Genomic DNA, 55,230 nt, shown 5'->3' with positions numbered 1-55,230 from the left:
TCCGGTTTAAAACGTAAAGGATGTCTCCGGTTTCTACCCGGGCAAGCCCGCTCCCACAGGGGATTGCGGTGTGCCGATAATTAGCGCACCAGGCTCGGCCGCTTGTTATCGAATTTCCAGCCCGCAATCAGAAACTGCATTGCCACGCTGTCATCCCGCGCGCCCAGCCCCATGCCTTTGTACAGCTCATGGGCCTGGGCGAGTTGATCCATGTCCAGCTCAACCCCGAGTCCCGGTTTCTTCGGCACTTGCACGCAACCGTCGACGATTTGCAGTGGCGCTTTGGTCAGGCGCTGGCCGTCCTGCCAGATCCAGTGGGTGTCGATGGCGGTGATTTCGCCCGGTGCGGCGGCCGCGACGTGGGTGAACATCGCCAGGGAGATATCGAAGTGGTTGTTGGAATGCGAGCCCCAGGTCAGGCCCCATTCGTGGCACATCTGCGCCACGCGGACCGAACCCTGCATCGTCCAGAAGTGCGGGTCGGCCAGCGGGATGTCCACCGATTGCAACTGAATGGCGTGGCCCATTTCCCGCCAGTCGGTGGCGATCATGTTGGTCGCGGTTTTCAGGCCGGTGGCGCGGCGGAATTCGGCCATGACTTCCCGGCCTGAATAGCCGTTTTCCGCGCCGCACGGGTCTTCCGCGTAAGCGAGGACGTGATGCTGGTCGCGGCACAAGCGGATCGCTTCTTTCAGCGACCACGCGCCATTCGGATCAAGGGTGATGCGCGCATCGGGAAAGCGTTCGGCCAGTGCGGTAACCGCTTCGATTTCTTCGTCGCCACTGAGGACGCCGCCCTTGAGTTTGAAGTCCTTGAAGCCGTAGCGGGCGTGTGCGGCTTCCGCCAGGCGCACCACGGCGTCGGCGGTCAGGGCTTTCTCGTGACGCACACGGAACCAGTCGTTGTCGGCGTCCGCTTCGCTGCGGTAAGCCAGATCGGTGGCGTTACGATCACCGACATAAAACAGATAGCCGAGCATTTTCACTTCATCGCGTTGCTGGCCTTCGCCGAGCAGCGCGGCGACAGGCACGTCCAGATGCTGGCCGAGCAAATCGAGCAGCGCCGCTTCCAGGCCGGTCACCGCGTGAATGGTGATGCGCAGGTCGAACGTCTGCAAACCGCGGCCACCGGCATCGCGGTCGGCGAAGGTCTGGCGCACCTGGTTGAGAATCCTCTGGTAGGTGCCGATCGGGCTGCCAACCACCAGGGAGCGTGCATCTTCGAGAGTCTGGCGAATGCGCTCGCCGCCCGGCACTTCACCGACGCCGGTGTGCCCGGCGTTGTCCTTGAGGATCACGATGTTGCGGGTGAAAAACGGGCCATGGGCGCCGCTCAAGTTGAGCAGCATGCCATCGTGACCGGCCACCGGAACCACTTGCATGCTGGTGATGATCGGGGCTTTTGCAGTGTCTTGCTGGTTCATTTTCTGGTCCTTAAATAGCAGCGATCAGGCGTGCTTGGGCGTTGGTTTGTCCAGCGCAACGGCCGGTGCGGTTTTCGCTGTGTTGCGGGCGGCGAAGACAATGATTGCTGCGATGATCGAGGTCGCGGCCAAACCGTACAGCCCGCCCTGAATCGAGCCGGTGCGCTCTTCGAGCAGACCGAAGGTGGTCGGCGCAACGAAGCCGCCGAGGTTGCCCACCGAGTTGATCAGCGCGATCACGCCAGCGGCGATTCGTGCATCCAGGTACGCCTGAGGGATCGGCCAGAACAGCGACGAAGCCGATTTGAAACCCAGCGCCGCGAAGCAGATCGCGACGAACGCGAAGATCGGCCCGCCGGTGGTGGACATGAACATCCCCGCTGCAGCGATCAGCAGAGCCGCAGCGACCCACGCTTGCTGATGTTTCCATTTCGCCGAGAGCGACGCGAAAGCGTACATGCCGACAATCGACAACAACCACGGGATTGAGTTGAACAGCCCGACCTGAATGTCGCTGAGGTCACCCATCTTCTTGATGATGCTCGGCAACCAGAAGGTCGCGGCATAAATGGTCAGCTGAATGAAGAAGTAGATCAGGCAGAACAGGATGATCTGGCGATCCTTGAGCAACGTGCCCAGCGACGGTTTGATTGGCGTCGCGGCTTCGCGGGCCAGTTGTTCGTCGTCGATGGCTTTGACCAGCGCGTCCTGCTCTTCGCGGCTCAGCCACTTGGCGTCGTGGGGTTTGGAGTCAAGCCAGAACCAGACGAACACGCACAGTCCGACCGAGAACATGCCTTCAATGAAATACATCCATTGCCAGCCGTGCAGGCCGAAACCGCTGATTTGCAGGAGCAGCCCGGACAACGGGCCGGAGATCAACGAGGCAATGGCCGAGCCGCTGAGAAAAATCGCGATGGCCTTGCCGCGTTCTACCCCAGGCAACCAGCGCGTGAAGTAATAAATCACCCCGGGGAAGAACCCGGCTTCAGCCACGCCCAACAGGAATCGCAGGATGTAGAAATGGGTTTCGTTCTGGATGAACGCCATGCCGGCGGCCACCAGACCCCAGGTCAGCATGATGCGGGTCAGCCAGATTCGGGCGCCGACTTTTTGCAGGAGGATGTTGGAGGGGACTTCGAACAGCGCGTAACCGATGAAGAACAGACCGGCACCGAGGCCGTAGGCGGCAGCGCCAATGCCCAGGTCATGTTCCATGTGGGCGCGGACGAAGCCGATGTTCACGCGGTCGATGTAGTTGACGATGAACATGATGACGAACAGCGGCAGAACGTGGCGTTTCACTTTCGAGATGGCGGACTTCAGGGCCGAATCGGCGCCGTCGTGCATCCCGGGTACGGATGTATTCACTTGGTTTTCTCCCACTGATTATTTTTATGCGGGGCGTTGCAGGTGCAGTGTTGTTGCTAGACATCATACAACTACGTTTTTTTATCCTGCAAGGGGTGGCGGTCAACAAAATCGCGTTATTCAGGATGTTTATTGCGTTATTCAGGATCGTTTGTGCGCTTGATTGTTGTCTTTAATGCCTGATTTGTTGAGTGTTGTCATACAAGATAGGTGCGGTTTTATTGAGATTCCGTTCGACCGCAGTGCTACGATCCGCTCAGCCCTGCTTTCGGATGACCGCCATGCAAGAAGATCTCGACGCGCCTGCCCGCAAGCGCACTCACAACCTGGCCCATGACTTGGTCGCCAAACTGACCCAGAGCATCTTGCTCGGCCAGATGCTGCCGGGGGACAAGCTGCCGTCGGAGAACAGCATTGTTCAGGAGCACGGAGTCAGTCGCACCGTGGTGCGCGAGGCGATCTCGAAGTTGCAGGCGTCGGGGCTGGTGGAAACCCGGCACGGCATCGGCACGTTTGTTATCGAGCGCGCACCGGAGCAGGGGCTGCGACTGAATGTCGACACCGCGCTGGGCGTGCGCAGCATTCTGGAGTTGCGCCTGGGCCTTGAAACCCAGGCCGCCGCGCTGGCGGCGATTCGGCGCACGGAGCAGCAATTGGCGCAGATGCGCGAAGCGCTGGACGATTATCAAAGCCTGCTCGCCAACAACGACAGCTGCGTCGAAGCCGACAAGCGTTTCCATCTATTGATCGCCGAGGCCACCGGCAATGTCTGCTTCACGGAAATCATGCTGCACCTGGGCAGCGCCATGATTCCCCGAACCCGAGTCAATGCGGCTGAACGCGGTGCGGCGGATCTGAGCAAGCTCGGGCAGTTGGCCAATCTTGAACACGAGGCGATTCTCAACGCCATCAAGCGTCAGGACGCGGATGCGGCGCGAGCGGCGATGTGGCTGCACCTGACCAACAGCCGTGACCGGTTTCTGGCGGATCGCGGGTAACCGTTGGTCCAGTCGATAGCACGCCCTTCGGCTGACTGCTTCCAACGAGTACGGCCCAGATTTGCTGGACCTCAATCAATGAGGTGCGTGATGGCTAACTCAATGGATCACGATGTTCCACCTGGCATGGACCCTTCGCGGGACCCGGCTGGCGCAGAGCCGGATCGACCTGAAGACTGGATGGATCCTGCGTCGCAAGAGGATGTACCTCCGGCGGATGAGCCCACGCCGCTGTCCGATGACAGGCGATAAACAGAACCCGGCCGGTGTGCCGGGTTTTTTGTGCATGGCCGCTGTCCGCGTCATCGTTCATCGCGGGCAAGCCTGCACACAGTTTTTGTGTATGGCGAAAATCCCTGTGGGAGCGGGCTTGCCCGTGATGCAGGCGCCTCGGTTTGCCTGATGCACACAACTCGCTTGAAAACCAAGCAAGCGCTCGGTTAACTTCACTGAACCTTCAGTGGAGCTCGCCGATGCCTGCCTTTCAGGAATACTTCGACCCCAGCCACCAATTGGTCCGCGACAGCGTCAGACGTTTCGTCGAGCGCGAGATTCTTCCGGACATCAACCAATGGGAAGAAGCCGAAAGCTTTCCCCGCGAGCTTTACCTCAAGGCGGGTGCGGCGGGGATTCTGGGGATCGGTTACCCCGAAGCCCTGGGCGGCAGCCACGAAGGTGATCTGTTCGCCAAAATCGCCGCCAGCGAAGAGTTGATGCGCTGCGGCTCTGGCGGTCTGGTCGCCGGGTTGGGTTCGCTCGACATCGGCCTGCCGCCTGTCCTGAAATGGGCCCGGCCGCAGGTTCGCGATCGTGTCGTGCCGGCTGTGCTGGCCGGCGAAAAGATCAGCGCCCTGGCCGTCACCGAGCCCAGTGGTGGCTCCGACGTGGCCAACCTGCAAACCCGAGCCGTGCGTGACGGCGACGTCTACCGTGTCAGCGGCAGCAAAACCTTTATCACCAGCGGTGTTCGCGCGGATTATTACACCGTCGCGGTGCGTACGGGCGAGCCCGGTTTTGGAGGCATCAGCCTGTTGCTGATCGAGAAGGGCACGCCAGGATTCACCGTAGGCCGCCAATTGAAGAAAATGGGCTGGTGGGCGTCGGACACGGCCGAGTTGTTCTTCGATGATTGCCGCGTGCCTGCGGGCAATCTGATCGGCGCCGAAAACATGGGCTTCGCCTGCATCATGGGCAACTTCCAGAGCGAACGCCTGGCACTGGCGCTGATGGCCAACATGACCGCGCAACTGGCGCTGGAAGAAAGCCTGAAATGGGCCCGTCAGCGCGAAGCGTTCGGCAAGCCGATTGGCAAGTTTCAGGTGCTCAAACACCGCCTCGCGGAAATGGCCACGGCGCTGGAGGTGTCACGGGAGTTCACTTACCGTCAGGCGGCGAAAATGGCGGCGGGGCAGAGCGTGATCAAGGAAATTTCCATGGCCAAGAATTTCGCAACGGACACGGCGGATCGGATTACCACTGATGCGGTGCAGATTTTGGGGGGCTTGGGGTATATGCGTGAAAGCCTGGTGGAGCGGCTTTATCGCGACAATCGCATCTTGTCGATTGGTGGCGGGACGCGGGAAGTGATGAACGAGATCATCAGCAAGCAGATGGGGTTGTAGTTGGCGGTGTGGCGGCTGGCCTCATCGCGGGTAAGCCCGCACACAGTGATCTTTGTCGAATGCAAGATTTGCATCTAACGACAATCCTGTGGGAGCTTGCCAGCGATGGCGTCAGTGAAGGCGCCGCTTACTTATCGGTCAACGCAAACTGTGTCAGGCAGAAAGTAGGAATTCCCATGTCTTCCAGGCGCTGCGACCCACCCAGCTCCGGCAGATCGATAATCGCCGCCGCCTCATGAACCCGCGCGCCCATGCGCCGAATCAGGTTCGCGGCCGCAATCAGCGTGCCGCCGGTGGCGATCAGGTCATCGAACATCACCACCGAATCGCCTTCGCACAAGCTGTCGGCGTGGACTTCGAGGAAGGCTTCGCCGTACTCGGTCGCATAACCTTCGGCCAGCACGTCCGCCGGCAGTTTGCCTTGCTTGCGGAACAGCACCAGCGGCTTGTTCAACTGATAGGCCAGCACCGAACCGATCAGGAAACCACGGGCATCCATGGCGCCGATGTGGGTGAAATCGGCCTCGACATAACGGTGGGCAAAGCTGTCCATCACCAGGCGCAGGGCTGTGGGCGACTGGAACAGCGGGGTGATGTCGCGAAAGATGACGCCCGGTTTCGGGAAGTCGATCACCGGGCGGATCAGGGATTTGATGTCGAAGGAGTCGAAGACCATCGTCGAGTTGTCCTGGCAGGCTGCAAACGTCGCAGTATAACGGTGGCTGAACCGTTTCGCTCAGCCGCCGTCGTCGCAATCAACCGTCGATCGAGCCACCGGCCAGGGCGCAGAGCTGGATCGGATCAAGGATATGGATTTCCTTGCCTTCGGCGGCGATCAGTTCGTTTTGCTGGAAACGCGTGAACACCCGCGACACGGTCTCCACTGCCAGGCCCAGGTAATTGCCGATTTCATTGCGCGACATGCTCAGGCGGAACTGATTGGCCGAGAAGCCACGAGCACGGAAGCGCGCCGACAGGTTGACCAGAAAGGTGGCGATGCGCTCGTCGGCGGTTTTTTTCGACAGCAGCAACATCATCTGTTGATCGTCGCGGATTTCGCGGCTCATCACGCGCATCAACTGACGGCGCAATTGCGGCAGTTGCAGCGCCAGTTCGTCGAGGCGCTCGAACGGAATTTCGCAGACCGAGGTGGTTTCCAGCGCTTGCGCCGACACCGGATGCTTTTCGGTGTCCATGCCCGACAGGCCGACCAACTCGCTCGGCAAATGAAAGCCGGTGAGTTGTTCTTCACCGCCATCGCTGAGGCTGAAGGTTTTCAGGGCGCCCGAGCGTACTGCATAAACGGAGTCGAAAACGTCGCCCTGACGGAACAGGAACTCGCCCTTTTTCAGCGGACGGCCACGTTTAACGATATCGTCCAGCGCATCCATGTCTTCCAGATTCAGAGAAAGCGGCAAGCAGAGGGGAGCCAGGCTGCAATCCTTGCAATGGGCCTGGTTAGGAGCGCGCATCTTTACTGGCTCGGACATTTCTTAAATCCTTGTGGGAGAACACACATAAGACGTAAGGGTAACTCACGGAGAGACTATCCGGCCAGCGCTGTGCCGATTTGTCGCGCCGCGGTAAAGCGCCGTGATCGGCGGCCGATAACCGGGTATCTGTCTCTGCCCAAAGGTATTCGATTCATGGCCACCATCGGTGTGCTCAACTCAGGCAACAATGGGGTGCAATCACTGCTTGAGCCTGCAAGCGGCTCGACCGGCGAAAACTCGGCAATTGCCCTGGGCCCGGCCACTTCGCCCGTGGCTGAAGGCATCAAAGTCTCGTTGTCAGGCGCCGGTTTGACCAAGGCTGCCAGTTCCCACGGTGACAACAAGGACATTGAAGAAAGCGGGTTGCCGGAAAACATTCAACAGATACTGAAAATGATTCGCCGATTGCAGCAGCAAATCGCCGAGAACGTCGCGCGCATGCAAGCGGTGATGTCAGACAAACGACTCTCAGCCGAAGAGCGCAGGGCCAAACTGGGCGCGCTGCAAGCGGCCATCGGCTCGCTCAATGGCGGATTGATTACCGCCAATATGTCCCTGTCCAAAGCCATGACTCAGTCAAACCTGACCCCCGAGCAGGTGTTGAAGACCGCGTCTCTGGCGATGAAGCCTTAGATCACCCGCGAGAATCGCTGACGGTTCTGTTGTTCGAGGTGTGCGTCGAACACCATGCACACCGATCGCACCAACAAGCGTCCGGCGGGCAGAACGGTGATTCGTTCATTGCTCAGTTCAATCAGTCCGTCCTCGGCCATGCGTTGCAGTTGCGGCCACAAACTGCCGAAGTAACCACGAAAATCAATATTGAAAACCTTCTCGATCTCGGTGAACTCGAGGTTGAAACTGCAAATCAATTGTTGAATCACTGCTCGTCGCAGGCGGTCGTCGGCGTTGCACAGCAGGCCGCGGTTGGTGGCCAGTTGTGCGCTGGCCAAGGCGTTCTGATACTGATTCAGGTCGCTGCTGTTCTGGCAGTACAGGTCGCCAATCTGGCTGATGGCCGAGACGCCGAGGCCGATCAAATCGCAATGGCCGTGAGTGGTGTAGCCCTGGAAGTTGCGTTGCAGGGTTGATTCTTCCTGAGCAATCGCCAGCTCATCGTCGGGCAGGGCGAAGTGATCCATGCCGATGTAACGGTAGCCGGCGGCGGTCAGCTGTTCGATGGTGCGCTGGAGCATTTCCAGCTTCTGTGCAGGCGTCGGCAATTCGTCGCCGTTGATTCGCCGTTGCGGCAAGAAGCGCTCCGGCAAGTGCGCGTAGTTGAACACCGACAGTCGGTCCGGTTGCAGGTTGATCACTTCGTCGACCGTGCGGGCGAAGTTCTCCGGCGTCTGTCTTGGCAAACCGTAGATCAGGTCAATGTTGATCGAGCGAAATTGCAACGTCCGTGCGGCGTCGATCACCGCTCGGGTTTCCTCCAGGCTTTGCAGGCGATTCACCGCTCGTTGCACGGCCGGGTCGAGATCTTGCAGGCCGATACTGACCCGATTGAAACCCAGCTCACGCAGCAGGCCCATGGTCGACCAATCGGCTTCACGCGGGTCGATCTCGATGCCGTAGTCGCCGGAATCGTCATCCAGCAAGTTGAAGCTTTTGCGCAATTGGGCCATCAGCTGACGCAGTTCGTCGTGGCTGAGAAAGGTCGGTGTGCCGCCACCGAAGTGCAATTGCTCGACCTTCTGCGCCGGGTCGAGATGGCAGGCGATCAATTGGATTTCCTGCTCCAGGCGTTGCAGGTAGGGCAGTGCGCGGCCGCGATCCTTGGTGATGACTTTGTTGCAGGCGCAGTAGTAGCAAATGTTCGCGCAGAACGGCACGTGCACGTACAGCGACAACGGACGCAGGGCCTTGCGGCTTTCGCGCAGCGCATGGAGCAGGTCGAAGGAGCCGATATGACCATCGAACTGCGCGGCGGTCGGGTATGAGGTGTAACGCGGTCCCGCCAGGTCGTAACGGCGGATCAGATCGGTATCCCAACGAATGGCGTCGAGCATCATGCGGGCATTCCCCCGGATAGGCTGGCAGTGTCGGCAAGTCTATGGCGTGCGGCGTGGGGGCATCTTGATTTGCATCAACGGTCAGGATTCGGGTGGTCGGTGCGGGCCTCTTTGCGGGCACGCCTCGCTTCTACAGGTTTTGTGTCGAGCCCCGAATGTGTGGAAAGCCCCAATTCCTGTGGGGGCGGGCTTGCCCGCGATGGGGCCTGCGCCGATCTAGTGCCCCATGAGCCAATGCTGATGCGGGCCCGGGAGGGTCCAGATGCCAAACAACATCACCAGCAAGCCCCCCGTCATCCGTACATACCGTTTGCGCAACAGCGCCGTGACGCGCTCGGCCGCCAGCCCCGTGGCGAGCAACACCGGCCAGGTGCCCAGTCCGAACGCGAGCATCAGCAATGCACTGTCCAGCGCATTGCCCTGGCTCGCCGACCACAGCAGCGTGCTGTAAACCAGCCCGCACGGCAGCCAGCCCCAGAGCGCGCCCAGCAACAACGCGCGCGGCAGGCTCGACACCGGCAGCAATTTGTTCGCGACTGGCTGGATATGCCGCCACAGACCGCGACCGAGGCTTTCGATGCGGGTCAGGCCGCTCCACCAACCGGCGAGATAAAGGCCCATGGCAATCAGCAGCAGTCCGGCGAGGATGCGCATGAACATGGCCGCCGGGCTGTTCGCCACCGCCCAGCCCGCCAGGCCGATCAGCAAGCCCGCCGCGGCGTAGCTGAGAATTCGCCCCAGGTTGTAGGCCAGCAGCAATCGAAACCGACGGCTGCGTTGCTCTTTGGGGATCGCCAGGGTCAACGCGCCCATCAAGCCGCCGCACATGCCCAGGCAATGACCGCCGCCGAGCAGGCCGAGGATCACCGCAGACACCAGCAGTGGTGCCAGCTCAAACATGCGGAGGTGCCTTGTCGTCCGGTTTGGCCGGATGGCCGCTGGCCTCATCGACCGCGGCGGTGTGATTCGGGTCCTGGTCGTCGAACAGGATGCTATGGGCCGGGCCGTCGAGGTCGTCGTACTGACCGCTGTCGACCGCCCAGAAAAAGATGTAGACCGCGATGGCCACGATCAGCAGCGCGGCCGGGATCATCACGTAGAGAGCTGGCATGGTGAGACTCCATGCCCGCGCGGCTCAGGCCGGCAGCGGGCGGGTTTCTGGCGTGGCGTTGACCGCTGGCGTACTCGGCAGGCGAGTCAGGCGCAAGGCGTTCAGCACCACGGTCAACGAACTGATCGACATGCCGACTGCGGCCCACACTGGCGTGATCCAGCCGAGGGCGGCAAACGGCAACATAAGGCCATTGTACAGCCCGGCCCACAATAGGTTCTCGATGATGACCCGACGGGTGCGCCGAGCGAGGCTGAACGCTTGCACCAGCGCGTCGAGGCGGTTGGACAACAGTACGGCGTCGGCACTGGTTTTTGCCAGATCGGTGGCCGAACCCATGGCAACGCTGATGTCGGCGGCGGCCAGCACCGGCACGTCATTCACGCCGTCACCTAGCATCAACACCTTGCGACCTTCCTTGTGCAGCTGTTGCAGGACCTGCAATTTGTCGTCCGGGCGCAAACCGCCACGGGCCTCGTCGATGCCCAGTTCAGCGGCGACGCTGGCGACCATCGGCGAGCTGTCGCCCGACAGCAGTAACGTGCGCCAGCCACGCGCCTTGCACGCTTTCAACAATGCAGGTGCATCGGCGCGCAAACGGTCGTCGAGGACGAACCACGCCAGCGCTCCGACGGTGTCGCCGAGCAGTAGCCATTGGCCGGCTTCCTCCGGCATCCGCGGTACGGCGGCGCCACTGAGTTCGCAGACAAAACCCGGTTGGCCGATTCGCAGGCGTTGCTCGCCGACCACACCTTCCAGGCCCAGTCCCGGCGTGCTGTGGACTTCTTCGGCGGCCAGCGGCGCGCGGCCAAACGCACGGGCGATGGGGTGTTCGGAACGGTTTTCGAGGGCGGCGGCGAGGCTCAGGCATTGATCGCTGTCGAGCGCGCCGAGGGGGCGGATCGAGCGCAGCGCCAGGCGCCCTTCGGTGAGGGTGCCGGTCTTGTCGAAGATCACCGTGTCGATCTGATTCAGGCCCTCCAGCACATGGCCGCGGGTCAGTAGCAAACCCAGCTTGTGCAGGGTGCCGGTGGCGGCGGTGAGTGCGGTTGGCGTCGCGAGCGACAGGGCGCATGGGCAGGTCGCGACCAGCATCGCCAACACTATCCAGAATGCGCGTGATGAATCCAGCTCCCACCAAAGCAGGCCAATGCAGGCGGAGGCGATCAGTGTCAGCAGCAGGAACCATTGCGCGGCGCGGTCGGCGATTTCCGCCAGTCGTGGCTTCTCGGCCTGGGCGCGGTCGAGCAGGCGGACGATGGCGGAGAGGCGCGTGTCCGGGCCCAGCGCCAGGACTTCCACGGTCAATGCGCCTTCGACGTTCAGGGTGCCAGCGGTGACAGCATCGCCCAACGTTCGCGGCTGTGGCAGGTACTCGCCGGTGAGCAGGGATTCGTCGATGCTCGACTGGCCGTCGAGGATTTTGCCGTCGGCCGGCAGGATCGCGCCGGGATGCACCAGCACTCGATCGCCGACGCGCAGTTCGCTGAGCAGGATCCGCTCACTCTGGCCGTCGGCGCTCAGGCGCAAACACGAGGCGGGCAACAGATTGACCAGCTGTGCGGTGGCGGCGGCGGTGCGTTCGCGGGCGCGACGCTCCAGATAACGCCCGGCCAGCAGGAACAACGCAAACATGCCGACGGCATCGAAATACAACTCGCCGACGCCGGTGATCGAGGTCCAGATCCCGGCGATGTAGGCACTGCCAATCGCCAGCGACACCGAAACGTCCATGGTCAGGTGGCGGGTGCGTAAATCGCGCATCGCCCCTTTGAAGAACGGCGCGCAGCTGTAGAACACGATGGGCGTGGTGAGGAACAGCGCGACCCAGCGCAGGATGGTGTGCAGCTCCGGGCTGAGGTCGATGTTGAATTCCGGCCAGGTGGCCATGGTCGCCATCATCGCCTGGAACCACAGCAGCCCGGCGACCCCGAGTTGGCGCAGGGCCAGGCGGTTTTCGCTGGCCAGTTGTTCGCTGGCGCGGTCGGCTTGATAGGGATGAGCGGCATAACCGATGTGGCGTAATTCGCTGAGCACCTGGCTCAGCGGCAGTTGCGCATCGGCCCAGCGTACGTGCAGGCGATGGTTGGACAGGTTCAGGCGCGCTTCGGCCACTGCTGGCAAACCGCGCAAGTGTTTCTCGATCAGCCAGCCACAGGCCGCGCAACTGATGCCTTCCATCAGCAGCGTGGTTTCGGCGAGTTCGCCATCGTGGCGGACGAAGGGTTTTTGCACGTCGGCGCGATCGTACAGCGCCAGTTCGTCCACCAACTGCACCGGCAACGCTTCGGGGTTGGCCGAGGCTTCGCTGCGATGCTGGTAATAGCTTTCCAGCCCGCCGGCGACAATCGCTTCAGCCACGGCCTGGCAACCCGGGCAGCAGAACTCGCGGGTTTCACCGAGGACGGCAGCGGTAAAGCGGCTGCCGGCCGGGACGGGCAGGGCGCAGTGGTAGCAGGGGAGTGGCGTGGTCATCAGGTATTCACTGGTACCGCTGAATCTGTGTCGTCGGGTCGGGCCTCATCGCGAGCAAGCTCGCTCCCACATGGATCATTGGTGAACTCAAATTCTGTGTACGACAGTGATCAACTGTGGGAGCGAGCTTGCTCGCGATGCGCGCAGCGCAGGCTTTTTACTTTTTCAGGTCTTCCGCGCCTTGCAGCGGTTCGTCACCCAGCAGCAGATCCTTGTCATGGCTGACCAGCTCTTCTTCGAACATGCGCCAGATGTGGTCGTCCTGAGTGCCCAGCAGTTCGACAAAGCGACGACCTTCAACCTTGTCGCTCAACTGGCCGATGTAGCGGCCCTGTTCGGTTTCGCTTTGGGTGAGGGTGATCTTGCGATCCTTCTCGGGCTGGGTCGGCGAGATCAGGTTCAGTTCGAGGGTTTTTGGTTGGCTGTTGCCGCTCAGGCGCAGGTCTACTTCGCCGGTCACGTCATCCAGGTGCACGCTGGCGCGCAACAGCAGGGTCTGTGCCAGCAGTTCACGGTCGAGGGAGCGGTTGATGCCTTTGCCGGCCTCGTAGTAGTTGTCGTTGACCAGGTTGTCCGGGTTGTTCACCGCGATCGTTACCATGGACAAGGTCAGCGTCACCGAACAGGCGAGGATGGCGATGATGATCCACGGCCAAAGGTGCTTGTACCAAGGACTTGCGGCGTTTGCTGCGGGCATGATCACTTCTCTCAACGAATTTGTGGGCCGATGAACCGGCTCTTGGCTTCAACGTGGATGCTCTCGTCATCGGCATCCTTGAGGATGAATTTCACCTCGTTGGTGCTCGATGGCAGTTTTTCCGGGGCGATGGACAGTTCCACCGGCTGGCTGAAAATCTCGCCGGCGGCGACCTTGATCTCACGTTTGCCTTGCAGCTTCAGGTCAGGCAGGCCAGCGGCTTCCAGCACATAGGTGTGGTCGCGCTGATCCTTGTTCATGATCTTCAGGCTGTAGACGTTTTCGATTCGGCCTTCGGCATTCTCGCGATACAGCACGCGGTCCTTGCTGACGTCGAAACCGACCAGCGAACGCATGAAGAACGCACCCGCCAGCAAGCCCATCATCGCCAGCAACACGGCGGCGTAGCCGATCAGCCGCGGGCGCAGTTTATGGGTTTTTTGCCCGGACAGGTTGTGCTCGGTGGTGTAGCTGATCAGGCCGCGCGGGTAATCCATCTTGTCCATGATGCTGTCGCAGGCATCGATGCAGGCGGCGCAACCGATGCATTCGATTTGCAGGCCGTCGCGGATGTCGATGCCGGTCGGGCAGACCTGGACGCACATGGTGCAATCGATGCAATCACCCAGGCCCTGCGCCTTGTAGTCGACACCTTTCTTGCGCGGGCCACGGGCTTCACCGCGACGGGGATCGTAGGAGACGATCAGCGTGTCCTTGTCGAACATCACACTCTGGAAGCGCGCATACGGGCACATGTAGATGCACACCTGCTCGCGCAACCAGCCGGCGTTGCCGTAAGTGGCGAGGGTGAAGAAACCGACCCAGAAATACGACCAGCCATCGGCCTCGCCGGTGAAGAAGTCGATGGTCAGCTCGCGGATCGGCGAGAAATAACCGACGAAGGTCATGCCGGTTGCGAAGCCGATCAACAGCCACATCGAGTGTTTGCTGAGTTTGCGCAGGAACTTGTTGCCGCTCATCGGCGCCTTGTCGAGCTTGATGCGCTGGTTGCGGTCGCCTTCGGTGACTTTCTCGCACCACATGAAAATCCACGTCCAGACGCTTTGCGGGCAGGTGTAGCCGCACCAGACGCGACCGGCGTACACGGTAATGAAGAACAGGCCGAACGCGCTGACAATCAGAATGCCCGAGAGCAGGATGAAGTCCTGAGGCCAGAACGTTGCGCCAAAAATGAAAAATTTACGCTCCGGCAAGTTCCACCAGACGGCTTGATGACCGCCCCAGTTCAGCCACACCGTGCCGAAATACAACAGAAACAAAAAGGCCCCGCCCATCATCCGCAGGTTGCGGAACAGGCCGGTGAAGGCGCGGGTGTAGATCTTTTCTCGAGAGGCGTAAAGGTCGACGCTGTTGTTCGCGTTCTTGGCAGGCGGGGTAACGTCGTGTACCGGAATCTGGTTGCTCATCGGTTGCATCCCACGGCAGTGGAAAAATGCCTCGGTCAGTGCATGCCGACCGCGGTCAAAAAGGGCTGTTGCAGTGGCGCAATGATACGCCTCTAGCTCTAACTCAAGGGTGCGACCTTTGGTCGCGTTGGGGAAAAATCATGAATGGTGTAGCAGATGTAACAAAACATGATTCAGATCAATTGACTTGTCGAGTATAGCTGGCCGGTGTTCGTCATCGACGCCAACGGTTTTGACGTTGGCGTCGATCTGCGCGTTATTTGACCGGGACAGTGTGAGTCGCGACCGGGTTAAGCCAGTCGTTGCCCGCGATGACGTTCACTGTCATTTGCGTTCTATCGGCAGAGAACGTGGCATACAACCAGCTTTGCTGGACCGCCGAACCGCTCATGAACAGCGGAATATCTGCGTAGATGTAGTTGCTCGACTCATATTTCCCGCTTTGTTTGTTCGCATTCGCGGAAAACACGGCGGTCACGCCGTAGTCCTCGATCATCTTTGTGAACCGGAAAATCTCGCTCTCCCTGACCGGCCAGTGAAACGGTTGATGCAAGTTCAGCAAAATGATTTTGCCTTGCGCCCGTGCCCGCTGCAGATCGCGTTCCAGCCAGTCGAGGGATGCCGTGATCTCATAGGCGGTTGTCTGGAAGAACGAGCCGGTGGAAAAGTTGACGTTGTAAGTGGGTTCGTTGTGCAACTGAACAAGGTGAACGTCACCGTAATCCCGGGAGTATGCGAGGCTGCCATACCAGGTTTTCGTCAGGCCGGAAGCCCGCGCCGCGAGGTCCATGTTGGCGACTTTTCCCCAGTACCGATCCTTGAGGTCGTCCACGCTTGCGGCGGCGCAACGCGTGCAACTGGCGACGTTGAAGTCGTAGTCGTGACTGCCCAGGCCATAGTCATAGAGATTGCTCAGTTTGTTCTGCAATACCGCGTTGAGGTAGGTGCGTTCACTGGGTTGTCCTGATGCCGTCATGTTGCCGTTGATCATGACGGGAACGGCAGCGGCGCCTCCCGATTGCTTGCGAAAGTCAGCGATGCTGGTGTACTGCGCGTCGATCAGCCACCGTGAACGTTCTTCCTTGTTTGAGGCGGATTCAACTTCGCCTTGTTCGGACTTTTCACTTGAGGGGAACTTGGGGTCCGAAGCAAATACGATATGTCGCGGGGCGAAGTCAGTAGCCATTGAAGAAGTGGCCGTTACAGCGAGCGCCAGGATCAACACGGTGGGTGGTGTATATAATTTCATAGAAATCCATTTCCATTAAAGTGGTAGTTGTATTGAAAGTCAGGAGGGGATTTAAGCGGGTTGGTTTGATTGGTTCAATCAGTAAGTTTTGTTTTTTTTGAAGCTTATGTTTCGTGATTCTAAATATGTTATTTGTTGGTGTTGAGTAAGTGCTGTTGTAGTTTGCTTTTTGCAGGTAAGTTTTTAAATGGATTTTTTTGGTTCTGCTCACTATTAAGTATTAAGGAAAAAGGCATTATGCAAATAAGCAAAGGATGGCGATTGTTGGTGTTGCTGGTCAGTGTCTGGGCAGTTCCTGTTGCGTATGGGGCTTCGTCGGCGCAAACGCCACGGCATATAGTGTTCGCTTCTGACCCGCAGTTTCCCTGGACCGACAACACCGATGCCCGGTTGCCGGAGTCCGATTCGCAGCGGTTGGAACGCTCCAGGTGGCTGATTGAAACCCAGTACGACAGCATTGCGGACTTCAGGCGATATCAGGGGGGAAGCGCGGCGGTGCCCGTGATGATCAATGGCGATATGACCGCCTTCGGTCATGCGGGGGAGCGTTCCTACGTCCAGCAGACGCTGGATGCAAAACTTCAAGGGGTTTATGACTACGGGTTGGGTAATCATGATTATCAAAATAACGTGAATGATTGTTTTCTGAATAATTGCGCCGCTGGAAGCATTGAAGATCTGAAGAAACGTTATTGGGGAAAGGTCGATAGTATGGATTTGGCGGCACGGGCTTCATGGCCGAGCACCATTTATTACGGCAGCCTTGCATACTCAAGGGAATATGGTGATGTGCATCTGGTGCAGTTACATAACGAGCCGACTTACTCGGTGAGCTTCTCTTCGGGCACCCTTTTCAGTCCGACGGTTTTTGAAATTACTCCGGCACTCGATTGGCTTGAGCGTGACCTTGAACAGGCACGCGCGCAGGGGAAAATCATTCTCCTGAACATGCATAAACCCAACGATTTTATGGGCGACTGGAGTCAGGAAAAACGCTTCAGGGATATGATCGATAAATATGAAGTGACTGCAATGTTCGCCGGTCATCTTCATAGGAATGGTGGCTCCATGTGGTACACGAGCAGTGTGCCCGGTTTCATCAGTGGCAGCGCATCCCAGCAGACTTACCTGATCGCCAGTTTTTCCGAGGATCGTAAAAACCTGCACGTCTACGCGGTCGACAACAACCAGTGGCAAAAACGTGAACTGATAGCGACAGTGCCGGCGATATCAAAGCGGACCAGTCGCCCATAAAAATCTATGGTCACCCCCATTTTTGCAATACTGATTAACGGATGGTGTGGTTGGTTTAAATTCCGAAACCCCTATCTGCGTATGCAGGTAGGGGTTTTGTTTTGTCCGCAGGAAAGTGCCGAAAAAAAGGGCAACCTCATGGGCTGCCCTTGAAGCCACTGCATTGTCAGTGAAACTTCGGCAGAACGTGTTCAGCGATTTCTTCAATAATCTCGGCAACCGGTCGTTCACTACGACGCACATGCAGGCCAACATGCTGTACCCCAGCCTCACGCAATGCCTGAAGCTCATCAATCAACGCCAACCGCCCGCAAATCCCACCGAAACGTACCCGTCGCATTGGTGCGTGAGGATTGGCTGCCAAATCCAGGTGGACGAAGCTGATGTAAGGCTTATCTCCACCCACCTCGCGCCACAATGCGACCCGACGCCGATGCTCATCTGGCGTACCCGGGTAGGCGAGCCAGCCATCCATATGCTCACCAATCCATGCGGGCGTTTGCTGACCCAGACCTGCCACTAACAATGGTGCAGATTCATCGCGCTGCGGAAGCAAGCGCGCACCTTCTGGCAGGCGGCCTTCACCCTGGTCGCGAAGCAACTCCAGCGTATCGCGGAAAATCTCTCCCCTCTGATCGTAATCCACTCCAAACAATGGATATTCCATCGGCCGGTCGCCACTGGCCACGCCAAGCAGCAAGCGTCCATCACTCAACTCATCAACACTGTTTGCCGATTTCAAGGTTAGCCATGGCTGACGCAATGGCAGTACAACCGCCGCTGTACCCAACATGATGTTGTCGGTGATTCCGGCCAGGTATCCAAGGTAGGAAAAGGCTTCGAATACCTGTGCGGCATCGCCGAAATTCGGGTCGTAAACCGGTACATCGCGGACCCACAAAGCGCGGAACCCAGCCTTGTCCGCCAGCCGCGCCATCGCCGCGTGCTGCTTCAGATCCGGAACACCGAAAGGGCGATCCTCGGCCATTCGTCGTCGCTGGCTCTCGCTGGACCAATCGTTATCCAGTGGCAGCTCCAGCCCAATGGAAAAACCGTTCGAACCGAGTAATCGTGTAAATCGTGGATGCATGAAAAGACTCCAAAAAGGGAATGACATGCACCCAGTATCCACAGGCCCATCAGCAAGAAAAATGCATGAATCGGAATATCAATTTTGAACAAATCGCACGAGTCAGAAAAAAACCAACCGTCGTTTTGGCCCTCAAGGACAACCGTTAGAGGAAATCGCACTAAAGTGACCGCAGGGTTTTTGGTATGGTGCAGCTCGTTTTTTAACGGACTGATTTCAAGCCTACGGATCGGCGCCCCTTTTTAATTAAAGAGCAGCTGTAGAAATGCCCCAGCCGATACCGATCAAAGACCACGAAAAAGAGACGCGCCTGGTCAACAAAAGACTGATGGCTTGCGCCTTGTTCGTCGTGGCTATTACCTGTGCACTGGTCGTACGCCTGTACGTGCTGCAAGTGGTTGAGTTTGACTATCACTCGACCATCTCGGAAAACAATCGCGTCCACGTATTGCCGATCACTCCCACGCGCGGATTGATCTACGACCGCAACGGCGTGGTCCTCGCCGACAACCGTCCCAGCTTCAACCTGACCATCACCCGTGAACGCGCCGCTGATGTCAAAGAAGAGCTGGACGAGGTGGTCAACCTTCTGCACCTGCCGGCCGAGGACCGGGCGCTGTTCGACAAAGCGATGAAGCAGGCACGCCACCCATTTGTGCCCGTCACCCTGTTCTACGAGCTCAGTGAAGAGCAAATCGCCGTACTCGCCGTCAACGAGTTCCGTCTGCCCGGAATCGATGTCGAGCCGCAGTTCGTCCGCCATTACCCGATGGGCGCGCACTTCGCGCATTCGATCGGCTACGTCGGTCGCATCAACGAGAAAGAATCCAAAGCCCTGGATACGGTTGAGTACCGGGGCACCCAATCCATCGGCAAAACCGGGATTGAAAAGTTTTATGAATCAGAATTGCACGGCCACGTCGGTTACGAAGAAGTCGAAACCAACGCCCAGGGTCGCGTGCTGCGAGTGCTCAAACACACCAATCCGGTGCCCGGTAAAAACATCGTCCTGAGCCTCGACGTCAAACTTCAGGAAGCCGCCGAAGAAGCCCTGGGTGATCGTCGTGGTTCTGTGGTCGCGCTCGATCCATCGACCGGCGAAGTGTTGGCCATGGTCAGCAAGCCAAGCTTTGACCCGAACCTGTTCGTGACCGGGATCAGCTTCAAGGAGTACGCGGCACTGCACGACTCCATCGACCGGCCGCTGTTTAACCGCGTGCTGCGCGGTCTCTATGCGCCCGGTTCCACCATCAAGCCTGAAGTGGCGATTGCCGGACTGGATGCGGGTGTCGTGACCCCGCAGACCCGCGTCTTTGATCCTGGTTATTACCAACTCCCGGACTTCGATCACAAGTACCGTAACTGGAACCACAGCGGCGACGGTTGGGTAGACATGGACGCAGCGATCATGCGCTCCAACGACACCTACTTCTACGACCTGGCGCACAAGCTGGGTATCGATCGCCTGCACGACTACATGGCGATGTTCGGTCTCGGCGAGAAGGTCTCGCTGGACATGTTCGAAGAGTCTGCCGGTTTGATGCCGTCTCAGGCCTGGAAGCGCGCCACTCGCCGTCAAGCGTGGTTCCCCGGCGAGACGGTGATCCTCGGTATCGGCCAGGGTTACATGCAGGTCACGCCGTTGCAACTGGCTCAAGCCACTGCGCTGATCGCCAACAAAGGTGTGTGGAACCGCCCGCACCTGGCCAAAACCGTGGACGGTTTGGCGCCAGTGGATGAGCATCCGATGCCAAACATCCTGTTGAAAGACCCGCGTGACTGGGAGCAGGTCAACCACGGCATGCAAATGGTCATGCACGACGCCCGCGGGATCGCCCGAGCGGCGGCGCAGGGTGCTCAGTACCGCATCGCCGGAAAAAGCGGTACCGCGCAAGTGGTCGCGATCAAACAGGGTGAGCGCTACAACCGGGCAAAAACCCTGGAGCGCAACCGTGACAATGCTCTGTTTGTCGGCTTCGCGCCGGCCGAGCATCCGAAGATTGTGATCTCGGTGATGATCGAAAACGGCGAGGCTGGCGGTCGCGTCGCCGGGCCTGTGGTGCGACAGATCATGGACGCCTGGTTACTCGATCAGGACGGCCACCTGAAACCGCAGTACGCCACGCCGAGTAAACCACCTGGTGATCCTCACGTTTAAGTGATCAGGGCTTCCCGGCACAGGTTCACGAATACTGAGCAAGTGCCGGCAGCTTTCGCGCACGAACGATAACGCGCTCGTCCCGATGAAATCCAAATGCCGTAAGGCACTTGCCATCGCCCTGACGTTAACGTAAAGATTGCGGCAGGGCGCTGAACTTAAAAAAGCGCAGGGCGGACCGATCCGGAGCGCTTGATGACGCTAATAAAAACAACTTCCCCCAAGCTGCACCGTGAAGCCCGGCTGGCCCGGGAAAAACTCCACCTCGAGGGCGAAGTCCCCGATGGGGTGTTGCGGGCGGAAATCGATGCATCGTGGCGGCGCAGCCTCAGCCATGGCGTGCATTTCAACAGCAAACATGAACTGGCGCTGGAGTCGAGTGCGAGCCTCGACGTGCTGCTGGCGAACAATCGCCTGTTGATCGACGCAGCGTTGCCAGCGATCGATTACCTGGCTGACCGTCAGGGCAAGGAAGGCCTGATCATCCTCGCCAATTCCGATGCCACCATCCTCGCGGTCGAAGGCCGCGCCGACCGTCTCAAGGGCAGCGGCCTGCAAGACATCACCCTTGGCGCCTGCTGGAGCGAAGCCGCTCGCGGCACCAACGCGCTGGGCACCGCACTGGTGGAGGCCCGGCCGACGATGATCGATTGCGGCGAGCACTACCTTGATCGCCTGACCGATTTCTCCTGCACCTCCGTGCCGATTTATTGCCCGCAAGGCGATATCCTTGGCGTCCTCGACCTGACCCGCGAAGGCCCGCTCGGCCGCGTTCACGACAGCACCGCGTTGCTGGCCATGGCCGTCAGTCAGATCGAAAGCCGGGTGTTCAACGCCAGTTTCCCGGACCAGATCGTCCTGGCCTTCCACAGCCGTCGGCAATACCTCGAATCCCCTTGGCAGGGCCTGTTGGCGGTGAGCCTCGGCGGGCAGATTCTGGCAGTCAGCGCCCAGGCCTGTCAGTTGCTCCACGCCGAACGCTCGGCACTGGTCGGTCGTCGTTGCGAAGAGTTTCTCGGCGTCGACGGCCTGCAACTGTTGTCGCGTCTGCACCAGGGCGGCATCGGCAGTTTGCAGACCGCCAAAGGCGAGTTCTTCTACAAAACCCTGCGCGCGCCGCAGCGGTCGATCAACGTCAGCACGCCGCCGCGCAGCACCGCCAAAACCGCTAAACCGCAACCCGATCTCGACGCCCTGGCCGGCAGCAATGTCCGCTATGCCCGGGCCTTGCGCATGGCCCGTCAAGGGCTGGCCAATGAGTTGCCGGTGTTGCTGCTCGGCGAAACCGGTACCGGCAAGGAAGTTATTGCCCGTGCCTTGCACATGGCCGGCAGCCGCTGCGACAAACCCTTTGTCGCGGTGAACTGCGCGGCGATTCCCGAAGGCCTGATCGAGTCCGAACTGTTCGGCTACCGTGAAGGCGCGTTCACCGGCTCGCGGCGCGGCGGCATGGTTGGTCGTTTGCAACAGGCCCACGGCGGCACGCTGTTTCTCGACGAAATCGGCGACATGCCGCTAGCCTTGCAGGCGCGTCTGCTGCGCGTCTTGCAGGACCGTAAAGTCGCGCCTTTGGGCGCCGGTGAAGAACAGGACATCGACGTCGCCCTGATCTGCGCCACCCACCGCGACCTCAAACGCCTGGTCGAAGAGAAACACTTCCGTGAAGACCTGTTCTACCGGGTCAACGGCATCAGCGTGATGCTGCCGGCTCTGCGCGAACGCGACGATTTCAGCGCTTTGGTCGGTCGTCTGCTGACCAGACTCGACGCACCGGGCATGGTCCTGCATGACGATCTGAATCGCCTGCTCGCGGGCTATCACTGGCCGGGCAACATCCGCCAACTGGAAATGGTCTTGCGCACTGCGCTGGCCATGCGGGAACCGGGGGACACCGTACTCACCCTGGACCACTTGCCCGACAGCATGCTCGACGAACTGAACGCCAGCGAACGCCCCCCGTCGGGCAGTATTCGCGAAAACGAACTGGAGTTGATTCGCCAGTCGCTGGACAGCCATCAGGGCAACGTCTCGGCCGCCGCCGATGCCTTGGGCATCAGCCGCGCAACCTTGTACCGCAAGCTCAAACAGTTGCGTACGTGATGCAGCGCTTGATCGTTCGGCTGATCGAGAGTCAAAACCCAGAAGCGCTGCAAGCGGCGTTGCGCTGGCTCTACAGCTTTGTGCGTCCGCATCGTCTGGCGATTGCCGGGCTGCTTGGTTTGTCGGTCTGCGCCTCGTCGTTGGTGCTGGTGCAGCCGTGGTTGACCAAGCTGCTGATCGACGATGGCTTGCTGGCCCGCAACTTCCCCATGCTGGTGCTGATCGCCGGCCTGATGATCATCGCCGGGCTGCTTGGCACGGCGCTCTCGGGGATCAATCGTTACCTGCACACGCGACTCTCCGGGCGGATTCTGTTTTCGCTGCGCGACGACCTCTATCGGCATTTGCAAACCCTGTCGCCGAGCTTCTACGGGCAACGGCGCATCGGCGATCTGATGTCGCGCCTCGATGGCGACGTCGCGGAGATCCAGCGCTTCGCCGTGGACTCGTTGTTTTCGGCGGTATCGAGCGTGATCGGCCTGGTGGTCGCGGTGGCGATGTTGCTGACCTTGTCGTGGCAACTCTCGTTGCTGGCGCTGGTGCTGATTCCCCTCGACGTGCTCTGGCTGCGCTGGATGCGCCGCAAGGTCGAGCGCGATGTGCGTCAGTTGCGCGAGCGTTCGGCGGACATGTCGTCGTTCATGGTCGAGACCCTGCCGGTGATGAAATTCATCCAGTCCGCCGGTCAGCAGCAGCGTGAATCACGGCGCCTGGAGGCATTGGGGCAAGGCTACATGAGTCAGCTGCTGCGCCTGCAAGTCACCGAGTTTTTCACTCAGGCCGTGCCGGGGACGCTGACTTCTCTGTCCCGTGCCTGTGCTTTTTTGATTGGCGGTTATTGGGTGGTGCAAGGGACCTGGCAACTGGGTGCGCTGATCGCGTTTTCCACCTATCTGGGGATGGCGGTCGGGCCGGTTCAAAGCTTGCTCGGGCTCTATGTCGCTATTCAGCGGATGACCGTCAGCCTCGGGCGCGTCATGGAATTGCGCGGTGAGGAGCCGACGGTGCTGACCCCCGTTGAACCCAAGCCTATGCCAATTTCCGGTGAACTGCGTTTCGACGACGTGCACTTCAGCCATCCCGGTCGGCCGAGCACTTTGCGCGGCATCGACGCGCGGATTCCCTACGGTTTGAAAGTCGCCCTGAGCGGCGGCTCCGGGGTCGGCAAATCGACGCTGATCGATTTGCTGCAACGCCATCACGACCCACAGTCCGGGCGGGTGTTGCTGGGCGAGGTCGACCTGCGGGAACTGGACCTGTTCCAGTTGCGCCGGCGGATCGCCGTGGTCAGTCAGGACATCGTGCTGTTTCGCGGCAGCCTGGCCGACAACCTGGCCTACGCCGTGCCCGACGCCAGTCGTGAAGCGATTGCCGAAGTAGCGTGCCTGGCACAACTCGACAGCCTGATCGCCTCATTGCCCGAAGGCCTCGACAGTCCGTTGGGCGAACGCGGGCAGCAGTTGTCCGGCGGGCAGAAACAGCGCATCGCCATCGCCCGGGCGCTGTTGCAGGATCCGCTGATTCTGGTGCTCGACGAAGCCACGTCGGCAGTGGATGAAGCCACCGAACGCGAAGTGATCGAGGCCATCGACCGACTGTTTGCCGGGCGCACGCGTATCCTCATCAGTCATCGCCCTTCGACCCTGGCCGATGCCGACCTGCGCTTTGAATTGCTCGACGGCGTGCTCACGTCGAAAACGGTGCTGCATGAAGTCTGAACTGCGAATCGGTGTGGTGGACAGCGGCCATTCGGCGGCGCAGCGGGTGCAGGTGATCGCCGGACGAGGGTTCTCGTTGCTGTCGGACGGTCTGGCCGAAAGTGACTTGCGCGACGACCCGCTCGGTCATGGCAGCGCGGTGATCGAAGCCATCAGTCATCGGGCCCCTTCGGCGGTGTTCTGCGTGGCTCAGGTGTTCGATCAGCGTGGCGTCACCAGCGCCTTGCAGATTGCCTCGGCGATTGACTGGCTGGTGGCGCAGGACGTGCGGCTGATCAATCTGAGCCTCGGGTTGCGACAGGATCGCAGCCTGTTGCGCGAGGCGTGCGCAGCGGCAGTGGCGCGGGGCATTTTGCTGTGTGCATCCAGCCCGGCGCAGGGCGAGGGTGTGTTCCCGGCGAACTATCCACAGGTGCTGCGGGTGACCGGCGATGCCCGTTGCGCCGAACAGGAATGGTCATGGCTCAACAGCGCGCAGGCGGATTTCGCGGCGTGCGTGCACGGGACCTATCCGGGGCAGTCCGGCGCCAGCCTGGGCTGTGCGGCGTTGAGCGGGCACATCGCCGGTTTCCTGGTTGCACATCCCGAGGCGAGCAACGAGCAGGTCATTGACTGGCTGCGGGAAAACGCGCGTTATCGCGGGCCTGAACGGCGTTTCGGCGCATGATTCTGATTCTTGGCGCTGGGCCGGCGGGGGCTGCGGTGGCCTTGGGTTTGCGCCGGCTCGGTTACGCCGTGACGCTGGTCAGCGAGTGGCGGCGGTTTGCGGCGCTGGAAGGCGTTTCCATCCGGGTGCTGGAGGCCTTGCGCGGTGCCGGTCTGCATCAGGCGCTGGCGGATGCGGCATTGCCGTCGCAGCGGCAGGTGTCGTGGAACGGTCAGCAACACGCGCAAAACATCGAATTTCTACTCGATCGGCCGAGCTTTGATCGAGGTCTGCGCGAGGACCTGCGCCTGGCGGGCGTCGAGTTGATTGAAGGCCGGGTGCTGACGGTACAGACCTCGGCGACGGGGCATCGGGTCGAGATTGAGGGGCATGAAGCGTTGCTCGCGGACTTCCTCGTCGAGGCGCGCGGACGCCAGGCGCCGGCGCTCGGCAAGGGGCTGCGCGGGCCAGAGACGGTCAGCCTGCTCAATCGCTGGCAAGGTGCGCCGGGTGACACCGCCAGTGCCGTGGAAAGCCTTGCGGACGGCTGGGCGTGGATGGCGCGACGGGCGGACGGTCAGTGTTATTGGCAGTGGACGGTGGACGTCGCCAGCGCTGCGCTGCCGGGCAAGGCGCAATTGCTGGATTACTGTCGCCAGCGGCGCCAGGGCTCGACGCTGGCACGGGCGTTTTTTGCGAACGAACCTGAAATCGACCTGCAACTGCATGCGCGCAGCAGCACCGCGATTCTTAACCCGCAGGTGTGTGGTGAAAACTGGATTCGGGTCGGCGATGCGGCGATGGCGGTCGACCCGCTGTCAGGCAACGGGATTTTTCAGTCCTTGTCCTCGGCGTTGCAAGCGCCGACGGTGATCAACACGTTGCTGCGAAAACCTGAGCGAGCAGCGCTGGCGCAGCGCTTTCATCAGCAGCGGATAGAGCAGTTGTTTTTGCGTTTTGCGCGGATCGGGCGGGATTTTTATGCCGATGAGCAGCGTTGGCTGGATCAGCCATTCTGGCAGGCGCGGCGGCAGTGGCCGGATGCCGAGGTGGCGCACGCCGAGGCGGATTTTTCTTCGTTGATAATCGAGCGAGCGCCGGTGTTAAAGGATGGTTTTGTGGATGAGGCTGAGGTGGTGATCACGGCAGATCAGCCGTTGGGGATCTGGCATGTGCAGGGGGTTGAGCTGGCGCCGCTGGTGCGGCGGCTACAGACCGAATCCGCCGGGCAGGCGTTGGCGGGGTTGACGGTGGAGCAGGGCAGGCTGGTCAGGAGTTGGCTGTTGGCTCAGGGGTTCAAACCTTGAATTTATGTTGACTGGCCTGGCCACTTCGCGAGCAGGCTCGCTCCCACAGTAGTTTTGTGTAAACCACAATCCCCTGTGGGAGCGGGCTTGCCCGCGATGACGCCCGAGAGGGCGCCGCTACTACAACTTGATCAACACCGACTTCAACTCCGTGTAATGCTCGATCGCCGCATACCCCATCTCGCGCCCAACCCCCGACATCTTGTACCCGCCAAACGGCAACGCCGGATCAAGCGCACTGTGGCAATTGACCCACACCGAACCCGACTTGATCCGCGGAATCATCCGGTGCACCGCCGCCAGGTCATTCGACCAGATGCTCGCGCCAAGCCCGTAGGGACTGTCATTGGCCATGCGCAACGCATCGGCCTCATCGTCGAACGGAATGGCGACCAGCACAGGCCCGAAGATCTCCTCCTGCACCAGCGAATGCTTCTGATCGACATCGACGATCACCGTCGGTTTGACGAAAAATCCCGGCCCGAATTGCTCACCGCCGCACGCGATGGTCGCGCCACTTTCCCGGCCCTTTTCGATGTACCCGTATACGCGCTCCTGCTGACGCGCCGAGATCAGTGGCCCCATCTCCACGCTCGGGTCCAGCCCGTTACCGAGCTTCATGGCGTTGGCAATGTCGGCGATGTCCGCCACCACATTGTCGAAATGCTTGCGCTGCACATACAGCCGCGAGCCGGCACAACAGACCTGACCCTGATTGAAGAAAATCGCACTGGCAGCGCCTGCTGCGGCGGTCTTCAGGTCGGCGTCGGCCATGACGATGGTCGGCGATTTTCCGCCCAGCTCCAGGGTGACGCGGGTCATGGAGTCCATGGCGATCTTGCCGATCTGCTTGCCGACGGCGGTGGAGCCGGTGAAGGTCAGCTTGTCCACCAGCGGGTTGTGGGTCAGCGCCGAACCGGCGGTGATGCCGGTGCCGGTGACCACGTTGAACACGCCCTCGGGGTAACCGGCTTCAAGCACCAGTTCGGCGAGTTTCAAGGCGGTCAGCGGGGTTTCATCGGCGGGTTTGAGCACCACGGTGCAACCGGTGGCCAGAGCCGGGCCGAGTTTCCAGCAGGCCAGCAGCAGCGGGAAGTTCCAGGCGACGATGGCGCCGACCACGCCCACCGCTTCGCGACGAATGAAACTGTGGAACTGATCGTTTGGCATCAGCGGCAACGACACTTCCACGCTGGAGCCTTCGATTTTGGTCGCCCAACCGGCCATGTAGCGCAGGAAGTCGATCGACAGCTGCACGTCCATCACCTGGGCCACCGCCGCGCTTTTACCGTTGTTCAGGCACTCCAGTTGCGCCAGCAGTTCGGCGTCGCGCGCCATCAGCTCGGCGAGTTTCCACAGCAGGTTCTGCCGCTCGCGGGGGCGGGTGCGGGTCCAGGCGGAATCATCGAACGCCTGACGCGCCGCGAGCACCGCACGGTCAACGTCTTCGGGCGTGGCCCGCGGCACCACACACAGCACTTCACCGGTGGCCGGGTTGTGCAGGGGCATGGTCTGGCCGTCGGCAGCCTCGACCCAGTCGCCGCCGATAAGCATGCGCGGGGCGCGCTGGATGAACGCCGAGGTGGCGGGAAGCAGGTAAGGGAGCGTCATGGCGAGGCCTCTTGTTGTTCGTGAGAACGAGGCTTTCGCAATGGCTGTGCCAACTGTCCGCAAGGGCCTGATAGCCCTTTGGCGGCGGGCGCGGGATCAAATCCGCGGCCGCCCGGTTCTGCCACGTTGTCGCAAATCGCGACGGTGCCTGAGATTCCAGAGACGGTTTTTTCAGCCCCGGCCGAAGAAGAGGCCCGGGCTGATTCGGGCGATACGCTGAGCTGTCTGCAATCAGACTGTTTCGTCGATCTTCTTGGCGTTGCGCTCGGTCAGCATCTGCACTTCCATCTCTTGCGTCATCCGTTCGCCTTTGCTCCACAACTGAGAAGAGAAGAAGCCGTTCAGGGTTTCAGCGTTTGGCGTCGAGCCTTTCTTCAAGAACAGGGCACCCAGATCGATGGTGTTGGCGAAGTTCTCCTTGTTCAGGTTGTACCCGCCCATGTAGCTGCCCCCCCATACGGAGTCGGCGGCCACCAGCTCGATGGAGGCGTCGCGGTAACTGCTCGCTGCCGATTTGAGCGAACTGGAGGCATTCAGCAAATTGTTCAGCCGATTCATATCGGAAGAACTGAGCGCGCCTGAAGTGTTGAGGGCCTTGAGGCTTCCATCCGCTTGAATGGTGAAGCCAAATTTTTTGTCGGCGAGATCCGGATAGGCGTGGGCCAGCGCAGACTGGAACTCTTCAAAAGAGGATTTCAGCGATTGATGCGCGTTTTGGTGCCGTTCGGCAACCTGAGGGAAGTCAGGTGAGCGGGATCGGCCGATCCAGGTCTCGATCGATTCGACGGTCGGACTGGTGGCAGGCGCTTCATCGCTTGGATGATAAATCGCCGCCGGATTGATGTTTACCGTCGTTTTCTGCTGCTCTTCACTCAGCGTTTTCGCTGTCAGGGGTTGGCTGGACTGGCTGAGCTGAGCGGCCGATGGCTGTATCAAGGCAGAGTTTAAAGAAATTGCCATGTCGTCATTCCCTTAACGTTTGTGTACGCAGGTTATCGACGGGCCGGGGGGGAACTTGAGTGCTGACCCGGTTCGCCAGGCTCGGTGAGTCACGTTTGGCCGGAGGCATCTATGCTTGTCTCAGACTGCAACAACTGTCGCGATATTAGACGCAGGCGCTCTCGATCAGGCAGGGTCAACAGTGGTCAACTTCACGCAACCGCTTGATTAAAAAGCTAATCGGCAAGCTGGCACGCTCCGTGTATTGCTCATCGCAGACGTTTCTCTTGCCTCCGTCTGCGGTGCGCCGCCGGCGGCAGAAACCATAAAAACGATAAGCCACAAAAATAAGAAAGCACCGTGCGAGGTTCGACGTTGATGAAGAGAAAACTCCGATCAGGCCTGAGCGCCAGTCTGCTGGCCGTGGCCGCCTGTGTGGCGCTGCATTCGCCGTATAGCCTGGCAGCCCGCGACGCCCAGACCATCCTCAAGGAAACCTGTCAGGGCTGCCACACCCCTGAAGCCGATAATGCCCTGAGCCGCATCAGCCACCAGCGCAAAACCCCGGAAGGCTGGCTGATGAGCATCGCCCGGATGCAGATCATGCACGGTTTGCAGATCAGCGATGACGACCGCCGCACCCTGGTCAAATACCTGGCCGACACCCAAGGCCTGGCGCCGAGCGAAACCGATGGGGTACGTTACGCGCTGGAGCGCCGACTCAATACCGTTGAGAAATTCGACGACCAGACCAGCCAGATGTGCGGCCGCTGTCACTCCGGTGCGCGGGTCGCCCTGCAACGGCGTCCGGCCCAGGAATGGGAGCGTCTGGTGAACTTCCACCTCGGTCAATGGCCATCGCTGGAATACCAGGCCCTGTCTCGCGACCGTGACTGGTTCGATCTGGCTCGAAAAGAAATGGTGCCACTGTTGGCCAAGCGTTATCCGCTGGACAACCCGGCCTGGAAAAAATGGCTGAGCGCAGCACCGAAAGCCGAGTCGTTTGTCGGTGACTGGAGCTTCAGTGGCCACTTGCCGGGCAAAGGTGAACTGGCCGGGGTGATGAGCGTCGGCGCCGCTGGCGACGACACGTTCAAGGTCAGCGTCAAAGGCCAATACGCCGACGGCACGCCGTTCAATGGCGACGGCAGCGCGATTCTGTACACCGGCTACGAATGGCGCGGCAACGTGACCATCGACGGCGTGACCATGCGTCAGGTGTTCGCCGCCCAGGGCACTGCCATGCAGGGGCGGATGTTCGAGGCCGAGCACGATGAACGCGGTCTGGACTTCGTCGCCGCCAAGCAGGGCAGCAGTCGTTTGCTGGCGGTGCAGCCGGGTTATCTGAAGGCTGGCGTCGAGACCGAAGTGACCCTGATCGGCAGCGGTCTTAGCGGCAAACCGAACTTCGGCAAAGGCGTGGAAGTGGTCGAGGTTGTCGAGCAAAACGCAGATCGTATCAAGGTCAGACTCAAGGCCGCCGCCAATGCCCAGCCGGGCCTGCGCAACGTCACCGTCGGCACGCTGAAAGGCCCGACCCTGTCGGTCTACAGCAAAATTGCCGAAGTCAAAGTCGTGCCCGAGTTCTCGGTGGCGCGGATCGGCGAGGGCGGTGGTTCGACACCGAAAGTCCAGGGCCGTTTCGACGCGGAAGCCTGGGGCAAGGGTGTTGACGGCAAGCCGTATCGCATCGGTGTGTTCCCGGCACAGTGGTCGGTCGAAGCCTTCGACGACCGCGCCAAGGAAGATGAAGACGTCAAGTTCGCCGGCACCATGCAGGCCGACAGCGGCGTGTTCACCCCGGGCGATGCCGGGCCGAACCCGCAACGCAAAATGTCCACCAACAATGCCGGCAACCTGAAGGTGATCGCCGCCGTCGACGACGCAGGGAAATCCCTGACCGGCGAAGGCCACATGATCGTCACCGTGCAACGCTGGAACAATCCACCCATTCCGTGAGTTGGCTGAAACCCGAGTCTTCAGACACTTTTTTCGGAATGACCGCAGGCCCCGTAAAACGGGGTGTGCACAGGAGGTTGCAATGGGCGCTATTTTGAATCTGGTTGAGCGGAACCTGCACGAAGTGCACGTCGATGCCGACCGCATGCTGTTTCACATTCCCAGCAGTTCGCTGTTCGCCAGCGATGAGCTGACGGGCACCATCATCGATACGTTGCGCGGTCCCGGCTGCTCGTCGGACGACCTGATCCAGCGACTGTCTTCACGCTTCAACGGCGAGGAAATCACCGAGACCCTGCGTGAGCTGATGTCCCTGGAACTGGTCAGCGACGGCTCGCCGCTGACGCCGGACATCGGCACCAAACGGGTCGAGCGCACCGCGATCAATACCGTGGTGCTCAACGTCAACACCGGCTGCAACTTGAGCTGCACCTACTGCTACAAGGAAGACCTCGACAAGCCGTCGGCCGGCAAGAAAATGGATGTCGAAACGGCTATTGCATCAGTGGAAATGCTGCTGCGTGAATCCCCGGATGAGGAACGTTTCACCGTGGTGTTTTTCGGCGGCGAACCGCTGAGCAACCGCAAGCTGATCGAATACATGGTCGACTATTGCGAGAAGCGTTTCCGCGAGGCGGGCAAGTTCGTCGAGTTCGTCATGACCACCAACGCGACGCTGCTCACCGAAGACACCGTGGACTACCTCAACGCCCATCGCTTCGGGCTCTCGGTCAGTATCGACGGGCCGAAAACCGTGCACGATCGCAACCGCATCACCGTGGGCGGGCAGGGCACGTACGACGTGGTGCGGCGCAAGGCCGAGATGCTGCTGTCGCGCTACAACAGCCGTCCGGTTGGCGCTCGCGTGACCTTGACCACCGGCGTCACCGACGTCGAAACCATCTGGGATCACCTGTTCAATGAACTGGGGTTTGCCGAAGTCGGCTTTGCCCCGGTGACCTCCGGCGACATCAGCACCTTCAACCTGACCAGCGACGAGTTGATCGAAGTCTTCGCCAGCATGAAGAGGCTTGGCCGGCGTTATCTGGAAGCGGCGCTGGAGCATCGCAACATTGGGTTCTCCAACCTGCACCAGTTGATCACCGACATCCACGAAGGCCACAAAAAAGCCCTGCCCTGCGGCGCGGGCCTGAAGATGCTGGCGGTGGATCACAAGGGCGAGCTGAACCTGTGCCATCGCTTTACCGGCTCATCGCTGCCGACATTCGGCAACGTGCACAGCGGTGTGAAACAGGTTGAGTTGAACGACTTCCTGTCCCAGCGCCTGGACCGCACCAACACCGGGTGCGAGGACTGCCAGATCCGTAACCTCTGCTCCGGCGGCTGCTACCACGAGAGCTACGCCCGTTACGGCGACCCGACCCACCCGACCTATCACTATTGCGAACTGATGCGTGACTGGGTCGACTTCGGCATCGAGGTCTACACCCGGATCATGGCCAACAACCCTGCGTTTATCAGCAGCTACATCACTCCGCGCAAGGCTCACTGATATGAAACATCTCAAGGCAATCAATAATAAAGCGTTGAAACTCGATGAGGCCGCGGCCGAAAACCGTATCGAAGAAGTGGTGGCGATGAGCTCCGTCGCGGGCTGCGCCTCGACCACCGACCCGGGTTGGGAGATCGATGCGTTTGGCGGTGTGTCGTCGCTGTGCCAGCCGATGGAAGCTGACCTTTATGGCTGTTCCGACCCTTGCTGGTGGCCAGCCCAGGTGCCCGACATGATGAGCACCTACCCGGACTGGAACAAGGATGCCCAGGCGTCCAACGACAATTGGCGCAACCTTGGCACTGTCTTCCCTAAAGACAAGTGATCAGATAAGAAGAAGGATTCCAGCATGCACAGCATCAAAGCCTGCGGCCTGGCCGCTTTCGCCCTCCTGAGCGGCTGTTCGCTCAGTGTTCTGGCCGATGAAAACACGGCACTGCAAGACGGTCACGAGTACATGGTGACCACTAATTACCCGAACAACCTGCACGTGCTCGACCTGGCCACGGACACCTTGTTCAAGACCTGCAAGATGCCGGACGCCTTCGGTCCGGGCACCGTTCAGTTGTCGCCGGACCGCAAGACCGCTTATGTGCTGAACAACCACTACGCCGATGTCTACGGCGTCGAACTGGACAGCTGCAAGCAGGTGTTCCACGCCAGCATCACCCAGAAGCCGGGGGAGAAAGCTAAGTCGATGTTCGCCTTCACCCTCAGTCATGACGGCAAGGAACTGTTTGCCATCGCCAACCCGACGTTGATGCTCAATGACCGCTACGAAGTGCAGCAGCCGCGCCTGGATGTCTACGCCACTGACGCAGGCATGGACGCCAAACCCGTGCGCAGCTTCCCGGCGCCACGGCAGCTGACCATCATGCAGAGTGGCGACGACGGCACGCTGTACGTGGCCGGGGCGGATGTCTACAAGGTTGATGTGAAAACCGGCAAGTTCGATGTACTGATCCCCAGCCGTCACTGGAAGCGGGCCAACTACAGCGCACCGGACGTGCTCTACGTGTGGAACCAGCAGACCTATCGCCATGACTTTTCGCTGCTCTACACCGCGGCGAAGTTCAAGGACAAGAAACAGGACCCCGCCACCGCCGAGTACCTCTACGGGCTGTTCAGCATCGACCTGAAAACCGGCAAGACCGAAACCACCGACTTCGGCCCTTTGACGGAAATCTACTTCAGCGGCATGCGCTCGCCGAAGGACCCGAACTTGATGTTTGGCGTGCTCAATCGCCTGGCGAAGTACGACATCAAGGAAAAGAAAATGCTGCAGGCGGCGACGCTGGATCATTCCTACTACTGCATTTCCTTCAACAAGGAGGGCAGCAAGATCTACCTCGCCGGGACGTTTAATGACGTGGCGATTTTCGATCCCGAGAGCATGAAACAGATCGGCAGCATCAAACTGCCGGGTGGGGATATGGCGATTACCACGGCGCAGATATTTGTCCGGTAATTTGCGGCGTCTGAGCTGACGCCATCGCGGGCAAGCCCGCTCCCACATTTAATCGCGTTCTTTCTGGAAGAACTCGGTCGAATGTGGGGGCGGGCTTGCTCGCGAAGAGGCCATCGAAAACGCTAGAGAATTTACTGCCCAGGCACCGGGCAACTCAAATCCCCCTCCTGACACTTCAAGTAAATCTTGAAAGCCTCAACCCGCGCCTTGGTCAGGTCCGTGATGCAATTGCTGTAGATCAACGGATAGACACTTCCACCCTCAACCCCGGACGCGGAGAACTTGCACTCGGCATCCCGAAACCCGATCCACGCCCGCTGCGCGCCAACCAACAGCTTCTTGCTGTCGGGACTGCCTTTCAAGCGCTCGGTGATCTGCTGGTAAAGCGCATTCAACTCCTTGTCCGCTGCTTTGTTCTGCTGCGCCGCGCATTGATTCATCGTGGCCTGGTCGGTGGCGTTGTCGCAATCGGCGGCATGGGCAACGGTGGTGAACAGCAATGGCGTCAGCGCCAGGAGCACGCGTGGGTACATGGGGATTCTCGCTGTGACAGAAAAGATGAGGTGCAGTGTAGCGAAGGCTTATTCGCTTGCGGTGGCGCTGGAAGCCCTTAGTAAGTGATCAGCGCACGCTTGGATGTCCTTGCGCCTGTTTCACTTCTCACGTTCTCAACCCCGAACTTTGGCGCGGATGTGAGGCCGAATATTTCAGGCAGGGTTGATTGAGAAACCCGATTGATACAACTTTAAGGTTGGTCTTGTGGTCTTACAGGCCTACTGTTCAGTACAGGAGGTGACTTATGAACCCAGCATCAGATCGCATCGAAAGGAAGATCCTGCTTAAAGCGCCGCGCTCGCAGGTCTGGCGTGTGCTGGCCAACGCTGAAGCGTTCGGGCAGTGGTTTGGCGTGGCACTGGAAGGCAAGCGTTTTGTCGCCGGCGAATGGACTCAGGGGCAGATTACTTACCCCGGTTATGAGCACTTGCTGTGGAATGTCCTGGTGGAGCGAGTCGAGCCGGAGCGGGTGTTTTCGTTTCGCTGGCACCCGTATGCCGTCGAGCCGGAAGTCGACTACTCCCAGGAGCCCACCACGCTGGTGCTCTTCGAGCTTGAAGACATGGATAACGGCACCTTGCTCAGGGTTACCGAGTCCGGCTTCGATCATATTCCCCAGACGCGGCGGCTCAAGGCGTTCCGCATGGACAGCCGTGGTTGGGATGAGCAGATGAACAACATCGAAGAATTTCTGAAGATCAACACCAAGGCTCGCGAGCATCAGTAAGAGTAATGGTCTGCGGGCCCCGAAACTCGTGGCTTCCAGGCTCGACACCTGACGCGTCTAAGGGTTTTCGGAAGGGGTGGTATAGCGAATGTCTTACACGCATTGGTAACTATGTCGCCTGTTGCAGATTGGATCCGATGCGTAATCTAGCCTCATCAACCGGAACACAGGAAGTGCTTCGGGATCATGGATGATCGGCCATCAGCAAGGAACGCTATCGACAGGGAGTCGACATGGTCTTGGGAAAAACCCGCTTCGGCGGGTTTTTTTTCGTCTGTCGAAAGGGCTTTGGCGGATGAGTTCGACAAAATGGTCAATGGCTTACACCAGAGCGCGGGTATGTCGTCTGTTTACGCATGAACAATGCAGTTAATCTGGATTCATCAACTGAGTCGCAGGATGCACTCAGGATCACGGATGATCGACCATAGGCCTGGATGGCTGCTGACAGGATGTCGAAATGGTCTTGAGAAACCCGCTTAGGCGGGTTTTTTTGTGGGCGATGGAAAGTCCTCGGTGAAGCCAGACTTTGGCTTCACCGAGGAATGGATCAGCGTACTGCTACCTGATCGAGCTTCGCCGCCACACGCTCGGTGATTTCCGAGCGCAATTTCAACGACCCGGCAGCCCGTTTCTGCGCATCCTCCAGCACGCTGACCGGCGCAGTCTCAGGACAGCCCGAAGCAAACGGCGGCGCCGGCGCATATTCCAGCTGCAACTGCACCAGTTGTGCCGTGTCCTTATCGAACAATTCAGCGGCCAATGTCAGCGCGAAATCGATGCCCGCGGTGATCCCGCCACCGGTCAACAGGTTGCCATCGCGCACCACCCGATCCTTCACCGGGATTGCACCCAACGGCGCGAGCAATTCGTGATACGCCCAGTGAGTGGTCGCGCGTTTACCCTTGAGCAGGCCCGCAGCGCCTAGCACCAGCGCTCCCGTGCACACCGAAGTGACATACCGCGCATGGGCCGCCTGGGCCTTGATGAACGCTAACGTTTCGTCATCTTCCATCAACGGCCCGACACCGCTGCCGCCGGGAATGCAGATCACATCCAGCGCCGGACAATCGTCGAAGGTGACGGTGGGTTTCAGCACCAGCCCGGTGCTCGCGGTGACGGGCATCAGGTCCTTCCAGATCAGATGCACCTTCACGTCCGGCAGCGAGGCCAGCACGTCGTATGGGCCGGTCAGGTCCAGTTGCTGAACCTGCGGGAACAACAGAAAACCGATCTGCAACGTCATGGTGTTTTTCTCGTGAAGTGGGTGGACGGCTTCACTCTAGGCTCGTAGGATTTGGCGCATACGCCAATTACCCCACGAATTACGCCAAACATGCCCAAGTCTATTGATGTGCTCGCATTCGCCAACGTGCAACTGCTCGATGTTACCGGGCCACTGCAGGTGTTCGCCTCTGCCAACGATATTGCCCGCCAGAAAGGCTTGCCACCGCCTTATGCGCCGACAGTGATTGCCCGCGGCGGCGGGGCGGTGATGTCGTCAGCGGGCTTGGCGCTGTTGGCCGAACCGTTACCCGAGCAAAGCAGCGACACATTGATCATTGCCGGCGGCTGGGGCGTTTACGCGGCGGCGGAGGATGCGGCCCTGGTGGCATGGGTGCGTGAGCATGGGGCGGGATGCCGGCGGGTGTCATCGGTGTGCATCGGGGCGTTTTTACTGGCGGCCAGCGGCTGGCTCGATGGCCGGCGGGTGGTCACTCATTGGACCCGTTGCGAGCAGTTGGCGCAAAAACACCCGCGTTTACAGGTCGAACCCAATCCGATCTTCATCAATGACGGCCCGGTCTGGACATCGGCTGGCGTCACCGCCGGCATCGACCTCGCGCTGGCCATGGTCGAAGAAGACCTGGGGCGCAACATGGCGCTGGAAGTGGCGCAGCAGTTGGTGGTTTTTCTCAAACGTCCGGGCGGTCAGTCGCAGTTCAGCGTGACCCTGTCATTGCAAAAGGAAGGCAGCCGATTCGATGACCTTCATGCCTGGATCAGCGAACACCTCACCCTGGATCTGGGCATTCCCACCCTGGCGCTACAGGCGGGCATGAGCGAACGCAGCTTTGTCCGCCACTACCGCGCCGACACCGGCCAGACGCCCGCGCGGGCCATCGAACTGATTCGGGTCGAGACGGCGCGGCGGTTACTCAGCGATACCGGCGTACCGATCAAACGGGTCGCGGTGCACTGTGGGTTCGGCAGCGAAGAGACGCTGCGGCGCAGTTTCCTGCGGGCCATGGGCGTGACGCCGCAAGCCTATCGCGAGCGGTTTTCGGTGAGTTCCGAGGCAGATTAAGCCTCGGTTTCCACTACCTGATTGAAATACTTCGCCCGATCCGGCGTAAACGTCACCACCATTCCGGTCCGCGAGCACGTCAATGCGCGTTCTTCATCCAGGTCAACCTCCAGATCTTCCCCGCGCAAACCCTGCCATTGAGCAAGGTATTTGAGCGATCCGTACTTTTCGAGTTTCTTCAGGCTGCGGCTGACACCGCCTTTCCAACCCAGCACCGGCAGTTCACCGGCCCTGCATTGTTGGGCCATTTCGGGAAAACGGGTGGCGCGCTGGCGGCCGATTTCCCAGCATTTGATCAGGCCTTTGTCGGGGCCTTCCCACAGTTCATCGCGGTTCAGGCCGGATCGGAGTGGGGTGTCGATGCTGCGGTGGATGCGCTGGCTCATTCGGGTTCCTTGAATTCGGGTTTTGTTGGACAGCTCCGCTGTACCCGTTGAAGGGGATGTTAAGTGGGGGATGTAATGGGTGGCAACAAACGATTTCCGGGTGGGAGGCGCGCGGTTTTGTTGAGTGCTTGTAGGACCGTGGCCGACAGAGCCCGAGTGCCTAAGCAGGCTCAGGGCTGCCAGACATTTTTCTCTCCACTCAACTTCCGGTCCAGAAAACTCGCCGCGCTGATCAGCGCCAGGTGCGTCAGCGCTTGCGGCGTATTGCCCAGATGCCGCGCATGGCTGTCGAACTCTTCGGCGTACAACCCCAGCGGATTGGCGTACCGCAGCAGTTGTTCAAACTCCAGGTGCGCCTTTTCCACCTGACCGGCCCGGGCCAGGCATTCGACGTACCAGAACGAACACGCGGCGAACGCGCCTTCGGTGCCGTCGAGGCCGTCGATCCGCGTTTCTTCGTTGCGGTAGCGATAGACCATACCGTCGCGTACCAGGGTTTTCTGAATGGCTTCGAGTGTCGCGAGCCAGCGCGGATCCTTGGCGCTGACGAAGCGAACCAGTGGCATCAGTAGCATCGAGCCATCCAGCGCAGTGCCGCCGATGTGCTGGACGAAATGCCCGCGTTCTTCGTTCCAGAAGTTTTCCCAGATGTCGACGTAGATCGCCTGACGGGTCTGGTCCCAACGGGCAAACGGGGCGGGTAGGGAGTGTTTCGAGGCGAGGCGGATCGCCCGGTCCAGCGCGACCCAGCACATCAATCGAGAATGCAGAAAATGATGCTGCTCGCCGCGCATTTCCCAAATGCCGACGTCTTTTTGCTGCCAGGTTTCACAGACTTGATCGACCACTTCCGACGCGTGCTTCCAGCCTTCATGGGAGATGGCGTCGCCGTATTTGTTGACCAGGTACACCGCATCCATCAGTTCGCCGAAGATGTCGAGCTGGATCTGGTCGTAAGCCTGATTGCCGATGCGCACCGGCGTGGCGCCGCCATGGCCTGACAGGTGCGAGAGTTCGCTTTCCGGCAGCTCCTGGCGACCGTCGATGGCGTAGAGGATGTTGAGTTTCATCGGTTTGCCGTGGCAATCGCTGACCCGTCCGCGCAGCCAACTCATGTAGGCGTTGGCTTCCTCGACGAACCCCAGGCGCATGAAGGCATAGACGGTGAATGAGGCATCGCGGATCCAGGTGTAGCGATAATCCCAGTTGCGTTCGCCGCCCGGCGTTTCCGGCAAGCCGAACGTGGCGGCGGCGAGGATCGCGCCGTGTTTGCGCGAGGTCAGCAACTTCAGCGCCAGGGCCGAGCGGTTGACCATTTCCCGCCAGCGACCGCGGTAGTTGGACTGGCCGGTCCAGTCGCGCCAGAACTTTAAGGTGCGCTCCATGCACAAGTCTGCGGCCCCTTCCTTGAAACGAGGATCGTCGAAACCGCCCAGCAGAAATTGCGCGCCCTGGCCCTGTTCCAACGTAAATTCGGCTAACGCCGCGTCGCCCTCGACACGCAACACTTGATCCGAAGACAGGCGCATGGACGGCTGATCGGCGGCCTCGAAGGCCACGTCCTTTTCGTCCAGTCGCGCGCGGGTTTTGGCGCGAGCATAGTCATGCCGCACGGCGCAGCGCATGTGAAACGTCGCCTGGCCGCTGACCACCCGAACACGGCGTATCAGCACCGACAGATCATCTTCGCTGTCACCTATCGGCAACAAATCGGTGACTTCGACCACCGCACGTTCGCTGAGCCAGCGGGTTTGCAACACGTTGGTGTCGGGCAGGTAGATTTGCTCGCGGCGGGCGTCGGGCAGGTCCGGCGCCAGTTGGAAAATGCCGGCCTCGGGGGTATCCAGCAGCGAACAGAAAATCGACGGGCTGTCGAATTCCGGCCAGCAGAAAAAATCCACGCTGCCCTTGTCGTTGACCAGTGCGGCGCTGCGCATGTCGCCAATGATGCCGTGGGCGTCGATGGCGCTTTGTCGTTCTTGATGATCAGCCATTGCCGCGAAACTCCGGATAGAGGCTCATGCCGCCGTCGATGAACAGGGGGGCGATGAGGTCGAAGGAAATCTGCATGAAGGTTGGCGCCTTGAGACGAGGGCTTAATCAGGTGACTGATTTGGGTGGTGCAGAGTTCATTTGGTGAAAGAAAAGGGGCCTTCACATTCAACCAACAATTAGCCGCTTTCCCCTCGCTCAGCCTTGTGGCAACTTGCAGTCCCTTTTCGAGAGCCGAACCATGGCCAACCCCTACCGCGAACTGTTCAAAGCCCCGGGCAGCGGAGCCTTTGTGCTGGCCGGGATGATCGCGCGCATGCCGATTTCCATGACCGGCATCGGCCTGATCACCATGCTCTCGCAACTGCAAGGCGGCTACGGACTGGCCGGTGCGGTGGCGGCGACGTTTGCGTTGGCCACGGCATTTTGCGCGCCGCAGGTTTCGCGTCTTGTCGACCGGTTCGGGCAGCGCCGGATCTTGCCGGTGTCGGCGCTGATCGGTGGCGGCGCGCTGTTGCTGGTGTTGCTGTGCACGCGTTTGCAGGCGCCGAACTGGACGCTGTTTGTGTTCGCGGCGCTGGCCGGTTGCATGCCGAGCATGTCGGCGATGGTGCGGGCGCGCTGGACCGAGGTTTATCGCGGCCAGCCGCAATTGCAAACCGCGTACGCCCTGGAATCGGTGCTCGACGAGGTCTGCTTTATTGTCGGCCCACCGTTGTCGGTAGGTTTGTGTGTGGTGGCGTTCCCCGAGGCCGGGCCGTTGGCGGCGTTGTTGATGCTGGCGATTGGCGTCACCGCGTTTGTCCTGCAACGGGACACGGAACCGGCGATTCATCCCCATGAAGAACACCATCAGGGCTCGATCATTCGTTCCAGCGAGATTCAGTTGCTGATGCTGTTGATGCTGGCCATGGGCACCATCGTCGGCGTGGTCGATGTGGTCAGCGTGGCGTTCGCGCAGCAGCAGGGCCAACCGGCGGCGGCGAGTATTGTGCTGTCGGTATACGCGATCGGCTCCTGTCTGGCCGGGCTGGCGTTCGGGGCACTGCGCTCGAAAGTGCCGTTGCCACGACTGTTTCTGTACGGCGGGGTGGCGACGGCGGTGACTACGTTGCCGTTGCTGCTGGCGAGCAACATTCTCGGGTTGTCACTGGCGGTGTTCGTTGCCGGACTGTTTTTTGCGCCGACGCTGATTGTGGCGATGGCGTTGGTGGAGCGAATCGTGCCGCCGGCCAAACTCACCGAAGGCCTGACCTGGCTGGTCACCGGATTGAGCATTGGCGTGGCGGTTGGTGCGGCCAGTTCGGGTTGGCTGGTGGATGCGTTCGGGGCGCGCAGCGGGTTCTGGGTGGCCATCGCCGCTGGCGCCGTCGTGCTCGGGTCAGCAATCCCCACTTATCGCCATCTGAAATAATGCTTTACCTGTAGGCGCCGGCAAGCCGGCTCCTACAGGGAGGCTTTGTACTAATTCCCTTCGGCCCTCATCCGTTCTCTTTACAGACAACTTTTCGAGGTAAGCCCGGTGACCCAGCTGACATTGCTGTGCCTGCCCTATTCAGGCGCGAGCGCCATGGTCTACAGCCGCTGGCGGCGCAAACTGCCGGAGTGGCTCAAGCTGCAACCGGTGGAACTGCCGGGGCGCGGCGCGCGGTTCGGCGAGCCCTTGCACACCGACATGCGGCGCCTGGCCCTGCAACTCGCCCAGGAACAGAAAGCCACGCTCAAGGCGCCGTACGCGCTGTTTGGCCACAGTCTTGGCGCATTGCTGGCCTGCGAAATGGCCCATGCCTTGCGTTCGCTGGGTTGCCCGGAGCCAGTGGCGCTGTTTGCCTCGGGCACGGCCGCGCCGACGATGCGGGCTGATTACGACCAGGGTTTCGCCGATCCGAAAACCGATGCCGAACTGATCGAGCAACTGCGCACTCTCAATGGCACCCGCGAAGAAGTGCTGGCCAACGAAGAACTGATGAGCCTGACGCTGCCGATCCTGCGCGCAGACTTCCTGCTGTGCGGCCGTTTCGAACCGATCCAGCGCCCGTTGCTGAAATGCCCGGTGCACGTGCTCGGCGGCAAGGCCGATCGCGCCACCACGGAGCAACTGATTGGCTGGAGCAAGGAAACCCACGGCAGCTTTTCTGTGGACATGCTGGCCGGTGGTCACTTCTTCATCCATGAGCACGAAGCCAAGGTGTTGCGGGTGATCAAGGATCAGTTGGACGTTCACCATCGCCGACACGCCATGGCCGCCAGCGCCTGACTCAATCTCAATATCACCCCTATCCTTGTGGGAGCGAGCAGGCTCGCTCCCACAAGGATTTTCTGTGGCCCACAGACCACGATCTACCTCCATCCTGACACTTATTCTCATTCGCTAATTTTTCCGGTCTGCATTCGTTTTATAGGGACGACGTGCCTTTGTGCTTCCCGCCACTGATCCGGATGCTTAGAAATGAATGCTGAAGACTCCTTGAAACTTGCTCGCCGGTTTATCGGGTTGCCCCTGGAAAAGCGCCAGATGTTCCTTGCGGCCTTGCAAAAGGAAGGCATTGATTTCGCCCGGTTCCCGATTCCTGCCGGTGTCGAGGCCGAGGATCGTCAGGCGCTGTCGTTCGCCCAGCAACGCATGTGGTTTCTCTGGCAACTGGACGCGCACAGTGGCGCGTACAACCTGCCGGGCGCGGTGCGTTTGACTGGAACGCTGAACCTGCCAGCGCTGGAGCAGGCCTTCGTCAGCCTCGTGGAGCGTCATGAAACCTTGCGCACAGTGTTCCAGCGCCAGGCCGACGACACCTTGCGCCAAGTACCGGCCAGCGCACCGCTGGTCATCAAGCACGTGGATTTCAGCGCATTGCCCGCCACTGAGCGCGAACGCGCCGTCGCCGAAACGGCAGAGCAGCAATCAGTGGTGCCCTTCGATCTGTCCGTCGGCCCGTTGCTGCGCGTGACCTTGCTCAAGCTCGCCGAACAGGAACACGTCCTGCTGCTGACCCTGCACCACATCGTTTCTGACGGCTGGTCGATGAACGTGCTGATCGATGAATTCATCCGCTGCTACGACGCCTTCGAGGCCGGTGTACAACCGCAACTTCCACCATTGCCGATCCAGTACAGCGACTACGCGTTGTGGCAACGCCGCTGGCTGGAGGCGGGTGAGCAGGCGCGCCAACTGGATTACTGGCAGGCGCAACTCGGCGACGAACACCCGGTGCTGGAGTTGCCCACCGACCACTCGCGCCCGGCGATGCCAAGCTATCGCGGCACGCGCTACGAATTTGCCGTCGACCCGCAACTGGCCGAGCAACTGCGTGCCACCGCGCAGAAACACAACATCACCCTGTTCATGCTGTTGCTCGGTGCGTTCAACGCGCTGCTGCATCGCTACACCGGGCAGACCGACATCCGTGTCGGCGTGCCGATTGCCAACCGCAACCGTGCGGAAATCGAAGGCCTGATCGGCTTCTTCGTCAACACCCAAGTGCTGCGCACCCAGCTCGATGGCCACACCCGCGTCGACGATTTGCTGCGCGCCATCAAGGAAACGGCCCTCGGCGCCCAGGCCCATCAGGACCTGCCGTTCGAGCGTCTGGTCGAAGCGCTGAAACTGGAGCGCAGCCTCAGCCACACGCCGCTGTTCCAGGTGATGTACAACCATCAGCCGCAGGTCGCGGACATGTCCAGCATCAGCACCGCCTCCGGCCTGGTACTCGGCGCGATCGAGTGGGAAGGGCGCACCACGCAGTTCGACCTGACCCTCGACACCTACGAAAAGGGCGGCAAGCTGCACGCTGCGCTGACCTACGCCAGCGACCTGTTCGAGGCGCCGACTATCGCGCGTATGGCGCAACACTGGACGCGCCTGTTGCAGGCGATGGTGGTCGATTCGAATCAGCGGGTCGGCGAGCTGCCGATGCTGGCGGCGGATGAACAGCAGGTGCTGGTGCACGACTGGAACCATACCGCCGAAATTTATCCCGTCGAGCAATGCGTTCATGAGTTGATTCACGCCCAGGCCTTGCGCACGCCCGAAGCGCCGGCGCTGGTGTTTGGCGACCGTCAGCTGACTTATGCACAGCTCGATGCGCGCACCAATCAATTGGCTCATTACCTGCGCGAGCTGGGTGTTGGCCCCGATGTGCTGGTGGGGATCGCCGTCGAGCGTTCGCTGGAAATGGTCATCGGCCTGCTGGCAATTCTCAAGGCTGGCGGCGCCTATGTGCCGCTCGATCCGGAATACCCGGCGGAGCGCCTGGCCTACATGATCGAAGACAGTGCGATTGGCGTGTTGCTGACCCAAAGCGCTCCGGTTGACACGCTGCCGACCGAGGGCATCAAGGTCCTCGCACTGGATCAGGACGAGGACTGGCTGGACGGTTACAGCGAAACCTGCCCGCAGGTGTCGGTGAATCCGCTGAATCTGGCCTACGTGATTTACACCTCCGGCTCCACCGGCAAACCCAAGGGCGCCGGCAACAGCCATGCGGCGCTGGTCAATCGTTTGTGCTGGATGCAACAGGCGTACGGGCTGGACGGCAGCGACTCGGTGTTGCAGAAAACCCCGTTCAGTTTCGACGTGTCGGTCTGGGAGTTTTTCTGGCCGCTGATGACCGGCGCCCGTCTGGTGGTGGCGCCGCCGGGCGCGCACCGCGAACCGGCGCGGTTGATCCGCCTCATCGGCGCGTTCGGCATCAGCACCTTGCACTTTGTGCCATCGATGCTTCAGGCGTTTATCCACGAGCCGGGCGTTGAAACCTGCACCCGCCTCAAACGCATCGTGTGCAGTGGTGAAGCCTTGCCGCTGGATGCCCAGCTTCAGGTGTTCGCCAAGTTGCCGGGCGCCGGGTTGTACAACTTGTACGGGCCGACCGAAGCGGCCATTGACGTGACCCATTGGACCTGTGTTGATGAAGGCGCCGACAGCGTGCCCATCGGCCGGCCGATTGCCAACCTGCGCACCCACGTGCTGGACGCGCAGTTGCTGCCGGTGCCGGCGGGCGTGGCGGGCGAGTTGTACCTGGGCGGCGCGGGTCTTGCGCGCAGTTATCACCGTCGTCCGGGGCTGACGGCGGAGCGCTTTGTGCCTTGTCCGTTCCATGACGGCGCACGCCTGTACCGCACCGGCGACCGCGTGCGCCAGCGCGCCGACGGGGTGATTGAATACCTCGGCCGTCTCGACCATCAAGTGAAACTGCGCGGCCTGCGCATCGAGTTGGGGGAAATCGAAACCCGCCTGATGCAGCATCCGCTGGTGCGCGAGTCCGTGGTCCTGGTGCAGGGCGGCAAGCATCTGGTGGCGTATCTGGTGCTGGAAAGCGTCGAGGCGCAGTGGCCTGAAACCCTCAAGGCCTGGCTGCTGAGTAGCTTGCCGGAATACATGGTGCCGACCTACCTGATGCCGCTCGATGCCTTGCCGGTGACCGCCAACGGAAAACTGGATCGCAAGGCCCTGCCGCAACCGGACGCGGCGCCGCAACAAGCGTTCGTCGCCCCGCAAGATGCCATGCAGACGGCGCTGGCGCAGATCTGGCAGGACGTCCTGGGCCTGAAACGCGTGGGCCTCGAAGACAACTTCTTCGAACTGGGCGGTGACTCGATTATCTCCATTCAAGTGGTCAGCCGCGCCCGTCAGGCCGGCATCCGCCTCAGCCCCCGCGACCTGTTTCAATACCAGACCGTGCGCAGCCTCGCGATGGTGGCGGCGTTCGATAACCGCAGCTCCATTGACCAAGGGCCGGTCAGCGGCGAGGTGGTGCTGACCCCGGCGCAACATTACTTTTTTGAGCACGCCATCGCGCAGCCGCAACACTGGAACCAGTCCTTGCTGCTGACGCCGCGCGAGGCGCTGAACCCTCAAGCACTGGAAGCCGCGCTGGTTGCGGTGATCAACCATCACGATGCCTTGCGCCTGCGTTTCACCAAGAGTGCCGAAGGCTGGCAGCAGCGCCACGGATCGCCGGTCGAAACGGCCGGATTGTGGCAGCGGCACGCCGCTTCAACCGAGGCGTTGTCGGCCCTGTGCGACGAAGCGCAACGCAGCCTTGATCTGGCGGACGGGCCGTTGCTGCGCGGGCTGCTGGTCAGCCTCGACGACGGCACGCAACGTCTGTTGCTGGCGATCCACCATTTGGCGGTGGACGGCGTGTCCTGGCGGGTGCTGCTCGAAGACTTGCAGCAGGCCTATGGGCAACTGGCGGTTGGCGGCGCCGCAACGTTGCCCGACAAAACCAGCGCCTATCAACACTGGGCCAAACACCTGCAAGAACATGCCCCCACGCTGGATCAGCAACTGCCGTACTGGCAGGCGCAACACGCCGATGCCCGCGACCTGCCCTGTGAAAACCCGCTGGGTAGCTTGCAGCATCGCCACGGCCACAAAATCGAATCGAAGCTCGACGCCGGGTTGACGCGGCAGTTGCTGCAAACAGCCCCGGCGGCCTATCGCACCCAGGTCAATGACTTGCTGCTGACGGCGCTGGCGCGGGTGATCTGCCGTTGGACCGGGCATCACTCGACGCTGATCCAGCTCGAAGGCCATGGCCGTGAAGACCTGTTCGACGACCTCGACCTGACACGCACCGTGGGCTGGTTCACCAGCCTGTTCCCGGTTCGCCTGCGACCTCAGGCCGACACGGCGAATACGATCAAGGCGATCAAGGAGCAACTGCGCGCCATCCCCGAAAAAGGGCTGGGTTATGGCTTGCTGCGCTACCTCGGCGAGCCGGCCCAGCGTGAGTCCCTGCAAGGGTTGCCGGCGCCACGGATCACCTTCAACTACCTCGGCCAGTTCGACCGCCAATTCGATGAAGACGCGCTGTTCGTGCCGGCAGCGGAAAGCGGCGGTCAAGCCCAGGGTGACGATGCGCCGCTGGCCAACTGGCTGACCCTGGAAAGCCAGGTCTATGGCGGCCAACTCTCGCTGCAATGGAGCTTCAGCCGCGACATGTTCGCCGACAGCACCGTCCAGCGACTGGCCGCTGCCTACACCGAAGAACTCACCGCGCTGATCGAACACTGCTGCGCCACACCGGCGGGGCAGGTCACGCCGTCGGACTTTCCGCTGGCGCGGATCAACCAGGCGCAACTGGACGCGTTGCCGGTCGCGGCAGCGGCCATCGAGGACATTTATCCGCTGACGCCGATGCAGCAGGGCATGCTGTTCCACACTTTGTATGAGCCGCAGGCCGAGGCCTACATCAACCAACTGCGCCTGGATATTCAGGGGCTGGAACTGGCAGCCTTCGGTCGAGCGTGGCAAGCGGCGATCAATCGTCACGACATTTTGCGCAGCAGCTTCCATTGGTTGGGTCTGGAATCTGCGCATCAGGTGATCCATCGCCAGATCGACCTGCAATTGCAGGTGATCGAGGCCGTCGATATCGACCTCGATGCGCTGGCCGCCGAAGAGCGCAGCCGTGGTTTCGAACTCAGCGCCGCGCCGCTGTTGCGCCTGATGCTGGTACGCCAAAGCAGCGACGCCTGGCACCTGATTTACACCAGTCATCACATCCTCATGGACGGTTGGAGCAACGCGCAGTTGCTCGGTGAGGTGATTCAGCATTACGCCGGGCAAACACTGGCCAAACCCTTGGGGCAATACCGCGACTATCTGGGCTGGATTCAGCAGCAACCACTGGCGGCGGGCGAGCACTTCTGGAAGCAGGCGCTGACCGACCTCGAAACCCCGACGCTGCTGGCGCACGCCTTGCCGGCACCGGTCGACGGGCGTGGCATGGGCGAGCATCACCTGACACTGGAAAGCGCCGCCATGCAGCGCCTGGCGGAGTTCGCCCGACAGCAGAAAATCACCCTCAATACCTTGTTGCAGGGCGCGTGGGGTCTGCTGTTGCAGCGCTACACCGGTCAAGCGTGCGTGGCATTCGGCGCGACGATTGCCGGGCGCTCCGGACCGTTGCCGGGTATCGAGCAACAGTTGGGTCTGTTCATCAACACTCTGCCGATCATTACTGCGCCGTCGTCCACTCAGCCACTCAGCCAATGGCTCAATGAGCTGCAAGCGTTGAACCTGAGCCTGCGCGAGTTCGAGCATGTGCCGCTCTACGACATCCAGGGTTGGGCCGGGCAGCAGGGCAACGCGCTGTTCGACAGCTTGCTGGTGTTTGAAAACTTCCCGGTGGCCGAAGCGCTGAAGCAAGGCGCACCGGCGGGACTGACCTTCGGCGCATTGCACAATCACGAAATCACCAGCTACCCGCTGACTCTCGGCATCGAAGTCGGCGCCAGCCTGCGTCTGGAATTCAGTTTCGATCAGGCTTTGTTCAGCGCCGTGCAGATCGAGCGGCTGGGCGCGAACCTGCTGCATGTGCTGGAGCAGTTCGTTGCGCAGCCGCAACAGATTCTGGGGACTGTCAGCCTCCTGGACGCCAGGCAAAAAGCCCAGGCGTTGCTGGGCTCGCGTCCCGCCGCGCCGCTGCTGGACAGTCCATTGCTGGCGCATCAACGTTTCGAGCAACAGGCCGCACGTACCCCCGATGCCTGGGCTGTGATCGTCGGCAACGAACGACTGACTTATGCACAGCTCAACGCCGAGGCCAACCAGCTCGCCCATCGCCTGCGCGAGCACGGTGTGGCGCCGGGACAACGAGTCGGCCTGTCGGTGCGGCGCAATGCGCAGATGATCGTCAGCCTCATGGCGATCCTCAAGTCCGGTGCCGGTTATGTGCCGCTGGACCCGGACTACCCGGCCGAACGCCTGGCCTACATGATCGAAGACAGCGGGATGGACCTGCTGCTGGCGCAACCGGAGCTGCTGGCCGATGTCGCGCTGCCCGAAGGCTTGCCGCGTCTGACGCTGACCAGTGCATCAATGGCCGGCTATTCCACGGCCAACCCGGTCAACCTCGCCTGTGCCGAAGACCTCGCGTACCTGATTTACACCTCCGGCTCCACTGGCCGGCCGAAAGGCGTGTGCCTGGCCCACGCCGCGCTGCGCGAGTTTTGCGGGATTGCGGCGGACTATTCGCAACTCAGCGCCGACGACCGCGTGCTGCAATTCGCCACGTTCAGCTTCGACGGCTTTGTCGAGCAGTGCTACCCGCCGCTCTGCGTGGGCGCGGCGCTGGTGTTGCGCGGCGATGAGTTGTGGGACACCGACACCTTGTACCGGCAGATCATCGAACAGGGCGTGACCCTGGCGGATTTGCCGGCAGCCTATTGGTACTTGCTGGCCCAGGAATGGGCCGCTCAACCTCAGCGTGACAAAGGTCGGCTGCGTCAGGTCCACGTCGGTGGCGAAGCCATGTCGCTGGAAGGCCTGAAACTCTGGCATGCCGCCGGCCTCGGCGACGTGCGCTTGCTCAACACCTACGGGCCGACCGAAGCCACGGTGGTCTCCAGCACGCACCTGTGCACTTTGGCCGACACGCAAAACCTGCTCGGCGTGCCGATTGGCCGCGCCTTGCCCGGTCGGGCGTTGTACGTGCTGGACAGCGAAGGTCATCTGTTGCCAATCGGTTGCGTGGGCGAGTTGTGCATCGGCGGTGACGCCGGCATTGCCCAGCACTATCACCAGCGTCCGGGGCTGAGCGCCGAGCGTTTCATCGCCGATCCGTTTTCCACCACGCCGGGCGCACGTCTGTACCGCAGCGGCGATCTGGCGCGCTATCGCGAAGACGGTGCGCTGGAATACCTGGGACGCATCGATCACCAGGTGAAAATTCGCGGTTTCCGCGTCGAGCTGGGCGAACTGGAAGCGCACCTGCAAGGCTTGCCGATGATCAGCGAAGCGGCGGTGCTGGTGCACGAAGGCGTCGGTGGCAAGCAACTGATCGGTTACGTCGTGCCGGTGTTGCCGAATGCCGATTCGCGTCAACTCACCGAAACCGTGCGCCAGGCCTTGGGCGAGCGTCTGCCGGAGTACATGCTGCCGGCGCAACTGGTGGTGATGAACGCGTTGCCGCTCAACCGCAACGGCAAACTCGACCGCGCCGCGCTGCCGGCGCCAGAGGTTTGGGACGCGGTGGCCGGCACCGCGCCGCAAGGTGAGCTGGAGATTGAACTGGCGCAGATCTGGCAGCAGGTGTTGCAGGTTGCCCGTGTCGATCGCGAAAACAGCTTCTTCGAGTTGGGCGGTCATTCGTTGCTGGCCACGCAGATCGTGTCGCAGATTCGCCAGCGTCTGGGCCTGTCGGTGAGTTTGCGCAGTCTGTTCGAACATCCGCGCCTGGAGGATTTCGCCGCTCAGGTGCACGCTCTGCGGCACGCCGCCAATGCCTGTGAACGCCCGGCACTGGTGGCGGACCACTCCGGCGACCGCCAGCCGTTGTCCTTTGCCCAGCAGCGGTTGTGGTTCCTGTGGAATCTGGAACCGGACAGCTCGATGTACAACATGCCGGGCGCCTTGCGGTTGCGGGGCGAATTGAACCTGTCGGCACTGCAGCAGACGTTCGAGACCCTGGTGCAACGCCACGCCGTGTTGCGCACCACGTTCCATGAGGAAGACGGCCAGGCCTGGCAGCGGGTACACGCCGAACTGCCGTTGAACTTCGTCGCCAGCGACCTGCGGCATTTGCCGGCGCCGGACGTCGAAGCCGCGCAACTGGCCCGTGAGGAAGTCGCCCAGCCGTTCGATCTGCGTAATGGGCCGCTGCTGCGGGTGCGGGTGTTGCAGGTCGCGGATCAGGAGCATGTGTTGCTGCTGACGGTGCACCACATCGCTGCGGATGACTGGTCGTTCCGGATTCTGATCAATGAATTCGTGACGCTGTATCCGACGTTCAATCAGGGCGGCGTTGCGCAGTTGCCGGAACACGCCGTGCAATACGCCGACTTCGCCAAATGGCAGCGCCAGTGGCTGGAGCAGGGCGGCGAGCTGCAACGTCAGCTCGATTACTGGGTCGCGCGCCTTGGCCAACCGCAAACGGTATTGGAGCTGCCGGGCGACGGCGATCAGCGTCAGGCGCAGGAAGGCGCCAGCCAACATTTCACCTTGAATGCGACGTTGAGCCAGCAGTTGCGCGACTTCGCCCAACAGCGTGGATTGTCGCTGTTCATGGTGCTATTGGCCGGCTTCACCCTGGTGTTGCGCCAGCGCACGGAGGTCAGTCGCGTGCGCATCGGCACCGATATCGCCAACCGAAATCAAGTTGAGCTTGAACAAATGGTCGGCTTCTTCGTTAACCAATTAGTGCTGCAAGTGGATGTGAATGCTGACGAGGCTGCCGGGCAACTGTTGCACGCCTGTCGCCGTGCGGTTCTGGAGGCTTCGGACCATCAGGACCTGCCGTTCGAGCGATTGGTGGAAGCGTTGCGTCTGCCGCGTCGGGCCGGGCGTTCGCCGTTGTTCGACATCAAGTTGATCTATCAGGAAGGCGTCGGTCGCTTGCCGTCCATGGACGGTTTGCTGGTCGAGGATTTCCCGTCGGGCCGGCAAGCCGCCGAGATCGGCATGGTCGCTGCGTTCTACAACGAGGCCGAACACATTCACCTGAGTTTCGAAACACCCGCCGGGCAGTACTTGCCGAGCACGCTGGAAAGCCTGTTCGAACAAATCGAGGCGGTGCTGCAAGCGTTGTTGCGCGCTGACGAGCTGACGGTCAGCCAATTGCTGGACCTGGCCACCGAGGTGCAGCGCCGCGCCGATGCGCGCCTGAACGAACAACGCAAGGCATTGCTGGGCGGGCGCATGGCGATCAAGCGTCGTCGCGGCACGCCGGCAACGCACAGCACTGCGGACTGATTCATTGCAGCGGCGCCCACCGGGCGCCGTCGTCATCATTTTCTGGAGGGGTTTATGACTGTTTCAACCACCAAGTCCATTCCCAAAATCGGTCGCGGTGCACGCAAGAGCCTGTCCACCGACCCGACCCGGCTGGTGAGTTTTGCGCCGATGTTCGACGGTGCCAGCATGCCGCTGGTGTGCCGTCCGGCAGTGCCTGGCGTGAGCCTGGTGGAGTGGGCGACGGAGAATCGCGCCCTGATCGAAAGCAAGCTGCTGGCCCACGCGGTGATTCTGTTCCGTGGCTTCCAGGTAGCTGATATCGCCGAGTTCAACCGTTGCGTGGCGGCGATTTCCGACGGTGCCCTGGAGTACCTGTTCCGCGCCTCGCCACGGACCCAGATCACCGGCCAGTTCAAGATCTACAGCTCCACCGATTACCCGGCGGCGGAGAAAATCTTCCCGCACAACGAGCACTCCTATTCGCCGGTATTCCCGCGTCACCTGTACTTCTACTGCGACACGCCGTCGACCACCGGCGGTGAAACCCCGTTCGGCGACACCCGCGAAATTCTCGCGCGGATCGACCCGGCCGTGCGCGAGGAGTTTCAGCGCAAACGCATCATGTACGTGCGCAACTACGGCGACGGCATGGGGCTGCCATGGCAGACCGTGTTCCAGAGCGAAGATCGCGGTGAAGTCGAAGCCTACTGCGCCAAAATCGGCATTCAAGCCGAGTGGAAGTCGGGCAATCGCCTGCGCACCCGGCAAAACGGCCCGGCGATCGTGCGCCATCCGCTGACCGGCGAGCGCATCTGGTTCAACCACGGCACCTTCTTCAATGCGCTGACCCTGCCGGACAGCATCCGCGACAACCTGTTGCGTGAATTCGGCCCGCTGGACCTGCCGCAGAACACCTTCTTCGGTGACGGCACGGCCATTCCCGACGACGTCATCCGCCACCTGCAAGGCATCTATCGCGACGTGATGGTCGAGTTCGCCTGGGAGAAGGGCGACGTGGTCCTGCTGGACAACATCCTCAGCGTGCATGCGCGCAACGAATTCACTGGCTACAGAAAAATCCTCACGGCCATGGCCATCGCGCAGAAAAGCGCCGACCTGGATCAGGAATAAGGACACTCGACATGAACACCACCGCCCTCGAACCTTCGGTAGACGTTTTCCAGACTTCGGCTCAGCAGGCCTTTTATTTGCGTGCTCAGGAGTTGGGCGGACAGCCGCTGTTCGCCGCTCTGACCGTGCCGGTCGCCCAGGCCGTGGACGCGCAGGCATTGCGCCTTGCACTGGATGAATTGGGTCAGCGCCATGAAACCCTGCGCACGGTCTATCGCCGTTTGCCGGGGATGAAGTGGCCGGTACAGAACCTGTGCGACGAGGTGCCGGTAGCGTTGCTGGGGCGCGTGTCTTCGTTGGACGAAGCGCTGCGTCGCAGCCGCGAAACTGTGGCTGAGGCACCGGATCGAGTGCTGGTGGTGGCGCAAGTGAAAACCGCAGACGGGCAGCATTTCGTCACGTTGCTGGCGCCGGCCAGCAGCTTCGATGAAGCATCGCTGCGAGTGCTGTCGGTGGAGCTGGCGAGCCTGTTGCGCGGCGAAACACTGGCCGACAATCAGGAAGACTTGCAGTACCTGGATTACACCGCGTGGCAGGAAGAACTGCGCGAAGAAGACATCGGCCATCAAGGCGCGGCGTTCTGGCGCAATCTGCAACAACAGTTCGCGCTGGCCCATCACCTGCCTTTTGAAAAGACGGTAGAAGTGACGCTGGCTCGACATCAGGCCACGCTCGACGACGCAGCATGGCTGGCCGATGTGCAGCGAGTGGCCGGCGCTCAGGGTGTCGAAGCGCAGCGCGTGGCGTTGTTGCTGTGGAGCGCGTTCGTGGCGCGCATCGGCCATCAGGAAAAGTTGCTGATGGGCTGGGAAGTGGCGGGGCGCAACGAGCAGACCGAAGCGACCCTGGGGCGTTTCGCCCGGCGTTTGCCGGTGGCTTTCGACAACCGCAGCCACGAGACCCTGGCGCAAGCGTTGACCTCGTTTGCTGGCAACGTCGAGCAATCGCTGTCCTGGCTCGACTGCCTCAACGAGTTCGAACTGAGTGCCGAAGTCGCAACGCCCCTGCGTTATGGCCTGGTGTATCAGGCCGATGCCGAGGCGAACATCGAAGTGGACGACGCCAACCCGGAAGTCCTGCGCCTGCGGGTTCAGGGCGAACACTTGCAGCTGTCGTGCCTGGCCGGCGCGGTGCCTGAGTCGATGCTGGCGGTCTGGCTGGAGCAGTTTGTCGAATTCAGCCGGCAGTTGCTGACCTCGCCGGAGCTGACCCTGGGCCAGGCCACTCAGGTCAACGCGGTGCAAATGACCCGTTTGATCGAAGACTTCAACCCGCTGGCCGCCGAGCAGGCATTGCCGCATCGCTACCTGCAAGACCTGTTCAGCGAACAGGCACGCCTGCATCCGCAACGCATCGCCGTCAGCGTCAATGGCCAACGCCTGAGTTATGCCGAGCTGGATGCACGCTCCAACCAGGTGGCCAATACCTTGCGCGCCCAAGGTGTGGCGCCGGACGAAATCGTTGCGGTTTACGGTCAGCGCTCGCTGGAAATCGTCATCGCACTGCTCGGCACGCTGAAGGCTGGCGCGGCTTACCTGCCGCTCGATCCGAATTACCCGATCGATCGTCTGACGTTCATGTTGCAGGACGCCGCCGCGCGTCAGGTGCTGGCCTGCCAGCCACTGCCGGAAGCGTTGCACGGCGAGCGGGTGATTTCGCTGATGACCGATGCCGAAGTCTGGTCCGCTTCACCGGAACAGCCGGCCGTGCTGGGCGACAGCGCCCATCTGGCCTACGTCATTTACACCTCCGGCTCCACCGGAAAACCCAAGGGTGTGATGATCAGTCACGCCAACGCGGTGGCCTCGACCCTCGCACGCAGCGCGTTCTATCGCCAGCCGTTGCGCGCCTTCCTGATGCTCTCGTCGTTCTCCTTCGACAGCTCGGTGGCCGGGGTTTTCTGGGCGTTGGGGCAGGGCGCGACCCTGTGCCTGCCGGACGAAGACAGCTACAAGGACCCGGCGCTGCTGGCGGCGCTGATCCAGCGTGAAGAAGTTTCCCACTACCTGACCTTGCCGTCCTACCACGCGCAGATTCTCGAGCACCTCGGCGACCAGGCCCTTGTCTGTGTGATTGTCGCCGGCGAAGCCTGCAGCAACGCCTTGGTTGCGCGACATCGCGAGGCCTTGCCGCAGGTGGTGCTGGTCAACGAATACGGCCCGACCGAAGGCACGGTCTGGTGTTCGGCGTGGGAACTGCCGCTCGGTCAGGATGACGACACCATCCCGATTGGCCAACCGATTCCGGGCATGCGCATTCACGTGCTCGGCCCGGACCTGATGCCAGTGGCCGTGGGCGTCGAAGGTGAGCTGTACGTCGGCGGCGCCGGGATTGCTCGCGGCTACCTCAAGCGCGCCACGCTGACTGCCGAACGCTTCATCCCCGACCTGTTTGCGAAGCAGGCCGGCCAGCGCCTGTACCGCACCGGCGACCTCGCACGCTACCGCGCCGATGGCGTGCTGGAGTACCTGGGCCGGGTCGATCATCAAGTGAAAATCCGCGGTTTCCGCATTGAACTGGGCGAGATCGAAGCCGCCATGTGCAGCGCCCCCGGCATCGAAGATGCGGCGGTCATCGCCCGTGAAACGCCAACCGGCCCGCAACTGCTGGGCTTCGTGATTTCCCCGGCTGACACCGCCGACATCCGCCTCAACGAATTGCGCAGTCATCTCGGCGAAGCGCTGCCCGAGCACATGCAACCTGCGCGCTTGCAGGTGCTGGAACGCTTCCCGCTGATGCCCAACGGCAAACTCAATCGCCAGGCCTTGCTCGACCTCGACGTTCGGCGCGGTGCCTTCGTCGCCCCGCGCAC

The 55,230-nt window shown here is 61.0% G+C and carries 38 protein-coding genes (1 of these 38 running past the window's edge); 20 read left to right on the top strand and 18 right to left on the bottom strand.

Annotated features, from left to right (window positions below; translation table 11 throughout):
* Positions 1–80: 80 nt before the first annotated feature.
* Together gudD and Q7W83_RS17725 are read right to left on the bottom strand one after the other, a co-directional pair.
* On the bottom strand, positions 81–1,424 hold the full coding sequence (gudD, locus tag Q7W83_RS17730) for a glucarate dehydratase (protein WP_150653061.1): 1,344 nt from the start codon (positions 1,422–1,424) through the stop codon (positions 81–83).
* Between the two features lie 24 nt (positions 1,425–1,448).
* Positions 1,449–2,795 carry an MFS transporter gene (locus Q7W83_RS17725; RefSeq protein ID WP_150632523.1) on the bottom strand — a complete coding sequence of 449 codons (1,347 nt, stop codon included), beginning with the start codon at positions 2,793–2,795 and terminating at the stop codon, positions 1,449–1,451.
* A gap of 281 nt (positions 2,796–3,076) precedes the next feature.
* On the opposite strand from Q7W83_RS17725, the gene Q7W83_RS17720 reads away from it, so the two are divergent.
* Together Q7W83_RS17720 and Q7W83_RS17715 are read left to right on the top strand one after the other, a co-directional pair.
* Positions 3,077–3,793 (top strand): FadR/GntR family transcriptional regulator, encoded by a 717-nt coding sequence (locus tag Q7W83_RS17720; RefSeq protein WP_150632524.1) that lies wholly within the window; start codon positions 3,077–3,079, stop codon positions 3,791–3,793.
* Between the two features lie 473 nt (positions 3,794–4,266).
* Positions 4,267–5,415 (top strand): acyl-CoA dehydrogenase family protein, encoded by a 1,149-nt coding sequence (locus tag Q7W83_RS17715; RefSeq protein WP_150632525.1) that lies wholly within the window; start codon positions 4,267–4,269, stop codon positions 5,413–5,415.
* Between the two features lie 127 nt (positions 5,416–5,542).
* On the opposite strand, the gene Q7W83_RS17710 is transcribed toward Q7W83_RS17715, so the two are convergent.
* Positions 5,543–6,091: an adenine phosphoribosyltransferase gene (locus tag Q7W83_RS17710; protein ID WP_027921719.1), complete on the bottom strand. Its 549-nt coding sequence runs from the start codon at positions 6,089–6,091 to the stop codon at positions 5,543–5,545.
* A gap of 79 nt (positions 6,092–6,170) precedes the next feature.
* Positions 6,171–6,905, bottom strand: coding sequence for a fumarate/nitrate reduction transcriptional regulator Fnr (fnr, locus tag Q7W83_RS17705; protein WP_150632526.1), 735 nt, complete (start codon positions 6,903–6,905; stop codon positions 6,171–6,173).
* A gap of 156 nt (positions 6,906–7,061) precedes the next feature.
* Here fnr and Q7W83_RS17700 point away from each other — a divergent pair, with 156 nt between their 5' ends.
* Complete coding sequence (locus Q7W83_RS17700; RefSeq protein WP_150653062.1) at positions 7,062–7,541, top strand: hypothetical protein; 480 nt, start codon at positions 7,062–7,064, stop codon at positions 7,539–7,541.
* Here Q7W83_RS17700 and hemN read toward each other — a convergent pair.
* From hemN to Q7W83_RS17665, 7 genes are all read right to left on the bottom strand, one after another.
* The gene (gene hemN, locus Q7W83_RS17695; protein WP_150632587.1) at positions 7,538–8,920 is read right to left on the bottom strand and encodes an oxygen-independent coproporphyrinogen III oxidase; all 1,383 of its coding nucleotides are present in this window, start codon (positions 8,918–8,920) and stop codon (positions 7,538–7,540) included. The two genes, Q7W83_RS17700 and hemN, sit on opposite strands and share 4 nt — an antisense overlap.
* A 219-nt stretch (positions 8,921–9,139) precedes the next feature.
* Positions 9,140–9,823 (bottom strand): sulfite exporter TauE/SafE family protein, encoded by a 684-nt coding sequence (locus tag Q7W83_RS17690; RefSeq protein WP_008028545.1) that lies wholly within the window; start codon positions 9,821–9,823, stop codon positions 9,140–9,142.
* Positions 9,816–10,034: a cbb3-type cytochrome oxidase assembly protein CcoS gene (gene ccoS / locus Q7W83_RS17685; protein ID WP_008028543.1), complete on the bottom strand. Its 219-nt coding sequence runs from the start codon at positions 10,032–10,034 to the stop codon at positions 9,816–9,818. The genes Q7W83_RS17690 and ccoS overlap by 8 nt, the downstream gene beginning before the upstream one ends.
* 24 nt (positions 10,035–10,058) lie before the next feature.
* Positions 10,059–12,509, bottom strand: a complete 2,451-nt coding sequence (locus Q7W83_RS17680) for a heavy metal translocating P-type ATPase (RefSeq protein ID WP_473656412.1) — start codon at positions 12,507–12,509, stop codon at positions 10,059–10,061.
* A gap of 157 nt (positions 12,510–12,666) precedes the next feature.
* Positions 12,667–13,206, bottom strand: coding sequence for a FixH family protein (locus tag Q7W83_RS17675; RefSeq protein WP_150653063.1), 540 nt, complete (start codon positions 13,204–13,206; stop codon positions 12,667–12,669).
* Positions 13,207–13,217: 11 nt separating this feature from the next.
* Positions 13,218–14,633 (bottom strand): cytochrome c oxidase accessory protein CcoG, encoded by a 1,416-nt coding sequence (ccoG, locus tag Q7W83_RS17670; RefSeq protein ID WP_150632529.1) that lies wholly within the window; start codon positions 14,631–14,633, stop codon positions 13,218–13,220.
* Positions 14,634–14,889: 256 nt separating this feature from the next.
* A complete protein-coding gene (locus tag Q7W83_RS17665; protein ID WP_473656411.1) occupies positions 14,890–15,882 on the bottom strand; it encodes a metallophosphoesterase family protein in 993 nt (330 codons plus the stop codon).
* A 237-nt stretch (positions 15,883–16,119) separates the two neighbouring features.
* Here Q7W83_RS17665 and Q7W83_RS17660 point away from each other — a divergent pair, with 237 nt between their 5' ends.
* A complete protein-coding gene (locus tag Q7W83_RS17660) occupies positions 16,120–17,136 on the top strand; it encodes a metallophosphoesterase family protein (protein WP_150637949.1) in 1,017 nt (338 codons plus the stop codon).
* Positions 17,137–17,302: 166 nt separating this feature from the next.
* Here Q7W83_RS17660 and Q7W83_RS17655 read toward each other — a convergent pair whose 3' ends face one another.
* A complete protein-coding gene (locus tag Q7W83_RS17655) occupies positions 17,303–18,226 on the bottom strand; it encodes a TIGR03571 family LLM class oxidoreductase (protein WP_473657645.1) in 924 nt (307 codons plus the stop codon).
* A gap of 265 nt (positions 18,227–18,491) precedes the next feature.
* Here Q7W83_RS17655 and mrdA point away from each other — a divergent pair, with 265 nt between their 5' ends.
* The 5 genes from mrdA to qhpG all read left to right on the top strand — a co-directional run bounded on the left by mrdA (position 18,492) and on the right by qhpG (position 26,155).
* Entirely contained in the window at positions 18,492–20,384 is a 1,893-nt protein-coding gene (mrdA, locus tag Q7W83_RS17650) for a penicillin-binding protein 2 (RefSeq protein ID WP_473656410.1), read from the top strand.
* Between the two features lie 195 nt (positions 20,385–20,579).
* On the top strand, positions 20,580–22,484 hold the full coding sequence (locus tag Q7W83_RS17645) for a sigma-54-dependent Fis family transcriptional regulator (RefSeq protein WP_150633768.1): 1,905 nt from the start codon (positions 20,580–20,582) through the stop codon (positions 22,482–22,484).
* A complete protein-coding gene (locus tag Q7W83_RS17640) occupies positions 22,484–24,202 on the top strand; it encodes an ABC transporter ATP-binding protein (protein ID WP_150637608.1) in 1,719 nt (572 codons plus the stop codon). Before Q7W83_RS17645 ends, Q7W83_RS17640 begins: the two co-directional genes overlap by 1 nt.
* The gene (qhpE, locus tag Q7W83_RS17635) at positions 24,192–24,869 is read left to right on the top strand and encodes a subtilisin-like serine protease QhpE (protein ID WP_150637606.1); all 678 of its coding nucleotides are present in this window, start codon (positions 24,192–24,194) and stop codon (positions 24,867–24,869) included. The genes Q7W83_RS17640 and qhpE overlap by 11 nt, the downstream gene beginning before the upstream one ends.
* Positions 24,866–26,155 carry a flavin-dependent monooxygenase QhpG gene (gene qhpG / locus Q7W83_RS17630; RefSeq protein ID WP_150633771.1) on the top strand — a complete coding sequence of 430 codons (1,290 nt, stop codon included), beginning with the start codon at positions 24,866–24,868 and terminating at the stop codon, positions 26,153–26,155. The genes qhpE and qhpG overlap by 4 nt, the downstream gene beginning before the upstream one ends.
* Before the next feature lie 120 nt (positions 26,156–26,275).
* Here the strand turns inward: qhpG and Q7W83_RS17625 are convergent, their stop codons facing one another.
* Both Q7W83_RS17625 and Q7W83_RS17620 read right to left on the bottom strand, forming a co-directional pair.
* On the bottom strand, positions 26,276–27,766 hold the full coding sequence (locus Q7W83_RS17625) for an aldehyde dehydrogenase family protein (RefSeq protein ID WP_150637604.1): 1,491 nt from the start codon (positions 27,764–27,766) through the stop codon (positions 26,276–26,278).
* A gap of 231 nt (positions 27,767–27,997) precedes the next feature.
* A complete protein-coding gene (locus Q7W83_RS17620) occupies positions 27,998–28,726 on the bottom strand; it encodes a hypothetical protein (protein ID WP_150633773.1) in 729 nt (242 codons plus the stop codon).
* 357 nt (positions 28,727–29,083) lie between these two features.
* Here Q7W83_RS17620 and peaA point away from each other — a divergent pair, with 357 nt between their 5' ends.
* The 4 genes from peaA to peaD all read left to right on the top strand — a co-directional run bounded on the left by peaA (position 29,084) and on the right by peaD (position 33,645).
* On the top strand, positions 29,084–30,664 hold the full coding sequence (gene peaA, locus Q7W83_RS17615) for a quinohemoprotein amine dehydrogenase subunit alpha (RefSeq protein WP_473656409.1): 1,581 nt from the start codon (positions 29,084–29,086) through the stop codon (positions 30,662–30,664).
* A gap of 82 nt (positions 30,665–30,746) precedes the next feature.
* On the top strand, positions 30,747–32,177 hold the full coding sequence (gene peaB, locus Q7W83_RS17610) for a quinohemoprotein amine dehydrogenase maturation protein (protein WP_150633775.1): 1,431 nt from the start codon (positions 30,747–30,749) through the stop codon (positions 32,175–32,177).
* Between the two features lies 1 nt (position 32,178).
* Complete coding sequence (qhpC, locus tag Q7W83_RS17605) at positions 32,179–32,502, top strand: quinohemoprotein amine dehydrogenase subunit gamma (RefSeq protein ID WP_008027961.1); 324 nt, start codon at positions 32,179–32,181, stop codon at positions 32,500–32,502.
* Positions 32,503–32,526: 24 nt separating this feature from the next.
* Positions 32,527–33,645: a quinohemoprotein amine dehydrogenase subunit beta gene (gene peaD, locus Q7W83_RS17600; RefSeq protein ID WP_473656408.1), complete on the top strand. Its 1,119-nt coding sequence runs from the start codon at positions 32,527–32,529 to the stop codon at positions 33,643–33,645.
* Between the two features lie 131 nt (positions 33,646–33,776).
* On the opposite strand, the gene Q7W83_RS17595 is transcribed toward peaD, so the two are convergent.
* A complete protein-coding gene (locus tag Q7W83_RS17595; protein ID WP_150633777.1) occupies positions 33,777–34,178 on the bottom strand; it encodes a lysozyme inhibitor LprI family protein in 402 nt (133 codons plus the stop codon).
* Positions 34,179–34,444: 266 nt separating this feature from the next.
* On the opposite strand from Q7W83_RS17595, the gene Q7W83_RS17590 reads away from it, so the two are divergent.
* The gene (locus tag Q7W83_RS17590; RefSeq protein WP_473656407.1) at positions 34,445–34,927 is read left to right on the top strand and encodes an SRPBCC family protein; all 483 of its coding nucleotides are present in this window, start codon (positions 34,445–34,447) and stop codon (positions 34,925–34,927) included.
* Positions 34,928–35,477: 550 nt separating this feature from the next.
* Here Q7W83_RS17590 and inhA read toward each other — a convergent pair.
* Positions 35,478–36,173, bottom strand: coding sequence for an isonitrile hydratase (gene inhA, locus Q7W83_RS17585; protein WP_150637593.1), 696 nt, complete (start codon positions 36,171–36,173; stop codon positions 35,478–35,480).
* Between the two features lie 90 nt (positions 36,174–36,263).
* On the opposite strand from inhA, the gene Q7W83_RS17580 reads away from it, so the two are divergent.
* Complete coding sequence (locus Q7W83_RS17580) at positions 36,264–37,235, top strand: GlxA family transcriptional regulator (protein WP_473656406.1); 972 nt, start codon at positions 36,264–36,266, stop codon at positions 37,233–37,235.
* Here Q7W83_RS17580 and Q7W83_RS17575 read toward each other — a convergent pair.
* Positions 37,232–37,621 (bottom strand): hypothetical protein, encoded by a 390-nt coding sequence (locus Q7W83_RS17575; RefSeq protein WP_150633781.1) that lies wholly within the window; start codon positions 37,619–37,621, stop codon positions 37,232–37,234. The genes Q7W83_RS17580 and Q7W83_RS17575 overlap by 4 nt on opposite strands.
* Positions 37,622–37,791: 170 nt before the next feature.
* Complete coding sequence (locus tag Q7W83_RS17570; protein ID WP_473656405.1) at positions 37,792–39,615, bottom strand: glycoside hydrolase family 15 protein; 1,824 nt, start codon at positions 39,613–39,615, stop codon at positions 37,792–37,794.
* Positions 39,616–39,854: 239 nt separating this feature from the next.
* Between Q7W83_RS17570 and Q7W83_RS17565 the strand changes: the two genes are divergently transcribed.
* The 5 genes from Q7W83_RS17565 to Q7W83_RS17545 form a co-directional block, all read left to right on the top strand.
* Complete coding sequence (locus Q7W83_RS17565; protein WP_150633783.1) at positions 39,855–41,027, top strand: MFS transporter; 1,173 nt, start codon at positions 39,855–39,857, stop codon at positions 41,025–41,027.
* Positions 41,028–41,135: 108 nt separating this feature from the next.
* The gene (locus Q7W83_RS17560) at positions 41,136–41,870 is read left to right on the top strand and encodes a thioesterase II family protein (protein ID WP_458377179.1); all 735 of its coding nucleotides are present in this window, start codon (positions 41,136–41,138) and stop codon (positions 41,868–41,870) included.
* A gap of 192 nt (positions 41,871–42,062) precedes the next feature.
* Positions 42,063–51,305, top strand: coding sequence for an amino acid adenylation domain-containing protein (locus Q7W83_RS17555; protein WP_473656404.1), 9,243 nt, complete (start codon positions 42,063–42,065; stop codon positions 51,303–51,305).
* Between the two features lie 54 nt (positions 51,306–51,359).
* A complete protein-coding gene (locus tag Q7W83_RS17550) occupies positions 51,360–52,418 on the top strand; it encodes a TauD/TfdA family dioxygenase (RefSeq protein WP_150637583.1) in 1,059 nt (352 codons plus the stop codon).
* A gap of 11 nt (positions 52,419–52,429) precedes the next feature.
* Positions 52,430–55,230 carry the 5' portion of a non-ribosomal peptide synthetase gene (locus Q7W83_RS17545; RefSeq protein ID WP_473656403.1) on the top strand. 298 nt of this gene lie beyond the right edge of the window, so the window shows 2,801 of its 3,099 coding nt (coding positions 1–2,801); it begins with the start codon at positions 52,430–52,432; its stop codon lies beyond the right edge, outside the window.

Source organism: Pseudomonas sp. 300, assembly GCF_055803035.1.
This window is presented reverse-complemented; position numbering and strand designations above follow the sequence as displayed.

What these genes read in the sequence shown, in the direction of transcription:
- gudD (WP_150653061.1), bottom strand. Translation starts at nt 1,424, where the DNA reads ATGAACCAGCAAGACACTGCAAAAGCCCCGATCATCACCAGCATGCAA.
- Q7W83_RS17720 (WP_150632524.1), top strand. Translation starts at nt 3,077, where the DNA reads ATGCAAGAAGATCTCGACGCGCCTGCCCGCAAGCGCACTCACAACCTG.
- Q7W83_RS17715 (WP_150632525.1), top strand. Translation starts at nt 4,267, where the DNA reads ATGCCTGCCTTTCAGGAATACTTCGACCCCAGCCACCAATTGGTCCGC.
- Q7W83_RS17710 (WP_027921719.1), bottom strand. Translation starts at nt 6,091, where the DNA reads ATGGTCTTCGACTCCTTCGACATCAAATCCCTGATCCGCCCGGTGATC.
- fnr (WP_150632526.1), bottom strand. Translation starts at nt 6,905, where the DNA reads ATGTCCGAGCCAGTAAAGATGCGCGCTCCTAACCAGGCCCATTGCAAG.
- Q7W83_RS17700 (WP_150653062.1), top strand. Translation starts at nt 7,062, where the DNA reads ATGGCCACCATCGGTGTGCTCAACTCAGGCAACAATGGGGTGCAATCA.
- hemN (WP_150632587.1), bottom strand. Translation starts at nt 8,920, where the DNA reads ATGCTCGACGCCATTCGTTGGGATACCGATCTGATCCGCCGTTACGAC.
- Q7W83_RS17690 (WP_008028545.1), bottom strand. Translation starts at nt 9,823, where the DNA reads ATGTTTGAGCTGGCACCACTGCTGGTGTCTGCGGTGATCCTCGGCCTG.
- ccoS (WP_008028543.1), bottom strand. Translation starts at nt 10,034, where the DNA reads ATGCCAGCTCTCTACGTGATGATCCCGGCCGCGCTGCTGATCGTGGCC.
- Q7W83_RS17680 (WP_473656412.1), bottom strand. Translation starts at nt 12,509, where the DNA reads ATGACCACGCCACTCCCCTGCTACCACTGCGCCCTGCCCGTCCCGGCC.
- Q7W83_RS17675 (WP_150653063.1), bottom strand. Translation starts at nt 13,206, where the DNA reads ATGCCCGCAGCAAACGCCGCAAGTCCTTGGTACAAGCACCTTTGGCCG.
- ccoG (WP_150632529.1), bottom strand. Translation starts at nt 14,633, where the DNA reads ATGAGCAACCAGATTCCGGTACACGACGTTACCCCGCCTGCCAAGAAC.
- Q7W83_RS17665 (WP_473656411.1), bottom strand. Translation starts at nt 15,882, where the DNA reads ATGAAATTATATACACCACCCACCGTGTTGATCCTGGCGCTCGCTGTA.
- Q7W83_RS17660 (WP_150637949.1), top strand. Translation starts at nt 16,120, where the DNA reads ATGCAAATAAGCAAAGGATGGCGATTGTTGGTGTTGCTGGTCAGTGTC.
- Q7W83_RS17655 (WP_473657645.1), bottom strand. Translation starts at nt 18,226, where the DNA reads ATGCATCCACGATTTACACGATTACTCGGTTCGAACGGTTTTTCCATT.
- mrdA (WP_473656410.1), top strand. Translation starts at nt 18,492, where the DNA reads ATGCCCCAGCCGATACCGATCAAAGACCACGAAAAAGAGACGCGCCTG.
- Q7W83_RS17645 (WP_150633768.1), top strand. Translation starts at nt 20,580, where the DNA reads ATGACGCTAATAAAAACAACTTCCCCCAAGCTGCACCGTGAAGCCCGG.
- Q7W83_RS17640 (WP_150637608.1), top strand. Translation starts at nt 22,484, where the DNA reads ATGCAGCGCTTGATCGTTCGGCTGATCGAGAGTCAAAACCCAGAAGCG.
- qhpE (WP_150637606.1), top strand. Translation starts at nt 24,192, where the DNA reads ATGAAGTCTGAACTGCGAATCGGTGTGGTGGACAGCGGCCATTCGGCG.
- qhpG (WP_150633771.1), top strand. Translation starts at nt 24,866, where the DNA reads ATGATTCTGATTCTTGGCGCTGGGCCGGCGGGGGCTGCGGTGGCCTTG.
- Q7W83_RS17625 (WP_150637604.1), bottom strand. Translation starts at nt 27,766, where the DNA reads ATGACGCTCCCTTACCTGCTTCCCGCCACCTCGGCGTTCATCCAGCGC.
- Q7W83_RS17620 (WP_150633773.1), bottom strand. Translation starts at nt 28,726, where the DNA reads ATGGCAATTTCTTTAAACTCTGCCTTGATACAGCCATCGGCCGCTCAG.
- peaA (WP_473656409.1), top strand. Translation starts at nt 29,084, where the DNA reads ATGAAGAGAAAACTCCGATCAGGCCTGAGCGCCAGTCTGCTGGCCGTG.
- peaB (WP_150633775.1), top strand. Translation starts at nt 30,747, where the DNA reads ATGGGCGCTATTTTGAATCTGGTTGAGCGGAACCTGCACGAAGTGCAC.
- qhpC (WP_008027961.1), top strand. Translation starts at nt 32,179, where the DNA reads ATGAAACATCTCAAGGCAATCAATAATAAAGCGTTGAAACTCGATGAG.
- peaD (WP_473656408.1), top strand. Translation starts at nt 32,527, where the DNA reads ATGCACAGCATCAAAGCCTGCGGCCTGGCCGCTTTCGCCCTCCTGAGC.
- Q7W83_RS17595 (WP_150633777.1), bottom strand. Translation starts at nt 34,178, where the DNA reads ATGTACCCACGCGTGCTCCTGGCGCTGACGCCATTGCTGTTCACCACC.
- Q7W83_RS17590 (WP_473656407.1), top strand. Translation starts at nt 34,445, where the DNA reads ATGAACCCAGCATCAGATCGCATCGAAAGGAAGATCCTGCTTAAAGCG.
- inhA (WP_150637593.1), bottom strand. Translation starts at nt 36,173, where the DNA reads ATGACGTTGCAGATCGGTTTTCTGTTGTTCCCGCAGGTTCAGCAACTG.
- Q7W83_RS17580 (WP_473656406.1), top strand. Translation starts at nt 36,264, where the DNA reads ATGCCCAAGTCTATTGATGTGCTCGCATTCGCCAACGTGCAACTGCTC.
- Q7W83_RS17575 (WP_150633781.1), bottom strand. Translation starts at nt 37,621, where the DNA reads ATGAGCCAGCGCATCCACCGCAGCATCGACACCCCACTCCGATCCGGC.
- Q7W83_RS17570 (WP_473656405.1), bottom strand. Translation starts at nt 39,615, where the DNA reads ATGGCTGATCATCAAGAACGACAAAGCGCCATCGACGCCCACGGCATC.
- Q7W83_RS17565 (WP_150633783.1), top strand. Translation starts at nt 39,855, where the DNA reads ATGGCCAACCCCTACCGCGAACTGTTCAAAGCCCCGGGCAGCGGAGCC.
- Q7W83_RS17555 (WP_473656404.1), top strand. Translation starts at nt 42,063, where the DNA reads ATGAATGCTGAAGACTCCTTGAAACTTGCTCGCCGGTTTATCGGGTTG.
- Q7W83_RS17550 (WP_150637583.1), top strand. Translation starts at nt 51,360, where the DNA reads ATGACTGTTTCAACCACCAAGTCCATTCCCAAAATCGGTCGCGGTGCA.